Below are 57,671 nucleotides of genomic sequence, written 5' to 3' on the forward strand. Positions count from 1 at the left end.
ATCGCCCAGCGATTGGTGGCCGAAGGGGCGCGTGTGTGCGTGACTGCTCGCAAGCAGGAGGATCTCGACGAAGCGGTCGCCGAACTCGGCTTCAAGAACCAGGCCATAGGTGTCGCCGGCCGCGCTGATGATGTCGAGCACCAAGCCGAAGCGATGCAACGCACGCTCGAGAGTTTCGGCTCGGTCGATCTGCTGGTCAACAATGCTGGTATCAATCCGGTCTATGGGGCAATGCTCGATCTCGATCTAACGGCGGCGCGCAAGACAGTGGAGGTCAATTGTCTGGCCGCGATCTCCTGGGTGCAGCAGGCGCACAAGGCGTGGATGGGAGAACACGGCGGCGCGATCGTGAACATCGCCTCGATAGCCGGAATCCAGGTGGCGCCAGGCATCGGGTTCTACGGTGCGACTAAGGCCATGCTTGTGCACATCACGCAGCAGCTGGCGGTGGAGTTGGGGCCGAACGTCCGAGTCAACGCGATCGCGCCAGCGGTCGTGAAAACCCAGTTCGCGACTGCGCTCTACGAAGGCAGGGAGCAGCAACTGGCGCAACAGTATCCGCTCAAGCGACTCGGTGAGCCCCAGGACATCGGCAGCGTGGCGGCCTTCCTGCTGTCGGCTGATGCGGCGTGGATAACCGGTCAGCTTGTAGTCGTCGACGGCGGCGTGACCCTTGCCGGAGGTGCGGAGTGAAGGCTTGGCGGGTGACGGAACTCGGTGAACCCTCGACGGCCATGCGGCTCGTCGACATCGAAGAACCGAATCCCGGTCCCGGTCAGCTGGTGTTGCGGACTCGCGCCGCGGCGGCGAATTTCCCGGATGTCCTGATGTGCCGGGGCGAATATCAGATCAAGCCCGAACTGCCATTCACACCTGGCGTGGAACTGTGCGGCGAGGTCACGGGGGTCGGCGCGGACGTAACCGGGTTCGCGATCGGGGACCGAGTGCTCGGCGGAGTCGTACCGCCCTCGGGAGGTTTCGCCGAATTCGCCATCATGGACGCCAACGACGCGTTCCCAGCCCCTACAGCATTGGACGACGCCGAAGCTGCGGCCTTCTATATCGGCTATCAAACTGGGTGGTTCGGGTTGCATCGGCGGGCGCATCTGCAACCGGGCGAGACTTTGCTGGTGCACGCCGCCGCCGGGGGCGTGGGCAGCGCAGCCGTGCAGCTGGGCAAGGCCGCAGGTGCCCGGGTCATCGCTGTCGTCCGCGGATCGGCGAAAGCTGAAGTGGCCCACGCCCTCGGCGCTGACATTGTGGTCGACCGCAGCGTGCAGGACTTCGTGCAGGTCGTGAAGGAAGTCACGAGCGGACGGGGCGCAGACGTGATCTATGACCCGGTCGGCGGCGAGGTGTATCAGCGCTCCACCAAATGCATTGCGTTCGAGGGCCGCATTCTGGTTGTCGGGTTCGCAGGCGGGCAGATCCAGTCAGCCGCGCTGAATCACGCACTGGTGAAGAACTATTCGATTCTCGGTCTGCACTGGGGGCTGTATCGCTGGGCGGACCCCGCCGCAGTCCGCGAGTGCCACTCCGAGCTCACTCAGATGGCGCGGGAGGGCGTGGTGAAGCCCCTGATCAGCGAACGGCTGCCGCTGGAGGACGCGGCTACGGCGTTGCAGAGGCTCGCCGACGGCGAGACGGTGGGCCGCGTCACCATCATCTCATGAGTGACTCGATTGAACGAATTCCGTTGGAGGAGAAAACATTATGAGTGGCGAGCAAAATCGTACCGCCATCGTTACCGGTGCGGCGCGGGGAATCGGCGCGGCGACCGCGCGGCGTCTGGCGCATGACGGATTCGCTGTAGCCGTCCTGGACCTCGATGAGCAGGCATGCAAATCCGTTGTCGCCGAGTTCGAATCGGTTGGTGGCCGTGGGTTGGCCGTCGGGGCCGATGTCTCCGACGAGGAGGCCGTCACCGCCGCCGTGGAACGGGTCGCCTCTGAACTGGGCGCACCGACTGTGTTGGTGAACAACGCGGGTATCTTGCGCGACAACCTACTGTTCAAAATGACGGTCACGGACTGGGACGCAGTGATGAACGTGCACCTGCGCGGCGCATTCCTGATGAGCCGGGCGACCCAGAAGTACATGACCGAGGCGAAGTGGGGCCGTATCGTCAACCTGTCGAGCACGTCGGCGCTCGGCAACCGCGGTCAGGTCAACTATTCCGCCGCAAAGGCCGGACTCCAGGGATTCACGAAAACCCTTGCCCTTGAGCTAGGCCGGTTCGGGGTTACTGTGAACGCCATCGCGCCCGGTTTCATCGCAACCGAGATGACTCAAGCTACGGCCGCCCGTATGGGAGTCTCGTTCGAGGAACTCACCAAGACGTTGGTCGAGCGCATCCCGGTGAACCGTCCTGGTACTCCGGACGACATCGCGCACGCGGTGTCGTTCTTCACCAGCGAGGGCGCCTCCTACGTCAGCGGTCAAGTGATATACGTGGCCGGCGGCCCCACCACCTGATCTGGCATTGGAGCGAATCATGAAGGTATTCAACGGAATCGCCGAACTCGAGCAGGCCGTCGGTGACCATCTCGGTTACAGCGACTGGCACACCGTCAGCCAGAACCAGGTCGACTTGTTCGCCGCCGTCACCGGTGACCAGCAGTGGATACACATCGACCCGGTGAAAGCCGCGTCCGGGCCGTTCGGAACGACCATCGCCCACGGCTACCTAACCCTGTCGCTGCTGCCCTTGCTGGTGTCGCAGGTATATCGCGTCGATGGGATACGGATGGGTATCAACTACGGCAGCGACAAAGTTCGCTTCCCGTCTCCGGTGCCCGTGGGCAGCAAAGTACGTGCCGGGGTGGAACTGGTGGGGCTGAAGCAGACTGCTGCGGGCGTGCAACTGACAGCCCGCGTGACCATCGACCGCGACGGCAGCGACAAGCCCGCGTGCGTTGCTGACACCGTCTCGGTACTGGTGCCTTGACCCGCGATGACACTGGACGAGGAATGACCAACACGATGAAAGACGAGCTGAGTGACCGTGTCACGAAACTGCTCACCGACCACGATCCGAAAACCACCGATCCCGTGATCTTCCTACGGGCCCGCTTCGACGCGGGGCTCGCCTGGGTGCATTTCCCGGTGGGCCTCGGCGGCCTCGGGATGCCACGCGCGTTGCAGAGCTACGTCGATGCCTTGCTCACTGCTGCAGGAGCGCCCGACAACAACCCGGGACGCAACATCATCGGCCTCGGTATGGCTGCGCCGACCATTCTCGCGTTCGGCACCGCTGAGCAGAAGCAACGATTCCTGCGCCCGCTGTTCACCGGTGAAGAAACCTGGTGTCAGCTGTTCAGTGAGCCTGGTGCGGGCTCGGACCTGGCGGGACTGTCCACGCGTGCGGTGCGCGACGGTGGTGACTGGATCGTCAATGGGCAGAAGGTGTGGACCTCCGGGGCGCAGAACGCGCACTGGGCCATTCTGATCGCTCGTACCGATCCAGGCGCGGCCAAACACGCGGGAATCACCTACTTCCTCTGCGATATGCGCGATCCCGGCGTGGAGGTGCGGCCACTGCGCCAGATTACCGGCGAAGCAGAATTCAACGAGGTGTTCCTCACCGATGTCCGGGTGCCGGACACTCGCCGGGTTGGAGCCGAGGGCCAGGGCTGGCAGGTGGCCAACGCGACGCTGATGAACGAGCGGGTCGCCATCGGTGGCCGCGACACTCCCAGGGAGGGCGGCATGGTCGGTGTGGTTGCCCGCACCTGGCGACGCCGACCCGAATTGCGGACCCCAGGATTGCATGGGCGGCTGCTGCGCCTGTGGGTGGAAGCCGAAGTCGCTCGCCTGACCGGCAAGCGCCTGAGTCAGAAGCTCGCCGCTGGGCAGCCCGGCCAGGAAGGCGCGGCCATGAAACTGACCTTCGCGCGAATCGCGCAGGAGCTCAGTGCGCTCGAACTCGAGCTCCTGGCCGACGATGGGCTGCGGTACAGCGACTGGACATTCCGGCAACCCGAGCAAGTGGACATGACCGGCCGCGACGCCGGATACCGGTACCTACGAGCCAAGGGAAACTCCATCGAAGGCGGGACATCTGAGGTGCTGCGCAACATCGTCGCGGAACGGATCCTGGGTCTGCCGCCGGAGCCGCGCGCCGACAAAGACATACCGTGGAAGGACCTGACTCGATGACCTCGGATGCGAACCTGCTGTACACCGAGGTCGAAGAGGAATTGCGCGCCAGCGTGCGAGCCGCTCTGGCGCGCAAGCTATCCGCCGCAAGTGTCATCGCCCTCTATGACAGCGGTGTGGTGGACAGCGACCTGTGGACCACCCTGGCGGGTGAACTCGGATTGGCGGGCCTGCTCGCACCTGAGGAATACGGCGGCGCAGGTGCGACCACACGAGAGGCCGCCGTGGTGGTCGAAGAACTCGGACGGTCGGTCGTGCCGGTGCCGTTTCTGACCAGCGCGGTAATCGCCATGACGACCGTGCTGGCTGCGCAGGCTCATGATCTGGTGGGCCGTGTGGCCAGCGGGACGGTTGCGGCGCTGGCTGTGCCGTTCGCCACCGGTCCCTCGACTTCGCGAGCAACCGTGACCGCCGATTCGGGAGGCGTACTGCACGGGCAGATCCGATCGGTGGCCGGTGCGGATTGGGCCGAAGTGCTGTTGGTCCCGGCGGAGTCACCGGACGGCTTCCAGATCTATTCCGTACCCGCAGACCAGGCTCGTATCAAACTCGTTGTCTCGCTCGACATGTCGCGGCCAGTGGCCGATATCGATGTCACAGGAGCGACCGGCGAACCGATCGCCGGCGGCGACGCCGCGCGGGCGGCGGTGGCGCGCGCACTGGAAACCGGCGCGGCACTGCTAGCTTCTGAGCAAGTCGGACTCGCTCACTGGTGTTTGGACAGCACACTCGAATATCTGAAGGTACGCAAGCAGTTCGGCCGGGTCGTCGGCGGCTTCCAGGCCCTCAAGCACCGCCTGGCGGATCTGTTCACTCAGGTTGAATCCGCCCGTGCCGCAGCGCGATATGCGGCTGCCACAGCTGCGGCCGGCGACGCGGATAGCGCGATTGCCGCATCCATTGCACAGGCATATTGTTCCGATATCGCGGTGCTCGCCGCGGAGGAATGCGTCCAACTACACGGCGGCATAGGTATGACCTGGGAACACCCCGCGCACCTCTACCTGAAGCGGGCAAAGGCGGATCAGATCGCCCTGGGCACCCCGGAAAAGCATCATGCACGGCTCGCGGAACTGATCGACCTGCCCGCCACCTGAGGGCCAATGCGACCGCGAAGCGATTTGCGCGTGACCGCCGAGTCCCCTCCACTCGGCGGTCACGCTGCGCACGTCGATTGCGACCGGCACTACTTCGACACACGCCGGTTTCCGGCAGGGCGAGGGTCAACGTAGCGACCCGCTGTCCTGCGCCCAGAGCTTCAGACCTCGTACCTAACCCCGGTCAACTGTTCGGAAACGGACCACAAGCGCTTCTGAACCGATACGTCGTGGGATCGCTTGTTGGAGGAGACGACTCGCGGATGTCCCCGGACCTCGCCAACGCCACCGGGACCGTAGTATTGGCCGCCAATCACACCCGGATCGGTGGCCGCACGCAGTGTAGGCAGAGCGCCCATGGCCGCATTCTGCGTGAACAGTGGTGCCACAAATGGTGCGAGCCACCGAACCACGGCGGGGGAGTTGCGCATCAACTCCGTGTTCGACCCGCCCGGATGAGCCGCGACCGCCACGGTCGTGGCGCCGTGTGCGGTCAGCCGGCGCTGTAGTTCGTAGGTGAACATCAAGTTCGCCAACTTGGACTGGCCGTAAGCTCCAACCCGGTCGTAGGACCTCTCCCACTGCAGGTCATCGAAATGAATCTTGCCGCGGAAGCGGTGGGCGAGGCTGGCCACCGAGACTACGCGAGAGTTCGGAGCCTTCAGCACGAGATCGAGCACGAGGCCAGTCAGTGCGAAATGCCCGAGGTGGTTGGTGCCGAATTGCAGTTCGTATCCGTCCTGCGTGTTCTGGCGCGGCGGATACATCAACCCGGCGTTGTTGATCAGAAGGTCGATTTTCGGGTGCGCAGCGCGTAGTTCGGCGGCGGCCTCGCGTACCGATTCGAGCGACGCCAGGTCGAGATGGAGGACACTCAGTCGCGCGGACGGCACGACATCGGCGATGCGTGCGACGGCTTGCTTGCCCTTCTCGATGTCACGGACGGCCAGCACGACCGAGGCTCCGTGCACGGCGAGCATCCGTGCGGTTTCGAAACCCAGTCCGGTGTTGGCTCCGGTTACCACCGCGAGCCGGTCCTGCTGTGCGGGAAGGTCGTCTTCGCTCCACTTGTACGCCATAGCTCCTCCGTTGCAGGGGATCCGCCGACAATTACAGACCCGCAGTCTCTTGTTGTGATTTACCCAACATTAAGAGACCATCGGTCTGTAGTCAACGGGCTGGCGTCGGCAGGCTGGGCCGTAGCGGGGCTGTGTGGTTGGGGCGGTGTAGATCGGGCATCTGCTCGGGCGTCCCATCCGCGCCGCTACGAGCTGTCGCCGGTCCGGCGTCGGTTGCCTCGGTTCCGATTACGGCTGGTCCTGGCTGTGGATTTGCCGCGCACGATGGTATGTACCATCGGCAGGTGGGATTCCAGAGGGCGCGTACCGCAGAGCAGCGGGATATACGGCGGCGCGCGATTCTGGATACCGCCGCGGTCATGCTCGATGAGATGCCCGTAGCGGATCTGAGCCTTAACGATCTGGCCCGCCGAGTTGGGTTGGCGAAGTCGAATGTTTTGCGCTACTTCGAATCTCGTGAGGAGATCCTCCTCGAACTTCTCGACCAGGGATTTCGTCGATGGCTTGCCGAGCTGGCGGATGAGTTGCCCTCCATGACTGACCCTGGGCAGCCGGTGATCGAACGGATCGATCGGCTCGCTGCCGTCCTCAGTGGTTCGTTGCAAGACCACACCGTGCTCTGCGACCTGGTGAGTGCTCAAGCAGGAGTACTCGAGCACAACGTGTCAGTCGAAGTCGTCGTGCGGTACAAACGCTCCACGTTGGCGAACCTTGCGAACCTCGCCGCGCAAGTCCGCGGGGTGGTGCCTGAACTCGGCGATAACGCCTGGTCGATTTGCTTGATGGGTGTGGCGTTGGCTGGCGGGTTGTACGCGCACGCTCGTCCTGCCGCGAGCACTGTCGCAGCTTACGATGCCGACCCTGACCTGGCCGCACTCCGCATCGACGCCCGTGCCGCGTTCGCGCGGACATTAGCGACCTTGATGACCGGCGCGCTGTATCGCTCGGGCGGACTCAACTAAGGGGTGCGTCATCCTCGGCGATGTCCAGGTGAGGGGTCGAGGGATGAGCGCAGCACAGCGCGTGCGTGCTGCCGCAGCGGTAGGTCAGTGCGTGTACCTCGCTCAGAGAGTATGGATTTGACTCGAGTGTGGAACTGGCGCGGAGTGAGACCGAAATCGACCAGCAGTTCCTCGGCGGGTGGACCTCCGAACGGCTGCCAGAGCAGGGCGAAATCGATGATCCTTTGGTCGTCGGCGTTCATAGGTGTTCTTTCTTGCTGGGTGGAGCGTTCCCCGATCACCGGCGGAATGGCCGCTGGGGTCGGGTTATCAGTGCGTCCGGACTGGGATGCCGGGGGAGACGGCCTTCCCGGTCCGGACATACGCCGCAATGTCAGTTCTTGTGCGGAAGCGAACTCACCTGCTGCACAGGTCAGTTCGCGAAGGTTCCGATCAAAGGCCGGCTTCTGCCGCGACGCGGTCCGCCGCTTGTACGAGGCCCTCGACCAGTTCGCGAGTCGGTGCGCCCGCGGCCGCGCGGTTGCGCGGATCGTTCTGGGCGCGGCGCAGGACACCCTCGGCGATTATCGCGAGCTTCCACAGGGCAAGGGTGTGCCAGAATCCAAGGGCACGCCGGTCACGGCCAGTGGCGGCAAGGTACTCCTCGACCAGTTCGGCGCGAGATGGGAAACCCGGCAGGGTGCACATCGCCATATCCGCGATCGCCAGCTCGCCCAGGGCCGGCCAGTAGGCAAGCAGGCCCCCCACATCGGCAAGCGGGTCGCCGAGTGTGCACAGCTCCCAGTCGAGAACCGCGGCGACTTCGCCGCTCTCCGGTGCTGTGATGACGTTGCGGATGTTGAAGTCACCATGGACGAGCGTCACTTCGAGCTGCTCGGGGATGGCTGCGACGAGCCGCTCGGTGACCTGGTCCAACAGCGGGAGCTGCCGTGTCTTCGACGTCTCCCATTGTGCGGACCAGCGTTTGAGCTGACGCTCAGCATACGGTTTGTGACTGGCCAGGTCGGCGAGTCCGGTTGCGTCGAGATCCACCGCGTGGATGCGGGCAAGGTTGTGCACCAAGGAGATTCCCGCTGTGCGGCGCAGGGCGGGGGTCAGCTGTTCGGCGTTCTCGATCCGGTCGAGGACAATGCCGTCGACATGCTCCATGAGCACCAGCGCGATCTCGCCCTCGTGGCGCACGTCGAGTATGCGTGGCACCGGGACATCGGTCGGCGCGAGCGCCGATAGGACGCGTGCCTCCCGCGCCACGTCGTGCGCGGAGGCAAGGAGATGGCCCAGGGGCGGGCGCCGCAGCACCCAGTTCCGGCCTTCCGCGTCGCTGATACAAAAGGTCAGATTGGACTGACCCATCCCCACCCGGTCCGCTCGTGCCGGCAGAGTGCAGGCCTCCCCGAGTGTCGCCGCCCATTTCGCGAACGCAATTTGGTCGAGTTCGAACCCGCCGTCCGGGGTGGCGCGGATCAGTTCGGTTTCGTTGTCGGTGTGCATATTTCGGCTCCCTACGCGCCGGCCGCCGTGTGGACGCGGGCCTTTCGGAGTTCGATCTGTGCAATTGTCCGCTTGTGAACCTCGTCGGGCCCGTCCGCAAGCCGGAGCGTCCGGAGGTGTGCGTACATGCTGGCGAGCGGGAAGTCCTCGGTAACACCCGCACCGCCGTGTACCTGGATGGCCCGGTCCACGATGCGCAATGCCATCTCGGGCGCGGCGACTTTGATCGCTGCGATCTCGGTCCGGGCAGCCTTGTTTCCGACGGTGTCCATCATCCAGGCTGCCTTTAATGTCAGCAGACGTGTCCGCTCGATGTCGATGCGAGCCTCGGCGATCCAGTCCTGGATGTTGGCGCGCTCGCTGAGCTTCTGCCCGAAGGTGATTCGCGTTTCGGCCCGGGCGCACATCAGTTCCAGGGCGCGTTCGGCCATGCCGATGGCGCGCATGCAGTGGTGGATCCGGCCGGGCCCCAGCCGCGCTTGGCTAATGGCGAAACCTTCACCTTCGCCCTTCAGCACATCGGCGACTGGGACTCGCACATCTGTGAAGTCGACCTCGGCGTGGCCCTCGCGATCGGCGTAGCCGAACACCGGCAGATTGCGCACCACCGTGATGCCGGGCGCGTCGATGGGCACCACCATCATGGACTGCTGCCGATGTGTCGGCGCATCCGGATCGGTCTTCCCCATGACGATGAGGACCTTGCAGTTCTTGTGCAATGCGTTGGAGGCGAACCACTTTCGACCATTGAGCACGTAGTGGTCGCCGTCTCGCTCCATGCGGAGCTGAATATTGGTGGCGTCGGAGCTGGCGACGGCCGGCTCGGTCATTGCGAAGGCTGAGCGGATGGTGCCCGCGAGCAACGGCTCCAGCCAGCGTTCGCGGTGTTCCTCCGTACCGAAAAGGGTCAGAACCTCCATGTTGCCCGTGTCCGGGGCGGAGCAGTTACATGCCTCGGGCCCGAGGTGGGGGCTGCGGCCCATGATCTCTGCCAGTGGAGCGTATTCGAGGTTGGTCAGGCCCGGTCCCAGTCCAGGATGCGGGTGGAAGAGGTTCCACAGGCCGCGCCCGCGCGCCTCTGCTTTCAGGTCTTCGAGGATCTGCGGGTGGTGGTGCGGATCGCCCGATGTCGCCATTTGCTTCTCGTACTCCGGCTCGGCCGGATAGACACATTCGTCCATGAAGTCGAGCAGATCGCGCTGATAGCGCTGCGCGCGGTCGGACACAGTAAAGACGTCCATTGGTCCTCCGATCGTCGATACGAGGCTGTACCCGCCTCGTCGGTAGTGAGTTCAGCGGGAAGCCGTGCCGGTCTGGGATAGCGCAGCCCAGAGCTGCTCCGCGGTCGACACGGCATCGTGATGCACGATGCCGGTGAGTCCTGCTCGCTCGGCCGCCGTGATGTTCAGTTCGAGATCATCGATCATGATAGTGGCCTCGGGGAGGGCTCCCAGGCGCTCGCAGGCGATGAGGTAGGCGCGATGCGACGGTTTCCGGACGCCGACCTCGGCGGAGATCGTCACCGCGTCGAACATGCCCAGCAAGTCGACGCCGGAGTAGCTGTCATCACCCAGGGAGTTCGACAACAGCCCGACCCGATGCCCCGCCGCTCGCACGTCAGCGACGAGACGGATCATCTCTTCGTCGAGGCGCAGCCGTGACAGGATGCGGTCTACCAGGCGGTGCGGTTCGACATGGACGCCATGCTCGTTCAGCCGCCGCGCAAATCCTTCTTCGAATTCCCGCTGCCCGATACGACCTTCCTCATGGCCGACTAGAAGGGCGCTGCTCTCCGGATCGGTGGCCAGAAGCCGCAATGGCAGGCGGCGAGCGCCGATCTCCGTGCCGAACTCGGCGAAAGCGGTCATGACGGAGCTGGTGAGCACCCCGCCGAAGTCGAACAACACTGCGGTGCGTGCGGTACTCATTGCAGCGACCGCCGATACCGTTGCATGCCCTCGATCCACCGATCATGGTTGGATGTCTTGTATCGCAACATTTCTCGAACCTCCTCGTGGGGCAGTACGAGGAACTGTTCGGACTTCACGGCCTCGATGACCCGGTCGGCTACGTCCTCGGGCTCCAGCACAGTTCCGGCTTCGGTGACGGCTCGCATGGCTGTACGCCGGTCCGCATCGTCACTGTCGGATCCGGTGAGCAGGTTGGTGTTCACGCCCATCGGGCATAGGCAGCTCACCCGGATGCCGCGGTCGCCGTAGGTCACCGCGAGCCATTCCGCGAACGCGACCGCGCCGTGTTTGGTCACCGTGTAGGTGGCTGACCCGAGCTGGGTCAGCAGTCCGGCCGCCGACGCCGTGCTGAAGAAGTATCCGCTTCCGCGCTCGAGCCATTCAGGGATCAGCTGTCGCGCTGCGCGCACATGCGCTAGCACGTTGACTTCCAACGCCTGGATCCACTCGGCCTCGATGGCATCGAGGCCGCTTCCTCCGCCGACCCCAGCGTTGGCGAAGAACATGTCGACGGGCCCGAATTCGGCAGTGGCGGTATCGATCAGCTCGCGCAGGTCAGCTTCCAACGCGGCGTCTGCCGAGCGCCCGGACACCGCGCCCGGGTACTTTTCGGCGAGTTCGCGCACGGTGTTGGCCAATCGATCCCCATCTCGATCGGTCAGCAGCACGCATGCGCCATGGTCGAGCAGCCGTTGCGCGATCGCCGCCCCGATACCGCCAGCCGCCCCGGTGACGATCGCGACGGCGCCGTTGATCTGCATCAGAGGGCCCCATCGGTGAGCCGGACGAGCATCTTGCCGGTGTTCGCGCCGTGCAGCAGGCCCAGGAACCCGTCGACCGCGTTGTCAATTCCGTCAACGATCGTGGTCGGCGTGGCGAGCGATCCGTCGCGCAGCCATCCCGCCGCCAGCGCGACGTACTCGTCGGCCAGATGCTGATGGTCGAAGACGATGAAGCCGCGCAACGACAAACGACGAGTGATGGCCAGGGTCAGGTTCTTCGGGCCCGGCGCCGGCTCGGTGTCGTTGTACTGGGAGATAGCCCCGCACAAAGCGATTCGCCCATGTTCGCGCATGGCTCCGATGGCAGCCTCCAGGTGGTCGCCGCCGACATTGTCGAAGTAGACGTCTATCCCGTCCGGGGCGTTGTCCCGCAGCTGGACGCCGACCTTCCCGGCCCGATAGTCAATCGCATCGTCGTACCCGAACTCCTCGATCAGCCGCCGTGCCTTCTCGGGTCCGCCCGCCGAGCCGATGACGCGCTCCGCCCCCAGATGCTTCGCGACCCGACAGGCAATGACGCCGACCGCTCCGGCCGCACCCGAGATGAATACGGTGTCACCGGGCCGTACCGGTGCGACCTCCTTCAGGCCCGCGTATGCGGTCAGCCCCGGCATGCCGAGTGACCCGAGATAGCTTGAGGCTGGCGCGATCTCGGCGTCGACCACCTGCACGTACCGCTCGTTCACCAGCGTGTACTCACGCCAGCCCAGACCGTGCAACACAGTGGCGCCGATAGGAATGCTGTCAACGCCGGAGGCTACAACAGTTCCGACCGCGCCCCCCTCCATGGGCGCGTCCAAGCGGAAAGACGGCAGATACGACTTCACGTCGTTCATGCGCCAGCGCATGTAGGGATCGACTGAGATCCAATCGTTGCGCACGACCACTTGGCCACTGCGGGGCTCCGGGACATCAGCAGTCACGATTCGAAAGTCTGTTGCCACAGGTTCGCCCTGCGGGCGCGCCGCGAGGTGGACCTCTCGGTTCTTCACAGTCATAAAACCTCCATTCAGGGGGACTCGGGAGTGTGCGCGGGGCGCTCCTGCCTAGGGAGGCATGCCCGGCGACATGATCGAGCGTATTTGAACCCGGCGTCAAATTCAATTGATGTCGTAGGTCCAACGCCGGCGGCAGGTCGCCGAGGACGCATGGGAGTTCTTGACACCCCCGGCGCATGCCGCAGTCGAGGCGCTTTTGGTAGGGGTGGGCAAACAGGGTGGCCGACCCGTGCTCGAGTGGCGTTGGTCCGATTCTGGTCGACCGGACCGGATGCTGCGCGAGCTTGTCCGACTGCCCTCGCAACGTCACGAGCAACGCTTGTCTGGAACTTCAACCTTGCGGAAAGGTTGAGGCGCAGGTGATTTCGAGGAGCAGTGCGACAACCTGCGCCTGCGGCCGGACGTGAGGTGCCGGCCAGTATGCACTATGAGAGGGTTCGCTCCAGTTCTGCGAGTCCGGTTTCCAGAAGGGCGGGGAACCTGTCGAGATCGGGCACGGTGCGGCGGCAGCCGACGATGCCGAAGTCGAGGTTGTCGCCGTTGGTGGTGAGGGTGATGTTCATGGCCTGAGAGTCGAAGGGGATCGACAGCGGGTAGTTACTGGTGAGGCGTGCGCCTTGCATGTAGACGGGTGTGCGCGAGCCTGGGACGTTCGAGATCACCAGGTTGAACGGCGTGCGCGGCGCGGCGTCGAAGCCAGGCAACAGGGTCAGGCTCAGTGGGGCCATGAGCAACGCCGACAGGTTCATCGCATCCAACGTCGGCAACTGGGTGAAGATCTGTTTGCTCTCACGCATGGAGGTACTGATCGCTTGCAAGCGCTGGGCCGGATCGTCGATGTGAGTGGCCAGGTTGGCCAGGCAAGTGGCGATCACATTGCCTTCGCTTGCGTCGTCGTCGGCACCGCGGATATCGATCGGCACCATGGCGATCAGTGGCTCGGCGGGCAATGCTGCGTGATCGAGCAGGTAGGTGCGCAGGGCGGCGGCGCTCATGGCTAGCACGACGTCGTTGACGGTAACTCCCGTGGCTCGGCGGATGGCGCTGATGCGTTCGATCGGCCACGAGCGGGCCGCGATGCGCCGTGCTCCGCCGATGGGAACGTTGAGCATCGTGCGGGGCGCTGTCATCGGCATGGTGAGCCGACCCTCAACGAGGGTGCGTAATGGCGCGGCAATTGACCTGGTGGACCGGACAATCTGGGGTAGCGCTTTGCGGAGTTGTTTCCATGGGGCTTTGGGTTCGGGCGTTCCCTGACTGATCGGCGGCGTGCCCCACGAGGCCCGGACGCGGGTGTCGAGCGGGTCATCGGTGAGCGTGCGGCGCAGTAGGCGCATGGCGGATACCCCGTCGATGAGCGCGTGGTGCATCTTCACCTAGAGGGCGAACCGGCCGTCTTCGAGCCCGTCGATGAACCGCGCTTCCCAAAGCGGCCGGTGTCGGTCCAGTAGCGTGCCGTGCAGCCGCTCGGTCAGATCCAGCAGGTCGGGTAGACCACCCGGCGCGGGTAGGGAGCAACGCCGCAGGTGGTAGCTCAGATCGACGGTGTCGGTATCTGCCCATGCCACCTTGGAGAAGCCGCCCGCGATGCGACCGGGGCGCCGTCGGAATCGGCTGCGCACCTCGTCTGTGGCGGTCATGCCTTCGAAGATCTGGTTTGCGAAGTCCGCTGCCGCGTCCGCGGGCGGTTCGAACAGTTGTAGTGCGCCGACATGCATGGGATGTTCGCGGGATTCGAACGCGAGGAAGAAGGCGTCGAGTGGGTTGAGCAGATTCATCTGTTTCACCTATGCCGGGTGGGGCGGAGTCGCCCAGTGAGAAGGCGGTTCGGCGACGCTGCCCCCCGCAACCTGAATCGCGAATCAAGTTATCACAGTGATGATTTCGTCATAGTCCGGCGGGTAAGTGTGACCGATCACAGTGCGGGTGTGGTAGCCGATCAGGTCAGTCGGATGCCGGTGGTGGCGGGATCGGTGTCACGCTGCCGGTTTGCTGGCCACAAAGAGCCACGCGGACAACGTGATTCGTTGCGGGTTGGAAGGCAGTCGGGCGGGCGGCGGGCAGTGGCGAGCAGGCCGGACGCGGTGCTCGCTGGCCGGCGGATGGAGCAGTGTGAGTCGGCCACTAGTTGGTGGCCCCGGAAGAGTTCCGGTGGTGATTGAGGAGCCACCAGGTCACGATCAAGTCGTCTGTGTAATCGAGGTTCAGGCCTGTTATCTCGGCGAAGCGAATGAGCCGGTTCCGGACAGTGTTGCGGTGGATAAAGAGCTTGGCTGCGGTGTCGTCGATACGACGGTCGCACGCGAGGAAGGCTTCTACTGTGGTTGCCACTTCTTCACCGCTGGCACCCTGACGGAGCAACGGAGTCAAGTGTCTTTCGACGAGCATGTCCACGGCGTCTGCCGGATACCCGAGCAGTGGCAACGGTCCTAGCGTTGCGAGATCGACCAGACCGATTCGGCCGTGGCGGTTGGCCAACTCGAGGGCTTCGCGTGCGTGACGATACGACAAGGAAGCCTCGGCGAGCGGCTTGGAAGAACCCAGGGCCACGGTTCCCATCTGCGGCTTGTCCTCTGGCGTGCGGGGCAGTAAAGCGACCAAGTGCCCGTCGATGACCGTGTCCACGACAGGAAGTTTCGATGTCGATCCGCGTGCGCGGAGATAGGCGAGCAGTTCGGAAGCGGTGTTGGTCTCGCTCCAGGAGGCATAGGCGATGCGATATAGGTGGTCGGGGTCCAGCCGGTAATTCTCGGCCTCGATTGCGAGGGCTCCCGGCGATAGGCTGCCGTCGACGAGACGATGAAGGAAGTCGGCACGCCGAGTGGCGCCAGCGATCGCATGGTCTTGAAGGACCATGTGGACGGCGGTAGCGGAGGCGGTTGCCCACTCCCACATCAGGTCCTGCATAGCGTCGATCGTGTGTGCCGGGATGGCCCTGGAGATCGCGCGTTCGCGAATGATGGCGAAGATCCTGCGTGCCCCGATTTGGATGCTATGCGCGACAAGCTCCAATGGGATCTGCTGATCCGCCCAGACGCGGGCGAGCGTGGCCAGTTCGTCGAACCCTGATTGTGCCAGGTCGGAGCGCAGGTGGCGGACAGCGATCTGCAACACCACATGCGTATTCTGTTCGATCGAGTCCGGGTCGACTTGGTCGTACACGGGAATGTTGTCGCGGTACAGGTTGGTGAGCTCCGCGGAGATCTGCCTTAGTTCCGGGTCGACCTCTGAGATCAGCGTTGCGATCTGCGCGGCGACCCTTCGGCGGTCGGGCTGCAGCGGAATCTCAGGCCGATCCATGTCCATCGCCAGCCACCCTTCTTTGACCCAGTGGATATGCATATGCACAACCAAGGCGTGGCATCTGCCCATTCAAACGCTTGGTGTACCCCGCCAGAATGGCACACATGAACATCGGTACGCCTGTCGGGCGTACCGATTCACACGAGCTGCGATAGCGGGGCCGGTGATTCGATTCCCCATCGGTTCGACCGTCGTCGCACACGTCGAAACGAGGAGTTATGGACTTCGCCCCCAGTGCTCGGGCGGCCGATCTGATCACGCGAGTCGGCCGTTTCGTCGATGAGGAGATTCTTCCCGTCGAAGCTCAGCATCATCGCGAGGTCACTGTACGGCGCGAGGCCGGCGGCAATTCATGGGAGCCGCTGCCAGTGCTGGCCGAGCTGCGCGCGAAGGCGCGGTCCGAGGGTCTGTGGAATCTCTTCTTGCCGGCCGCGCATGCCGGTGAGTACGCCGCTCGCTTCGGTACCGATGGCGGAGCGGGTCTCACCAACACCGACTACGCGCCGATTGCCGAGATCACAGGGCGATCATTCCTCGCCCCGCACGTATTCAACTGCAACGCACCCGATTCGGGGAACATGGAGGTTCTGCTTCAATACGGCGATCCAGCTCAGCGCGACCGCTGGTTGGAACCGCTGCTCGATGGCAGGATTCGTTCTGCGTTCGCCATGACCGAACCCGGAGTCGCGTCGTCGGATGCGACGAACATGGCGGCGACCGCGGTGCTCGACGGTGACGAGGTTGTGCTCAACGGTCGGAAATGGTGGACCACCGGTATCGGCAATCCGGACTGCGAGGTCATCCTGTTCATGGGGTTGACGGATCCGGATGCTGACAAGCATCGCCGCCACACGATGGTGATCGTTCCTCGTGACACCCCTGGTGTCCGGGTCGAACGGATGCTTCCGGCAATGGGCCGATACGACGAGCCCTTCGGGCACGGCGAAGTCTCGTTCACGGAAGTGCGAGTGCCGGCGTCGAACATCCTTCTGGGCCCTGGCCGGGCCTTTGAGATCGCGCAAGGCCGACTGGGTCCCGGCCGTGTGCATCACTGTATGCGCCTGATCGGCCTCGCCGAGTCCGCCCTCGAGTCCGCGTGTCGGCGGGGGCTAGATCGCACAGCATTCGGAAGGCCGCTGGCCAACCTCGGCGGCAACCGGGAACGTATTGCGAAGGCACGCATCGCGATCGACTCCGCGCGTCTGCTAGTGCTCAATGCTGCATGGAAACTCGACACCTTCGGTGCCTTCGGTGCTCTCAGCGAGATCAGCCAGATCAAGGCGCATGTGCCCGCGGCGGTTCAGGAAGTCATCGACTTCGCCATGCAAATCCACGGTGGCGCCGGCCTTTCCGACGACTTTCCACTCTCCGCGGCGTGGACCACCGCCCGGGCGATTCGCCTCGCTGACGGACCCGACGAAGTGCACCTCGACGTCGTCGGACGCGTCGAGCTCGCCAAATACGCCAAGCGGTAATGAGATGACCTGGGCGTTGGTCCGAGAACTCGTTGCGAACCGATCCCACCGCACCGGAGTGCGGCACGAAGGAGAACCACACCTATGAGTACAGGAACCATAATCATTACCGGGGCCAGCTCCGGACTGGGCGAGGAGATGGCCCGACAGTTTGCCGCGCTGGGGTATGACCTCGGTCTGTGCGCACGTCGAGTTGACCGGCTCACCTCGCTCAAACGCGAGCTCAGCTCAGCGCATCCGGGCATTCACGTCGAGATCGCCGCGCTCGACGTTACCGATGACGCCGGCGTCGCCGAGGTCTTCGGGCTGTTCCGCGCGGCATTCGGGAGGATCGATCGGGTCATCGTCAACGCTGGCAGTGGTCTGGGCGCGGCGCTGGGTACCGGCGGCACTGCGGCCAACCGCACAACGGCAATGACGAACTTCGTCGGTGCACTGTCGCAGAGCGAACACGCCTTGGAGATCTTCCGAGCACAAAAGAGTGGGCATCTCGTTCTCATCTCCTCCTTCTCCGCTGTCCGAGGGATGCGTCGATCGATGACCACCTACGCGGCCAGCAAAGCAGGTGTCGCCGCTCTCGCCGAAGGGCTGCGCTCTGAACGCATCCCCGGAGTGGACGTGTCGCTCATCTGTCCGGGATACATCCGTTCTGAGATGAACGCGGCAGCAGCGAACCGCACCAAATTCATGATCGATACGGTGCCCGGGGTTACCGCGATGGTGCGTGCCATCGAGGCCCGCCGATCCGTCGCGTACGTGCCGAGCTGGCCGTGGGTTCCACTGGCTGCCGCCATGAAACTGCTGCCCTTGTCGATCGTGAGGAAGCTGACATGACATCACCCGCTGGTTCGACCCGTACCGAGGCCCGGCAGGTGCGGGCAGAGGACGCCTTTGATGTCGAGGCCCTGGCGGCCTGGCTGGGTGCTCATGTCGGCGACGAAAGCCTGGGCGGAATCCCCGCAGTGCGCCAGTTCTCCGGTGGTGCTTCGAATCTGACGTACCTGCTCGAGTACCCAGAGCACGACCTCATTCTCCGGCGACCCCCGGCCGGGCGGCGTGCCGAAGGGGCCCATGACATGGCCCGCGAGTATCGCGTGCAGACCGCCCTCGGCCCGGTCTTCGATTACGCGCCCGCGACCGTCGCGCTCTGCGAGGATCCTGAAATCCTCGGGGCCCCCTTCTATTTGATGGAGCGGATCGACGGCATCATTCCCCGCAAGGAGTTTCCTCCCGGCCTGGATCTCACCTCGCTGCAGGTCGGCAAGCTATGCGTGAACGTCCTCAATGTGTTGATCGACCTGCATTCGATCGATCCGGAGGCGGCGGGGCTGAGCTGGATGTCCAAGGGGCCAGGCTACGTTGCACGTCAGGTCGCTGGGTGGTCTGACCGGTACCGGCGGGCCAAGACGTGGAATGTCGGCTCGTTCGAATCGGTGATGTCGTGGCTGGTCGCTAACCAGCCTCCCGACCGTGGAGCGGTCCTCATCCACAACGATTTCCGGCTTGACAACGTCGTGCTGGACCGCGCTGACCCCACCGGCCCGATCGGGCTTCTCGACTGGGAGATGGCCACCATTGGAGATCCGCTGATGGATCTCGGCAGCGCGCTCGCCTACTGGGTGCAGCAGGACGACGGCCCCGCGTTCAAAGCCTTCCGTCGCCAGCCCACTCACGTGACCGGCATGCTAACCCGCCACGAGGTCGTCGAATACTACTGCCGCCGAACGGGTATCGGGCTGACCGATCGTGAATGGGCCTTCTACGAGGTGTTCGGCCTGTTCCGGCTCGCCGTCATTTGCCAGCAGATCTATTACCGATATCACCACAAGCAGACCACCAACCCGGCCTTCCGCTTCTTCGGCGTCGCCGTCATCCTTCTGGAACGGCGCTGCCGCAAGATCATCCACAGGAACAAGTGACATGACAGTCAACTTTCCTCAGGCATCCGGTGCACGGTCGACTACCCCGACGCTGACTCGGATCCTGGCCGACGCTGCTCAGCCTGCGGCTCCGCAACTGGCACCGCGGATTCTTCAGACGCGGAAGTGGCGTACCGATTACGCCGCCTTGCTTGCGGAACTGACCAGCGCGTCGGCGCGGGATGCGACGGTCGCCCATGCGGTTGCAGCGCATGGGCTTGCATCCGCACGACGAAACATGGTGTGGACCGAAGGGGCTGCGGATACTTCGCTTGCCGAACTCGACCTTGGGGTCGGCGTGACGTGGCAGCCGCGGACCGCGTTCGTGGCCGGACGCAACCGACCGGCGACGCGGCTGCAGGTGCCCTATCGTGGACGACTACTCAGCGACGGTGGGCTTCTCGACCAGTTGGATCGCTGGGTCACGAAAGGTATCGCCGAGCCTTCGTTCCGCGATGCCATCGCACGGGTCGTGGCCAATCCGCAGTGGTTGCCGGCACCTGGTCGCCGCATCGTGCTGTTGGGCGCGGGAGCCGAACTCAGCCCGCTGGAGACTCTCTCGAGCTGGGGCGCAGACATACTCGCTGTTGACATGGGCGGAGGAGATCGGTGGCAGAAGATAGCCGACACCGCTCGAAATGGCGCGGGCAGCGTCCGGTGGCCATTGCGACCTGAAGGCACGCCCGGCCTTGACGTTGCCGGGGATCTGCCTGAGTTGGCTGTGTGGCTGGCGAGTGAAAGCGGTGAACTCCCACTGGTTCTGGGGATGTACGCCTACGCCGATCGAGGCGCACACGTGCGGATCACCATGGCCACCGACCTCTTGGCCACCTACCTGTGCGAACTTGATCCACGCACGGCTCTCGCCTATCTCGCTACCCCCACTGATGCCTTCATCGTCCCACGCGAGATCGTGGAGGCCGGTACGGCCGCGTGGCGCGGACGCGGGTGGGCGAAGTACCTGGATCCATTGGCTCGCTTGGTATCTCGCGGCACGTTGTTCCGTCCGCCGTACACCACTGTCCATGAGGACGAGACAGGCCTCGCCGATGTTCTTGTCCCTCAGCAAGGCCCGAGTTATGCCCTGGCCAAACGCTTGCAGCGCTGGCGTGGAATTGTCGCTGAACGAGACGGACATCGTGTGTCGTTCAATGTGGCTCCCGCGTCCTGGACTCGTTCGGTTACCCGTAATCGTGCGCTGGCGGCGGCATATCGAGGCGCCCACCATTTCCGGGTAGAGGTGTTCGAACCTGACACCTGCCGGGTTCTCATGGCGGCTCTATTGGTGCATGACCTCCATCATGCATCTGGCCAACGAGCGCACCCCGAAGCGCTTTTCAGCGATCAAGCCCTGCACGGTGGACTGTGGCGCGCCGCCTACGAACCGAAGTCGGCGCTCGGTTTCGCAGCGCTCCTGGGGGTGATTTAGCCGTGGTCTCCGGTGGTCTGATGCTCGAAACTCTCAGAGTTGGCGGTCGAGGCACGCAGATTGTCGATGATCCGGTGCGCGTTGTCCGAACATTCCAAGTTGCCGGGCTTGTACTGAGTCTGCACAACAGGCTATTCGCGCGGCCGCTGTCCTTCTACCCCAGGAAGACTTCGACCCCGATTGGGTTGAGGCGCCGCAGGTCCGGGGTTTCTGTTCCGGTGATGTTGCGGGGAGTGAGCAACGGATGACCACGATCTTCTCGCCTTTGGTGCTGCCGAACGGCTCGATCCTGCCGAATAGGCTCGCCAAGGCGGCGATGGAGGAGAACCTCGCCGACGCAGATCAGCTTCCCGACCAGAGGTTGCTAACGCTGTATCGGCGGTGGAGCTATGGAGGTGCGGGCTTGATCATCACCGGCAACGTGATGGTCGATCCCCGGGCAATGACCGGACCCGGGGGTGTGGTGCTAGATGAGGCCGCAGAGCTCGAGCCGTTCATCCAATGGGCTGAGGCCGCGAAGTCCGGCGGAAGCCACGTTTGGATGCAGGTCAACCATCCGGGTAGGCAAGTAAACGCCGATATGCCCGGGGTGTGCATCGCCCCGTCCGCGGTGGCGGTCGATGTGGGACGACAGTCCAAGAGATTCGCGACGCCGACCCCAATGACCGATGCCGATGTCGAGCACATGATCGGTCTCTTCATCACGACAGCGGTACGCGCGGAACAGGCTGGATTCAACGGGGTGCAGGTTCATGCTGCGCACGGCTACCTGCTCTCTCAGTTCCTGTCGCTCAGAACCAACACTCGTACCGATCGGTGGGGTGGGTCGCTCGAGAACCGGGCAGAGCCGTTGATTCGAATCATCACCGGTATCCGAGAAGTGGTGAGTCCGTCGTTCGCCGTTGCAGTCAAACTCAACTCGGCCGACTTCCAGCGGGGCGGCTTTGCGCTGTCGGACTCGGTGAGGCTCGTCTCCATGCTCAACACTCTCGGGGTGGACGCCGTAGAGGTGTCTGGTGGAAGTTACGAGAGCCCCGCCATGCAAGGCCGACCCGCCGACGACCGAACGATCGCCCGTGAGGCGTACTTCTTGGAGTTCGCTGAGGACCTGCTCAGTGTTGCCGCCATGCCGCTGATCCTGACGGGAGGGATCCGACGCCGCGAAGTGGCCCAGAGAGTTATCGACAGCGGAGTTGCCGTCGCAGGCATGGCCACCGCGCTCGCGACCGCCCCTGACTTGCCCCTTCGCTGGCGGGACACGGTGTATACGGACGCGCCTGAATTACGGACGATCGAATGGAAGGACAAAGCCCTCGCAGCGTCTGCACGCCAGGCACTCGTCCGGCATCAATTGCGGCGACTGGCTGACGGTCGCCCTCCGCGTCCGAACGCACGAGCTGAACTCGCCTTCGCTCTGGATCAGTTGCACCGCCGCAGCGCACTCGACAGATATACCTCCTGGCTGACGAAGCGGGAATCCCTCCGTGCTCGCCCCTTGCATCTTCGAGCAAGCCCGCCAGTGTGAAGGCTTCGCAGTCCGCGACAACTCGTCTCTCAAACCAGGTGATGCGGGAAACGAATGCCCGGCGTGAAACAGCAGAAATACCAGGGACATTCGCGTGAAGTCCCGCAGCGAAATGAGGAAACCATGACCCGGCCAACCGCGGCGCCCGCGATCATCAGCAACCGTGGCGCGACAGTCGCCGAGTTGTTCTTCGCTCGTGTCCGTGAGACCCCGAACACCGAGGCGTTTCGGTACCCGACCGCATATGAGCAGTGGCGCTCACGTACGTGGCAGCAGACGGGCGACGAGGTGACCGAAGCAGCCGCCGGTCTGATCGCACTCGGCGTAGCGGCCGGGGATCGAGTCGCCATCGCGTCGAGCACCCGATATGACTGGATCCTCGCAGATCTCGCCATCATGGCTGCCGGGGCCGCGACCACGACGGTGTACCCCTCGACCGCCGCACCCGACGTCGCATACATCCTGGCCGATTCCGACAGCCGGGTGGTGTTTGCGGAGAACGACGAACAGGTGGCCAAACTCCGTGGCATTCGTGACCAGATCCCGGAAGTGGTCAAGATCGTCACGTTCGACGGCGCAGCCGACCCGGACGAATCCTGGGTGATCAGCCTGGACCGGCTCTATGAACTTGGGCGCTCCTATCTCGCCGAAAATCCGGATGCTGTCGAGCATCGCATGGGGGCTCTGCGACCGGACTCGATGGCTACGCTCATCTACACCTCTGGCACCACTGGACGCCCTAAGGGCGTTCGGCTACGCCACGAGTCATGGACTTACCTGGCGACAGCCGTGGAAGCTACCGGCCTGCTGCACGCCGCGGATCTCCAGTATTTATGGTTGCCGCTGTCGCATTCCTTCGGGAAGGTCCTGCTCGCAGTACAGTTGCACATCGGGTTCAGTAGTGCTGTCGATGGTCGTATCGAGAAGATCGTCGACAACCTCGGTGTGATCCGGCCGACAGTCATGGCGGGTGCACCCCGCATCTTCGAGAAAGTCTACGCACGAGTGGCTTCCGCAGCTGTTGCTGACGGTGGTATCAAAGCTGCCCTTTTCAAGTGGGCTATCGACATTGGACTGCAGCGTATCAGGTTGATTCGTTCGGGCAAGCCTGTGCCGCCGCTATTGCGGGTCCGCCATGCCATCGCAGATCGGCTGGTACACAGCAAGATTCGTGATCGTTTCGGCGGCCGAATCCGGGGGTTCGTCTCCGGATCGGCAGCACTGTCGCGCGATATCGCGGAATGGTTCGACGCCCTCGGGATGGTTGTGCTGGAAGGCTATGGTCTTACCGAAACCGCTGCAGCTGCGTCGCTGGGCACACTCGCAGACTACCGCCCTGGCACGGTTGGAAAACCGTTGCCCGGCACCCAGATTCGCATCGCTGAGGACGGCGAAGTTCTGATCAAGGGTCCGAATGTGACGGACGGTTACCACAATCTGCCCGACGAGACCGCCGCCGCCCTGATCGGTGACGGCTGGCTCGCCTCAGGCGACATCGGCGAGCTCGATGCCGATGGCTACCTGCGAATCACCGACCGCAAGAAGGATCTGTTCAAGACCTCCGGCGGGAAATACGTTGCTCCGTCCTACATCGAAGGACTGTTCAAGAGCATCTGCCCGCTCGCGAGTCAAATGGTCGTGCATGGCGACCAACGCAAATTCTGCTCGGCGCTGATCACCTTGGACCAGGACGCGGTCACGGAATGGGCAGACCGCCATGGCATGGCCGGCAAGGCCTACGCCGAGGTGGTCACCTCCTACGAGATGCGCCGCGACATCGCGGACAGCGTGCATGCTCTCAACTCGCGCTTGAATCGTTGGGAGACCATCAAGCGGTTCGTCATTCTCGACCACGACCTCAGCGTCGAAACTGGTGAGTTGACGCCGAGCCTCAAACTCAAGCGCAAGGTCGTCGCCGACAAGTACGCGGCGCTTCTGGACGCATTCTACGCGGAGAACTAGATGCCAGAGCAGCACCAGTCTCGTGGCGACACCCGTCGCGTGCAGATCATCGGGGAGGCGCTGCGCACGTTCGCCACCAACGGATATCGCGATGCCGCGCTATCGGAGATCGCGGAGCGCTGTGGACTAACAGTGCCGGGGCTGCTCCACTACTTCCCTAACAAGGAGGCGCTTCTGGCTGCAGTGCTCGATCAATACGACCAGATCGATCTGCAACGTTTGACGTTTTTGTTCGACGCGTCAGGGCCTCAGGCTCTGCGATGGCTAGTGCAATTGGCCGAGTATTACCAGCGCAGACCCTGGCTGTCGCGACTGTTCGCGGTCTTGACCGGCGAAGCTGTCACCGCGAACCACCCTGCGCATGCGTGGATCGTGAGCCGCTACAGACACTTGACGATCCGATTGGGCCAGACCCTCGAGAAGGGAAAGATCGACGGCGCTGTTCGCGCTGACGTCGACAGCGCCGCCGTTGCCCGTCAGGCACTTGCCATGATGGACTGCCTCCAACTTCAGTGGCTGCTCGATCCGGAGAGCGTGGACATGCCAGCGGCCTTCGGACGATACATAGACACGCTGATTGTGGCGATTGCCAAGTAGATCGTCATTACACGAGGCGTCTGCCCACCGCTGGTCCCACACCGCAGTCACATCCATATACCACGGTGGCGGCGGATGAGAGGTGGCTCCGGTGTGGCGCCGTCGACCTCAGCGTGAATGCGGCGAGAATCTTGGTCCGTTGCGACCGCGTGAGCGCTCCGGCGCGGTGCGGGTTGAACCGCCGGACCTGGCAACAGATCCGGCGGATTCGGCTCGGCGGGATCCTGAGATCTGGGTGGGTGATGCTCTGGTTGGGGCGGTATCTGCCTCGGACTGCCGACGCGAATGTGTGCGTATCGGAGTGCACGTCTTGAGGTTGCTGCACCTCGCGGAGGTATGAGATGATTTGGCTCTAATCTTCTCATGGAGTCATAGTGGTCAAAGGAGATCACCAATGTCCGTACCTGCGCTGGTCGGCGACCCGACCCCGCGTTCGTTGCGTCGCAATCCCATCGAGCCAGGTACCTGGCTGTGGGACGAAATCGGTCTGATCACCTTCTCCCTCACCGGCGGGGCCGCGTTTTTGCTGCAGACCATGGATCCGACGATCTCAGCGGTGGTCGATGAATACTCGACCTTCCGCACCGACGCGGTGGGTCGTGCGGCCCGCAGCATCGCGTCGGTGATGATGTGGGTCTACGGCGGTGAGGAGGCTGTTGTTGAGGCCGACCGGTTGCGGCAGATGCACGCGCACTTCACAGTGGTTGACGGTGACGGTGTACGCCGCAACGCGCTCGCGGCAGCACCGTGGGCGTGGGTGCTGCAGACCGGCGTCTACTCGATGGTCGAGGCGTCGCGCTATTTCGCGCGCCGGGAGTTCACTGCCGCCGAGAAGGACCAGATCTGGCAGGAATCCAAGCAGCTGCTGCGCAACTTCAAGGTCGTCGACGCCGAGATCCCCGACACCTACGGCGATTTGGTCGCTCATGTCGAGGACGTCATCGCGCGGCGGCTGATCGCCACTGGCACCGCACGCGACTTCCTGCGCGCCGCCTCTCACCTGCCGCCGCCCCCGCAGCTCCCGTCCATGCTTCACCCGCTGTGGCGGGTGGGTGCAGCACCGATCGGGCGACTGCAGCACCACGTCATCGTCGGTACGACTCCGCCGGCGGCTCGGCGGCTGCTCGGTGTGCGTTGGCGTCCGGTCGATGAACTTGCTCTGCGTGTTTTCGGCAAGGCCGTCGCGCACACCGTGGTATTACTGCCCGAGCGGCTGCGCTATTTCCCCATCGCCTACGAAGCCCGCCGGCTCGAGCGGGATCGTCAGCGGTTGCGTCGGATGATCGACCTGCGTCCGATCTGAGCGCCGCCACGCCGACAAGAGGGGCTGGGCCCAGATCAGTGACAACAGACCCCGGTCGAGAGGTCGGTTGGCGGATATCCACGCGACTTGTTCATCGTGAACGCCCTGTTGGGCAAGGAAATTCATGTGGTCTGGGCGTCGAATGCCGATGAAGGGAGCATCTGAGGAACTGACGGTGGTCAGCCATTCGCGCATGGATGTTGTTGGTATCGGCCACATCGGGTGCCGTGTTGGCCGGTATTCTGGTCGCGATGGTCCGGACACTTCCGATCCGAGTCGCGCCGATGCCAGGCGAGGCACTCGATTCCTGGCTGGAAGCAATAGCGGCGCGCACCCACACCGTTTGGCAGGATTTGGTGTCGGCGCTGGTCGACGATCCCACCGGCCAGATTGGTCGGCGATGGACCGCGCGCCTGGATCCAGAAGTGGCCCAAGCGATTTCGGTGGCAACTGGTGTGAATGCTGACTCCGTCGTGGCTATGACGCTGGCCCGCTTCGACGGAACAGGGATGCAATTGGTTCCCGGGACCGACAGGATCGACTTCAGGTTCCCGTGGAGCAGTGCGTACAGTTCGCGATACTGTCCGCGATGTCTGGACGAGACCGGAGGCCGGTGGCAACTGGTATGGCGCCTGGGATGGTCATTCGCATGCTTGCGCCACCGATGCCTGCTCGTGGATCGCTGTCCCGCTTGTCGCAAGCTCCAACGGCTGAGCATCGGAAGAGTGCTGGCGGTCCCTCGGCCTGGCCGCTGTACCATGCGCGGTGGCCAAGACACCCCGGGTCGTTGCGAAGCCGACCTGGCCAAGGCGTCGTGTACGCATCTGCCTGACGATCATCCAGTCTGGACCGCCCAACAGGTGATCACCGACGTGATCGATTCCGGTACAGCCACCTTCGGTATCTATGCCCAGCATCCCCAACCTGCTGTTGCTGCTTTGAGTGATATTCGTTCGCTGGCCCGCCGCGCTTTGAGTCACCGCAACAATGGCTACGAGATCGCCGAACTAATCCCCGGAGACTTGCTCAGTGTCTGCCGCACAGCTCTGGAACGTCACCCAGCTACACAGCGATCCCATCTCACCCGGCATGCGCCACTGGATTCAGCGATTACCGCGGCGGGTGTTGTCGCCGCCATGGTCGGGCTGAATCAAGCTGACATCGACGCAGCGATACCGGTGTTGCGCCGCCCGTTCGCCCAAGCACGCCAGGGCTACCGCCGCCACAAGATCACCGCGGATGCCCTCACCGACCGCGGGAGCATCAGCCCAGTATTGACCGCGGCCCAGTTCCTCGCGGCGGAGCCGTGGCTGTCGCCCACCGTACGGCTGCGTCACCGTGTGACGACACCCTGGCCGATTCTTCCCACCGCCGGTATCGATGATGTGAGGGACCGGATCCGAAGCATGCCGACATTGTTGTGGCCGGCATGGTCGCTGCCGATGACCGTACACGGCCTGCACCCTCGATTCGTCAGGGCAGCACTACCGGCGGCGTTGTTGATCATTGGCACCAGGCTTAGCCCGACGGAAGCCATCGAGTCATTCAATAGCCGCATCACATCGGGTCGTGGAGTTACCTACCTCCTGTACTCGTACAGTCGTTCCGACCGCAACGGCGGGACGAGCGCGACTATCGCGCTGCAACGTATGGCCGACCATCTCGACGGCGGTGCAGTTCCCATCGACTACCAGCGCCGACGCGAACTGGATTACAGCGGCTTGCTGCCTGACGAGGTGTGGAGTCGCATTTGCCGGGTCACAGGAGCATCGGGTTCGCACCCGGGCCGGGCTCTGGTTGCCCGCCGCTACCTCTACGAAACTCTTTCCGGTCGGCTAGTTTCGGACGCGACGCCTGCTATCGCACCCTCGGTGCAAACCAGCGCATCTGACTTCCCCGAGTATCTGACTCCGGAGATCGCGGCTGCTCTCGATGAACATGCCGCTGAGTTCCTCGCTGCCCGGGGGATCGATGATGAGCCAGTCTCCTGGACCCCACCGACCGACCTTCTTCTTGACCTAAGGCTGCCGGGACCCGATCCGGCTGCGATCGATGTCGGACAACTGCATGGGCTGACCAGCTCGCACCGCCGCGCAGCAGTGACCGCTGTCGCCGCCGCTTTGGACACCTCATTGGAGATGGTGCGATACCTGCTGCAATGTCACCCCGCTCCGCTGGACCAACCCGGGGTCAAGAAGCGGAATCGGAAGGCCAACGCTGGTTATCGCCAAGCAAGGGCTGCTCTGTCGAAAGAAGAGTTCCTGTCGCTCTATGTCCAACAGCGACTGACGATGGTTCAGATCGCGAATCGCATTGGTGTTCACCGCAATTCGTTGAAACGTCTGGCGCTGGACTATGAGATCCCTCTACGAGGGATGGGGCGCGTCACCCAGTTTGATATCGAACGGGACTGGCTGTTCGAACAGTACGTTGTTCGTGCCCGCACCATGCCCGACATCGCGCGCGAAATCGGATCGAGCTCTTCGGTTGTCAGCAAGTGGCTTAAGGAGTATGGGATCCCGACCCGGATCGGTACAACCAGCCATCGTGCCGTGCTCGATGCCCTTACTCAAGCGCGTGCAGCGCCTAGCATTCTCCTTCCGGCCGTACAGGGGCCCCGAGCCTGGGACCACCTACGAGAATTTGAGGTCACAACAGAGCACCCTACGATTGACACAGTCGTCGAAACTCTTGGCGTCACGAGAACTTCGCTGTTTCAAACCATAGTCAAACTGGAGCACCGTCTCGGTGGAGAACTGCTCGAACGCGAAGGCCGAGTCCCCACCACCAAGCCGACGCCCTTCGGCAAAGAAGTCCTCGCTGCTCTAGTCGCACATCGTGAGCAAGGAGTTCCTCGTGTACCTCATGCGAACCCCGGGCCCCGCGGCGCCAATGACGGTGTGTCAGGTTAGCGACTAGCAACTCGACATCCGCGACACGCAAGTCATGATATGGAAGCGGCAGTCCATCAGTTTGAGATCTGAGGCTCGTTTGCGCGTGATTCCATCGACCGTGTGCAGGGCGTTGTCATCGGGGAGCGCGCTACTGATAGGTACCGTCTCGAAGCGGCGGCCTTCGTGAGGAATATGGGGATGGGCCTAGCTAGGAAATGAAGGCACCAGTGGGACGATTGACGGAATCATTGCGGTGACGAAATCGGGAACGTGCTGGTCGCCGCTGCGCCTTATGAAGCACGAACTGGCGTCCTACAAGTTTCTCGCGTGAGAAGTACTTGTTGCCCTCGGTGAACGCGAAGACGCCGGTGTGCAGGACCCACGCCCACGGGGCCGAGGCCAGCGCCTTGTGTTTGACGCCCGCGGCGTCGGTGGTGTTGAGGGTGGCGTGCATGGCGCGCAGGCGGTCGGCTTCGGCGAGGGCCTCGTCGCCGCCGTAGACCCACATCATGACCGAGGCGATGCTGCGCAGGGCGCGGCCCATGGGGTCGGTGCGGAAGGTGGAGTGCTCGTCCACCACCGCGGCGATCGTCGGCTCCATGGTCTGGAGCAGGAAGGCCGAGCCGGCGGTGAGGGAGAAGGTGAGCAGACCGACGTCGTCCCACATGCGGCTACCGGGTTCGAACGGACGGCGGTCGGGGCGGGCTGCTCCGGATCCCTCGGCGAGCGCGACGGCGGCGGTCATGGTGGATCTCCTTTGATCGACCGTTCCTGACGGCTGTCACCAGCGACAGGATGAGAGAGTTACTACCGAATCTTCTCATCATGTCGATGGAGTGGCAACCGTCACGATCGAACGGGATACGATCGATTCCGGCCCGGGCCTCGGTTCGAAGCCATGAAGGACGATGCGATACCCGAATATCCCTACTGACGAATCCCCGCGTTAGGAGCGAGATGACCGAGGTGAGCGAGGACTTCCGGTCGTCCGGACCCGGCGACCGCACCCGATCGACGGTGTTCGAGGGCAGGCCGAACGGCTGAGCCCGTCGTGGACCCGATGCCGAGAACGGCTGCGGCGGTGATCGACACCGCCGCCGGTTGGTTGCGCGGCACGTCCTGGGGCCGGACCGCCTGGCGGGTGGTCCAGGGCCTGTTCGAGATCGAGCTCGTCGATCGCTCGCTGGCGTTGTCCGCGCAGATCTTCACGTCGGTATTGCCGGTCATCATGGCGGCAACGGCCCTGAGTGGCTGGCATTCCGCGTCCGGCGCGATCCGTTTCCAGTTCGGGTTCGATCTCGCGGCGCTGCCCGTCGGTGACGCGGCGCAGGTGTCGGATTCGTCGCTGGCCGCGTTCGGCGTGGTCGGCCTGCTGATGGTCGTGTTCAGCGGCACGTCGTTCGCCCGCGCGCTCGGACGTGTCTACGGGGCGGTGTGGCAGGTGAATTCGATCGGTCCACGGGATGCGTGGCGGTGGTTCGCGGCACTGTTCGCGGTCGCCTTGGCGGTCGCGCTGGTCGGGCAGACCCAGAACCTCGCGCGCGTCAGCTATGTCGGGTGGCCGCTCGTGCTGGCCGGCGAGCTCGTCATCTGGACGTTGGTGTGGGCGTTCACGCCGTTTTTGCTCACGAAGGGCGCGTTGACCGGGCGGGTGGCCTGGGCGACCGGGCTGCTGACCGCGACCGGGTTGACCGTCGTGCATCTGGCCGGGCGGGTCGTGCTGCCGAGAATCACGGCCAACGCCCAGCGGCACTTCGGGCCCCTGGGGCTCGCTTTCACTTCTGTCAGTTGGCTTTTCGTGATGTCGGTGGTGATCGTGGGCGCTGCCGCGATCATCAGGGCTTTCGCCTTGGACGAGACCGTGATCGGACGTTTTCTGCACGGCCCGAATTGACCATCGCACGATCGAGGCGGGACAGTCATGGCGGCTTCCGAACCCGAACGCCCACGCCGTAACGCATTACGGTGGACGGCCGCGGGCGTTCTGCTGACATTGTTCGCCGTCCTGGCGATCACATCGGTCCTTGCCGGATTCGCGCACCGAGAGCTCCTCGACACCGACCGCTACGTCCAGACCGTCACACCTCTGCCTGCCGACCCCGCACTACGAGAGGTTCTCGCCGATCGGGCCACCGACGCGATCATGGATCGCGTCGACGTCCAATCCGTCACCGCCCAGGCCCTGGCGGCGTTGGCGGACAGCAACTCACGCGTTCCGCGCGCCGTGACCGGGCTGGCTCCACTGGCTACCCGGCAAACGCGAGGTCTCGTGCGGGACACGGCCGAATCCGTTCTGGCGTCCGATCGATTCGAGGCCGTGTGGATCGACGCGAACCGGCAGGCGCACCGAGGCTTGGTCGCCGTGCTGACCGGCGAGGCCCCGGAGGCCGTCGGCATGGATCAGAACGGCGCGGTGAGCGTGGCACTCGGCCCGCTCATCGACAGCGTCCGATCCGAGTTGACCGAACGGGGCTTCACGTTCGCCGAAGAGGTACCGTCGATCGACTGGTCGGTCGTGATCTTCCGGTCTCCCGAACTGGTCGAGGCGCGGCGGTGGGTGACCGTCCTCGATCGCGTCGCCGATGTGCTGCCGTGGATCACGGTGCTCGTGGCGGCGGGCGCGATCTGGGTCGCGCCCGGCGGCGCCCGGCGGCGCGCCCTCACCTGGCTGGGTGTGACGCTGGCGCTGGCGATGGCATTGCTCGCGGTCGCCATCGGCCTCGCACGATCGGCCTACCTGGACGCGGTACCGGCCGACGTGCTGCCCACACGCGCCGCCGCGGTGGTGATCGACGCCTTCCTGGCGCCGCTGGACACCATCGTGCGAGCGATGTTCGCACTGGCCGTGGCGATCATGCTGGCCGCGCAGGCGCGCCGTGTCGCGCGGAACTCGCCGGCGATCCGAGCCATCGCGGCCCGCTACCGGGTCCCGCTGCGGATCGCCGTCATCGCCACCGCAGCGACCACGCTGACGTTCTGGTCCTACCCGACCGCGACGGTGGTCATCATGACCGTGCTCGCCGCCCTGGCCGCCCTGCTGGTCGTCGAACTGGCGGCCGGACGTGAAAAGCCGGATGACGGGGACCGGCCGGGTAAAACCGGTCCACGCCATCCGGCGATTCCGCCCGCCACCGGGTGAGTTCGGCGCACGGCGGGCGACGCCGTCCGATCCCGGATCAGAAAATCGGACGACGGTCTGGGGGTGACTAGGTCACGATGCGCAGCGGGTGCTCGATGAGTTCCTTCAACTGCCGCAGGAACTTCGCCGCGACCGCACCGTCGATCGAACGGTGATCCGCGGACAGCGTGACGCGCAGGATCTTGCGCGACACCACCTTCTCGCCATCGAGCTTCAACTCGTCCTGCGCGGCGCCGACCGCGAGGATCGCCGACTCCGGCGGGTTGATCACGGCGGTGAACTGCTCGATGCCGAACATGCCCAGGTTGGAGATGGTGAAGGTGCCGCCGGACATGTCCTCGCCCTTCAGCTTCCGGTCGCGGGCGCGGCCGGCCTTCTCCCGGCCCTCCGCCGCGATGGCCGACACCGACTTGCGGTCCGCGTCATGGATGACCGGCACGAACAGGCCCGCGTCGGTCGCCACGGCGATGCCGATATTGATCGCCTTGTGCCGCAACAGCTTGTCGCCCGCGAACGAGACGTTCACCGACGGATCCAGGCGCAGCGCGGTGGCGACCGCCTTCACCAGCAGGTCGTTCACGCTGACCTTGCCGGAACCGGTCTCCTCCAGGGTCGTGTTGATCTGCGCGCGGAAGGCCAGCAGCTCGGTCACGTCGATGGCGCTGGTCAGGTAGATGTGCGGCGCCTGCTGCATGGACTCGGTCAGGCGCTGGGCCGAGACGCGCTGAATGGTGGTCAGCGGAATCTCGTCGTAGTCGCCCGTCGCCGGGGACACGGCCGCCGGAGCCGGAGCGACGGCAGGGGCGGCGGGTGCGGCCGCGACTGTGCTGCTCGCGGTTTCGACATCCAGCTTGGTGACGCGGCCGCCGGGGCCGGTGCCGGTCACCGCGGTGATGTCGACGCCGAGCTCCTTGGCGATCTTGCGGGCCAGCGGGGACGACTTCTTGCGCTCGCCGTCAGCGGAAACCGCAGGGGCGCTGCCGTTTCCGTTCACGGCCGTCGGACTGCTCTGGACGGCAGGAGTGGCGGCAGCGGGCGCGGCGGTAGCGGAAGCCGGAGCCGTGGTGGGAGCGGCCGGAGCCGGAGCGGCCGTGGCCGCCGACCCGCTCCCGTCACCCAGGATCGCGATGGCCTCACCGATCGGCACGCGCGCACCGGCTTCGGCGATGATCCGCTCGAGCACCCCGTCCTCATAGGCCTCGAGCTCCATGAGCGCCTTGTCGGTTTCGATCTCGGCCAGGATCTCGCCGGCCTTGACCTGGTCGCCCACCTGCTTGAGCCAGGCCGCGACGACGCCCTCCTCCATGGTGTCGGAGAGCCGGGGCATGGTTACTTCGGACATGGTTCCTTCCGGATCTCAGCGGCGCTTGCCCACGGCGGCAAGGGTTTCGGTGGCGGCCCGGTACAGCGACTCGGGCGAGGGCAGCGCCAGCTTCTCCAGGGGCTTGGCGTAGGGCAGCGGCACCTCGGCCATGGCGACCCGGCGGACGGGGGCGTCGAGGTAGTCGAACGCGCCGTCGGAGATGGACGCCGCGATCTCCGCGCCGATGCCGTAGGTCAGCCAGTCGTCCTCGCCGATGACGGCGCAGCCGGTCTTCTTGACCGAGGCGATGATGGTGTCGCGGTCCAGTGGGCGCAGGCTGCGCAGGTCGATGACCTCCGCCGAGATGCCGTCGGCGGCAAGCTGTTCGGCGACCTGGGTGCAGACGTTCGCCATGCGGGAGTAGCCGATCAGGGTGATGTCGGTGCCCTCGCGGGTGACCGCGGCCTTGCCGATCTCGACCGGCGGCAGGTCCTCGGGGACCTCGCCCTTGGTGTTGTAGAGCGACAGGTTCTCCAGGAACAGCACCGGATCGTTGTCGGCGATCGCGGCCTTCATCAGCGCCGCCGCGTCGGCGGGCGTCGACGGCGCGACCACCTTCAGACCCGGCACGAACGCGTAGTACAGCTCGATGTTCTGCGAATGCGTCGCACCCAGCTGCTGGCCGCCGCCCCCGGGGGTGCGGATGACCATGGGCACGGCGGTCTGCCCGCCGAACATGCCGTAGATCTTGGCGGCGTGATTGACGATCTGGTCCAGCGCCAGCAGCGAGAAGTTGATCGTCATGATCTCGACGACCGGGCGCAGGCCCAGCATGGCGGCGCCGATCGCCGCGCCGACGAAACCCTCTTCGGCGATCGGGGTGTCGCGCACCCGCTTCTCGCCGAACTCGGCCAGCAGGCCGGCGGTGATCTTGTACGAGCCTTCGAAGACGCCGATCTCCTCACCGATGAGGAAGACGTCGTCGTCGCGCCGCATCTCCTCGCGGAGGGTCTCGCGCAGCGCTTCACGGTAGGTCATGACAGCCACGGTGATGTCCTTAGGCGGTGAAGAGCGGATCACCGGGCAGGCGATGGGAATCGCCCGCGACCGGGGTCGCGTAGTTGTAATCGAACAGGGTGGCCGGGTCCGGATGCGGGGACTGGTCGGCGAAATCGACCGCGACGCGCACGCGCTCCTTCACATCGGCCTCGATGGCGGCGGCCGACTCCTCGCTCAGCACGCCCGCCTCCAGCAGACGGTTGTGCCACAACACGATCGGGTCGTGCGCGACCGCGGTGGAGACGGCGTCCTCGGCGCGGTACTTGGCCGGGTCCACCACCGAATGGCCCTTGAGCCGGTAGGAGACGGCCTCCAGCAGGGCGGGTTTGCCTTCGCGGCGGGCGGTCTCGATGAGATCGGCGGCGACCTCGCGCACGGCCACCACATCGGTGCCGTCCACCCGCTCACCGCGCATGCGGTACGAGGCGGCGCGCTTCCACAGATCCGGTTCGGCCGAGGACTTCTCGACGGTGGTGCCCATACCGGTCTGGTTGTTGATCACCAGGAACACCACGGGCAGATTCCACAGCGCCGCGATGTTCAGCGACTCGTGGAACGCGCCGATGTTCGTGGTGCCCTCACCCATCTGGCACACCACGACGTCATCGCCGCCGCGGTAGTCGATGGCCAGCGCCGCGCCGATCGCCAGCGGCACCTGGCCGCCCACGATGGCGTACCCGCCGAGCAGCCGGGTCTCGGTGTCGTACATGTGCATCGACCCGCCCCAGCCCTTGGAGGTGCCGGTCGAGCGGCCGTACAGCTCGGCCATCACGCGGCCGGGCTCGATGCCCTTGGCCAGCGCGTAGCCGTGCTCGCGGTAATTGGTGAACAGGTAGTCGGTGGGACGCATGGCCCGCCCGACACCGACGACGGTGGCTTCCTCACCCAGGTTCAGGTGGCAGTAGCCGCCGATCTTGGCCTGCTGGTACGCCTGCGCGGTGCGCTCCTCGAAGCGGCGGATGAACAGCATCTCGCTGTACAGCTCGCGCAGGGTCGCGGCGTCGGTGCCGCCGAAATCGGCTCCGCCGAGCAGGGTTTCGGTGCCGGATACGGCTACGTCCGGGGTCTGGTCGGCCGGGCGGGCGGCCTTGCGCGCCGGCTTGCGCGGCGCGGCGGTGGTCTGTGTCAGCTCCGCTGCAGTGGTCGTGGTCATGACGGAACTCCTCAACGCTTCCGGGGCGGCGCGACGTGAATCGGCAGGCCCAGCCCGACCAGGGCGGCCTCCATACCGATCTCGCCGAGGGTGGGGTGGGCGTGGATGGTCTCGGCCAGCTCGTCGAGGGTCGCCTCCAGCGAGATCGCCAGGGCCCCTTCGATGATCAGGTCACTGGCCGACGGGCCGATGATGTGCACGCCGAGCACTTCGCCGTGCTTCTTGCCCGCGACGATCTTGAGGAAGCCCTCCTGATCGCCGAAGGACTTGGCCCGGCCCAGCGCCGCGAACGGGAACTTGGCGGCCACGATGTCGTGGCCCGCGGCCTTGGCGGCGTCCTCGGTGAGGCCGACGCTCGCGATCTCCGGATGCGTGAAGGTCGCGGCGGGGATCACGTTGTAGTCGATGTGGGCGGCGTGACCGGCGATGGTGTCGGCGGCGACCAGGCCCTGATGCGAGGCCACGTGCGCGAGCAGCGCCTTACCGGTGACATCGCCGATCGCGTAGACGTGCTCGACGCCGGTGCGCAGGTGCTCGTCGACCGGAATGAAACCCCGTGCGTCGGTGGCGATTCCGGCGACTTCCAGGCCCAGCCCGGCGGTATTGGGGCGGCGGCCGACGCCGACCAGCACCACGTCCGCGGGCAGCTCCTGCGGCTTGTCTCCGCCGACCGTGACGGTCAGACCCGCATCGCCCTCGGCGATGGCGGTGACGGTCGCGCCGGTCAGCACCGTGATGCCCCGCTTGGTGAACGAGCGGACCAGCGCGGCGCCGATCTCCTTGTCCTCCAACGGAACCAGGCGATCCTGCATCTCCACCACGGTGACGTCCGCGCCGAACTCGTGGAACAGGTTGGCCCACTCCGCGCCCACGGCGCTGCCGCCGATGACGACCAGGCGCTTGGGTACCTCGGTGAGACCGAACGCGCCGTCGGAGGTGATGACGCCGGGCAGGTCCGCGCCCGGGATCGGCAGGACGGCCGGGACCGATCCGGTCGCGACGATGACGTCCTTCGCGCTGACGGTGCGCACGGCATTGGCGGTCGGGGCGGCGGCGTAGCGCGGGCCGCCCTCGAAGATCGGCGACGGACCGGCCTCGACGACCTCGACCGTGGTCGGGCCGGTGAAGCGGGCGTGGCCCTCGATGACGGTGACGCCATTGGCCTTGAGCAGGCCCGCGACACCGTCGGTCAGTTCCTTGACGATGCCGTCCTTGCGCTGCCGCACCGCGGCATAGTCGAAGCGCAGATTATCGGCGTAGATGCCGAATTCGGCGGCGTGCGCGATGGTGTGGAAGACCTCCGCCGAGCGCAGCATCGCCTTGGTCGGGATGCAGCCCCAGTTCAGGCAGACGCCGCCCGGGCGTTCCTTCTCGACCAGGCCGACGGTGAGGCCTCGTTGAGCGGCGCGGATGGCGGCGACGTACCCGCCGGGACCGCCACCGATCACCAGAAGATCGAATTCCGGCACTCGTGGTGCTCCTCGTTCTCGATAACTCGACCCGCCATCGGTTGTGATGCGAGTCATTGCGAACGAGTCTGTCGGTCCCCATTTGCACAATCAATGCACTCGAAGCCCATATATGTTTGTGCGCAACTGGGCGGAGAGCACAATTTGTACCCGTGAGTAGCGTGCTTTCGGCGGCTCAGCCGCGGGTGGTCCCGGGCAATTCCAGAGCGGCCAGCGCGAGCGAAAGTTCCAGGTAGGCGCGCTGGCCTTCCAAGGGCCGGCCGAGCAGCATGGTGATGCGCTGCAACCGGTTGATGACCGTGTTCCGATGGCAGTGCAACTTGGGTGCGGCATTGGCCGCGGAGCAGTTCTCGGCGAGCCAGACGGCCAAAGTCCGCAGCAGAATGTCACGTTCCTTCGGCGGCAATTCCAGGACCGGGCCGAGGGTCCGGGAGACCAGGAGATCGGTCAGATCGGGGGAGCGCAGCAGCAGCGCCTCCGGATAGCGCTCGTCCAGCGAGATCAGCAGCCCGGCCGCTTCCCCGGGCACGGTATCCAGCGCCAGCACCGCCAACCCGTGCGCGGTATCGATGCCCGCCAGCCCGGCGACCGCGGGGGAGACCCCCGCCCGGCCTCGGATCAAAGGCCGAAGCTGTTGCAGCACAACAGAACTGTCCCGATGCTCCAGCGACACCAGCCCGACCGTCGAATCCACGCGCTCGTGCCACACCGAGCGCACCCCCGAAACCCCCAGCGCCGCCTCCGCACCCATGTGCAGCCGTGGCCCGCCCTCACCGCGCGCCACCACCACGAGATACGCGCCGTGCGCGGGCAGATTCAGCTCCCGCCCGGCCCGCGCCGCGAATGTGGCGTCGTGGGCACGCCCGGCGAGAAGGTCCTCGATCAGCGAATGCCGGCGCCGCTCGTCACTGCGCACCCGATCCAGCTCGGTGTTCCGATACGAGGTCACCAGTGCCGACGACATGCCGTCCACCACCGCCCACATCGCCGACCCGACCTGCCGGGTCTCCGCCGACCCGATGTCATCGGCCTTGTCCAGCAACGCTTCCCACACGATCTGGCCGCCGAGCCGGAACGTCCGCAGCATCGCCTCCAGCGGCACCCCCTGCTCGGCGCGCCGCCTGCCGATCGCCGCGGCCACATCGTCACCGTCCGGATTCGGCGGCAACCCGCCCAGCAGATCCAGAATCCGCGTCAGATACCGGCGGCAGCCGTCCCGCAGATCCGCCCGCGGCACCGCCGTGTAATCCGTCCAGCCCGGGTTGTCGGTGAAGATCGCCGCCATCAACCGCTTGGTCAACGCGGGCACCTCGGCCTGACACGCCGCGGCCAGCCGCTGCGTGCCGACCGCCGGGATCGGATGCCTGGGTGCCGCCATGGCACTCAACCTACTCCCGGGGGTCGCCCGCCCGTCCCATCCGGGCCGGTCAGCGGGTGTCGACCCCGCCCAGCACGGGCTTGATATCGAGGACCGGCGTCCCGTCGATCGCCTCCAGCCCCGCCACTCCCAGCACGCCCGGGGTCACCGCGGTCAGCGTCACCTCGTGCAGCCCGATCGGGTTCGGCCGGTCGGGGGACCGGGTCGCGAACACACCCGTCGCCGGACGGGAACGATCCCCACGCGGATGCACCGCCAGCACCTCCCGGCTCCCCGCGTGCAACCAGGTCAGCAGCACGACCCGCGTCCCCGGCCGCAGATCGGCCGCGGCCGCGGCGAATTCGGGCGCCAGCACCACCTCCGCGGGCGGCGCGTCCTCATCCGCCTGGAGCGGCGCCCCGGCGCGGTCGGTGAGCCGCGAGCGGACGTGGCCGACCGGGCGCACCTCGAAATAGTCAGGGCTGCTGGAGAATTCCGAGGACACGGTTTCTTCTGCTCCTTTACACCGTCGCAGGGTTGGCGATGTCCATGATTGTCCGAGCTGATCGAAGTCGCCAATATTTCCGTGATCGGACTGGGCGGCACGGTAATTCGTCCGGTTGTTGCATTGGACGGCGTATGATCGGCCGGGATGGGCATCCAGGGCCAGCGCGAACGAATAGTCACCACCGACTGGGACGTGTTCGCACGCAGGCTGGCCACCTTCCTCGCCGGGTTGCCGTCCCGCGCCACCCTCACCCTCGTCGCCACCGGCAATCGATACGTGCAATTCCAGCAGTTCGACATCAATCTCTCCGCCGAACTCACCGGTAACTACTATTTGCCCGAACCGATTTCGGAGGCCGCCGCCCAATTGCTGCGCGACCTCGGCTGGACCGCTCCCGCCCTGCAACGCGAAATCGAGAACTGGCGGCGCACCTTGCGCTGGCCGATCACCCGCACCGCCTTCGAGGACCTCGCCCGCTCCGCCACCCGCGGCCTGCACGAGGCCCTCGGCGTCGGCGATCCCGGCGACCTGCGCGCCAGCGCGTGGGCGGAGACGACCGCGCTGGACCTGTCCGCCTTGAGTTCCCGGCGGTAGCCGGACACGCGACGGCCCCGCCGCACGCGGTACGACGGGGCCGGAACGGGTGAGGGTCAGCCCACCAGGGTCTTGTGCAGCTTCACGATGGTCGCGGCGTCGATGCCCAGCCCCTTGGTGAGGAACTTGCCGAAATCACCGAACTGCTCGTTCATCTTGTCGATCGCGTTGTTCAGGTACTCGTCGCTGACGACCTGCAACGGGATCAGCAGATCCGGGTTCTGCATGATGCCCGCCTGCTTCAACTGCGCCCGCTGCGCGGCATCCGCGGCCGACCGGTACTGGTTCGACAGCAGGTAGTCCTGGCGGGCAACGCTTTCCGGCACACCCACGGCCCGCAGCATCACATACGTCATCCACCCGGTGCGGTCCTTGCCCGCGGTGCAGTGGTACAGCGTCGCGCCCCCGGAGGCCGCGATGTCCTTGATCGTCTGCCCGAACTTCGCCATCGAATCCGGCGTCAGGAAGCTCTGATACATGTCGCGCATCATCTGCTCGGCCTTGCCGTCACCCAGCGCCGCCTGCTGCACCGCCGGATCCTTCGACCCGATGGCCTGCACCATCTTCAAATACATGCCCCCGTCGCTGATCGGCCGGGACACCGCGGCGGCCCCCGGAATCGCCCGATCCGCGCCCTGCGCCCCCACCTCGGCCTGCGTCCGGAAGTCGATCACCGACTTGATCCCCAGCGTCCCCAGCTGCTGCACATCGGCGTCGGTCAGCTTCCCGAGCGCATCCGCCCGAATCACCTTCCCCGACTTGGTCGAATCCCCGGTGTAGGTCGCATATCCCCCGATGTCACGCACATTGACGGCCCCCTGCAGCGTGATCCGAGTCGCCTCGGTGTGCATGACCGGCGGCGCGGCCAGAGCCACCGACGGCACCCCCGCCACCCCGCCCCCGAGCAGCGCCCCCGCCGCGGCAGTCACAACGAGCATTGAAATACGAAGTCGTGCAAATCGTTTGATGTTCACGGCGGCGACGGTAGGGGTGCTTACGCCTGCCCCGCGCGGTTACCCACCGGTCCTCCCGCCCACCGGCCACCCATCCCCACCCACCGGGACCCCCGCTGGACCACCCCGAACACCCTTGCACCCCAGTAACTCTCGCGCAACCATTCTACCCGCGCAAAGAACCGGAGTCCCACTGACCACCCGGAGTGTCGATTCCGAGAGGTAACCTGAGGCGCTCGGTACTCCAGGAGGGGAGTCGTTTTGGCGCAAATCTCGGTGACGGTCTGCTTGCCGCCGGATGCGATCGATGACGTGCAGGCCGCGATCACGAGAGCCCTCGCTCCGTTCGAGATGCACCAGGGGTTTCCGGAGCGAGACATGTGGAGCACCTGGCGGCTTCGGAGCGGTGGAGACGGAGCCGGGTTCTATGTCCGACCGGGTCATGAGGATGATCCTCGGCTGATCCACGACGGTCCCAACCAGTTCGGCATCGTGCTGCCCCCCACACGAGGCGAATGCGCGGGCGGCCCGAAGGCCTTGCTGGACGTCGCGACACACAATGTCGCAGAGCCCGATGTGCTCACCTTGGATGGCTGGTGGATCGAGTCGAGCGGCGTTTGCCGACACAAGGACTGGGACCAGAACACGTCCCCCGCCGACCGGCCCGCCTGCCCCATACCACCCGGCGATCTCGAAAACTACCTCGAGACACTGCCCGACGACACCGTGCTCGTCCGGGTCCACTGCCACCGCCGGTGACGCGCAAAGCCCCACCCGCCGAGGCGGATGGGGCTTCTGAGAGCGCTTGCGCTACTTCGACTTAGACGTCGTAGTACAGCTCGAACTCGTACGGGTGCGGGCGCAGGTTGACCGGGGCGATTTCCTGGGTGCGCTTGATGTCGATCCAGGTCTCGATCAGGTCGGTGGTGAACACGCCACCCTCGGTGAGGTAGTCGTGGTCCTGCTCGAGGCGGTCGATGACCGACGCCAGCGAGGTGGGGGCCTGCGGGATGTTCTTGGCCTCCTCCGGCGGGAGCTCGTAGAGGTCCTTGTCGACCGGAGCCATCGGCTCGATCTTCTTCTTGATGCCGTCCAGGCCGGCCATCATCATGGCGGCGAAGGCCAGGTACGGGTTACCCGAGGAGTCCGGCGCGCGGAACTCGATGCGCTTGGCCTTCGGGTTCGAGCCGGTGATCGGGATACGGATCGCGGCCGAACGGTTGCGCTGCGAGTACACCAGGTTGATGGGGGCCTCGTAGCCCGGCACCAGACGGTGGTACGAGTTCACGGTCGGGTTGGTGAACGCCAGCAGCGACGGGGCGTGGTGCAGGATGCCGCCGATGTAGTGACGCGCCAGATCCGACAGGCCCGCGTAGCCGGCCTCGTCGTGGAAAAGCGGCTTGCCGTCCTTCCACAGCGACTGGTGGGCGTGCATACCCGAGCCGTTGTCGCCGAACAGCGGCTTCGGCATGAAGGTAACGGTCTTACCCTCCTGCCACGCGGTGTTCTTCACGATGTACTTGAACAGCTGCAGGTCGTCAGCGGCGCCCAGCAGGGTGTTGAAGCGGTAGTTGATCTCGGCCTGACCGGCGGTGCCGACCTCGTGGTGGCCGCGCTCCAGCTCGAAGCCCGCGTTCTGCAGGTTGGTCGAGATCTTGTCGCGCAGGTCGACGTAGTGGTCGTACGGCGCGACGGGGAAGTAACCACCCTTGTTGCGAACCTTGTAACCACGGTTCGGGGTGCCGTCGGCGTTGTACTCCGCGCCGGTGTTCCAGGAACCCGACACCGAGTCGATCTCGTAGAACGAGCCGTTCATCGCCGAGTCGTAACGGATCGAGTCGAAGATGTAGAACTCGGCCTCGGCACCGAAGTAGCAGGTGTCGGCGATGCCGGTCGCGGCCAAGTACTCCTCGGCCTTGCGGGCGACGTTACGCGGGTCGCGGGAGTACGCCTCACGGGTGAACGGGTCGTGCACGAAGAAGTTCATGTTCAGCGTCTTCGCGGCACGGAAGGGGTCGACCCGCGCGGTGCTGTAATCGGGCAGCAGCAGCATGTCCGACTCGTCGATCGACTGGAAGCCGCGGACGGACGAACCGTCGAACGCCAGGCCCTCTTCGGCGAGATCAGCGGTGAACGCCTTCGCCGGGATCGAGAAGTGCTGCTGCACACCGGGGAGGTCGGTGAAGCGAATATCGACGTATTCGAGCTCCTCCTCCTTGATGTACTTGATGACCTCGTCGGCCGTGCTGAACGCCACTTAGTACTCCTTACGGATCGGTTCCCAGCCAGTGGTGACTGCATGGGTTCGTCGCGACCACACGGTATGGATGCGGTGTTTCCCTGCAATCAAGGCTGTGTTTCGCCAGTGTTACACGCACTGCTGGCCGGGGGTTCGGCGGTGCCCCCGGGTTCGCGTGGACGCCGCAGCGGTCGCCGAGCAATGCTCGACCAGCACCGATATCCTGCCACCGACCTGCCGGAACCGGCTGTTAAGACTCTGAAAAGTTAGGGTCCTTACCGCGTGCGAACCGGTCAGCGTGACAATCCTCACCGCCGGGCATCCACCTGGCAACCGGGGTCGCCGAACAGTTGCGGCAGCCGCCGGAATCGTGCAGGCAACATATACGATTCCCCTCCCGTCCGCCGATCGACGGGCGTCGGCGACCCGTCCACGGGCGGCGCATAAGCTGAGTCCATGGCACGCATCACCGGCTCATGGCTGTCCGGACCGAACGCCGAATCCGGAGACAACCCGCTCGGTGACTACCAGGGCAAGGAACTCGGCCTCCCGGCCTCCGGCCCCGGCGCGCTCGCCCCCTTCACCCGCCGCGTGCTGGCCGTGCTGGTGGACTGGTTCATCTCCATGGGCCTGGCCGCCATCATCGTGCGACCGGACGCGGACAAGATCCTGTCGAAGATGACCATCCCGAAGGGGCAGCAGCCGCCTTCGCATTTCGAGGTCGTCACCCAGGCGCTGTCGACGCCGACCCTGGTGGTGTGGTTCGCGCTCGGGATCATCGCGGTCACACTGTTCGGGTTCACGCCGGGCCAGTACTTCCTGAAGATCAAGGTCAGCCGAGTGGACGCTGACGCGCCGGTCGGTTTCGTCCGGGCGCTGGGCCGGCAGCTCATCCTGCTGTTCGTCATCCCCGCGCTGTTCACCGACAGCGACGGCCGCGGCATGCACGACCGCGCTACCGGCACCGCCCTCGTCTACAGCCGCTGACTCCGCGCGGTCACCGCGTTCACCGGCCCCGATCACGGATCTGTCGATTCCGGTCACAGTTTTGTGCTCGGGGTGATTCGAACACATCACGCCGTGTCGAGTCGGCGCGGATCAGCCGCGTTACCTGCGATGCTGTTGGTGCAGTGTGTTGCAAGGCGTTGCCAAATGTTCACCGCTGTTTGCTTTCGATCGGTATGGTGGCGGCGATTTGCCCTGATGCAGCCACCTGGCCGTCGTCCGGGCGGTAGCTGTTGCTGTGCCGATGGAGGGATCGATGGTCGAGGACTACCGGGCGGCCGCGCGGACCCTGAGCCGCCGGTCTCTGCTCGCGACCACCGGACTGGTTGGTTTGGCTGCAGCGGGTGCGGCCGTCGCGGCCGGAGTGAACGCCTCCACCGAAGCCGACGGCGTCCAGCGCACCCAGCACGCCGAGGACATCGGCCAGACGGCAATGGGTCCCGCCCCGATCATCAGCACCGAACGCGTCTACTCGAAGGCCCGCCGGTGCGAGGTCGACCTGGTCACGATCCTGCCGCCCGGCGTCTCCGCCGACAACATCCCCATTTCGCTGCTGTTGCACGGCCTGCACGGCACCGCCCGCAACGCCGCCGTCGGCAATATCGCCGACCTGCTGGCCGCCGCGGTCGCCACCCGCCTCACCCCGGCCTTCGGTTTCGTGGCCCTCGACGGCGGCGACAACTACTGGCACGACCACGGCACCGGCGACGACCCGATGGCCATGCTGCTCGACGAGGTCCCCGGCTGGCTCGCCCAGCGCCGCCTCGCGGGTAAGGACGGACAGCCCTTCGCCTGCACCGGAACCTCCATGGGCGGCTTCGGCGCTCTGGTCTACGCGCGTCGCCGCGCCGAGCAGAACCGCCCGTTGAACGCGGTAGCCACCATGTCGCCGGGTCTGCTCACCTCGTGGACCGAAATGGCCAAACGGAACGCATTCACCAATGCCGACCAGTGGGCGGCCCTCGACCCGCTACGCAACCTCGACAAGCTCGGCCCGGCCCCCGTCGGCCTGTGGTGCGGCGACCGCGACCGCTTCATCGAGGGCTGCCGCCGCTTCATCGCCACCGCCCGCCCCGAGGTCGGCCTGATCACCCCCGGCACCCACACCGAGGAGTACTGGCGCACCGTCACCCCCGACGTCATCGGCTTCCTCTCCCGCCACCTCCGCTGACCGTTCCGCCGAGTGGCACACCCTGGAGGGGATTCGTCCGATTTCCCCGCCACCGAGTGCCACTCGGCGAAAAGGTAAGGCCCGCATCCTCGGGGATGCGGGCCTTTACTTTCGAGTGGTCAGCGCCGGCGGATCGAGCGCTGGACGCCGCGCATCTTCGCGCCGTTGGGCAGCGGGCCCTTGGGCAGGGCCGGGCCGCCGCGGGTGGCGAGGGCCGACAGGCGTCCCTCGATATTGTCCATGCGGGCCGCGTCGATATTGCGCGGCAGTTTGCGCAGGTGGCGTTCCAGCTCCTTGAGCGGAACCTGGCCCTCCTCGTTGCCGATCACGATGTCGTAGATCGGGGTGTCGCCGACCAGCCGCGACACCTTCTTCTTCTCCTGTGCCAGAAGCGACTTCACCCGCTGCGGCGAGCCCTCGGCGACCAGCACCACACCGGGCAGGCCGACCACGCGGTGCACCGCGTCGAGCTGGGTGGTGGCCGCGACACCCGGGGTGACCCGCCACTTGCCCTGCAGGTTGTCCAGCACCCAGGCGGCCGCGCCGGCCTGGCCCTCGGCCTTGGCGTACACGTTCTTCTGCACCCGGCGCCCGAAGATGATGAACGCGGCCAGCACGCCCAGCACCAGACCGATCGGCAGCAGGAACCACTGCAGACCGAAGATCAGGCCGATCACCAGGAACAGCACGGTCACGCCGACCAGCGCGCCGATCATCAGCGGCAGCAGCAGCTTGTCTTCCTTGCGCTGCATCTGGAACGCCTGCCAGAGCTGCTTGCGACGGTCCTTCGACGCCTGCTTGCGCGCCGCCTTCGCCGCGGCCTTCGCTTCCTTCGACGGATTACCGCCCTTGCCTGCTGCCATGCGGTCCAGCTTAATCGCCGGGTACGCCCGGTTCGCGATGGGATGGACAGTGACGCGACCGGTCGGTGCCCGATGGCCCGAATCGCGGTCGGCGCGAGTGCTTGTCGGCCGGAGCCGCCGCATCGGCCGGAGTCCTGCCGGCCGATGCGGTGCTCGTGGCGTCAGGCCGCCGCCCCGATCGGTTCGGGGGCCGCCGCCTCGGGTGCTTGCTCGCGCGGGGTCCGCAGGGTGATCAGCGCCAGCGGAATACCCACGGCGACAATGACGCCCGCGACGATGATCGCCAGGCGATAGCCCTCGAGGAAGGCGTGCATCGGAGCCGCGCCCTGCCCGGCCACGGTGGCCGCGCGAGTGGTGAGGATCGCACCGACGATGGTGACGCCGAGCAGCGCCGAGATCTCGCGGCTCGCATTGACCACCGCCCCCGCCGCGCCCGCGATGGCGGGCGGCATCCGGTCCATGATCGCCGTGTTCAACGGCGTCATGAGCAGGCCCGATCCGATGCCGAACCCGATGAACGCGGGCATCAGGTCGAGGATGTGCCCGTGCTCGCCGATCGTCGAAATATCCAGCAGCGCACCGACGATGCCCGCCACCCCCAGCGCCACGGTGACGTTCGTGCCCAGCCGCCGCGCGGCCAGCGGGGCGAGCGGCGACACCAGCACCATGGCGACCGCCATCGGAATGAACGCCGCCCCCGCCGCGGTGGGTGAGAAGCCGAGCACGTTCTGCAGATACATCGCGGTGAAGAAGTAGATGCCCATCACCCCGAAACCCCACAGCATCATCACGGCGATGCCGCCGCTGAAGGCGCGGGAGCGGAACATCGACATATCCACCATCGGGTCCGGCCGGCGCGATTCGATGACGACGAACGCCGCGAGCGCGGCCGCGCCGATCGCGAAACAGCCCACGATCACCCAGGAGGTCCAGCCGCGGTTGTGTCCTTCGATCAGGGCGTAGGTGACCGCGAACAGCGCGAGCGCGGAGGTCACCAGTCCGGGCAGGTCGAGCCGGTGCCGCACCCGTTCGCGGGTTTCGTCGAGGGTCAGCGCGGTGAGCGCGAAGGTGATGACGCCGAAGGGCACATTGATCAGGAAGATCCAGCTCCAGTCCACGTGCTGGCTGAGGACGCCGCCGGTGAACGGCCCGAGGGCCAGGGCCAGCGCGCCGATGGCGCTCCACACGCCGACCGCCTTGGCGCGTTCGGCGTCCTCGGGGAACAGTCCGGCGATGATGGCGAGGGTCGGGGGGATCGCGGCGGCAGCGCCGACGCCTTGCAGCACCCGGGCCCCGATGAGCATGGCCGGGCTGTCGGCGAGTCCGGCCAGCAGTGAGGCGAGGGTGAACACGGCCAGTCCGCCGAGGAACATCCGGCGGCGGCCGAACAGGTCCGCGAGTCGTCCGCCGGCCAGCATCAGCCCGGCGAAGACCAGGATGTAGCTGCTCACCACCCATTCCAGGCCCGAGATGGACAGCCCCAGGTCGCTCTGGATGGACGGCAGCGCGACGTTGACCACGTTGTTGTCGAGAAATGTCATGAAGGTCGCCAGGGAAACCCCGATCAGGGCCCACCAGCGGCGGGGCAATAGTGGCACCGCAAACTCCTATGCGTTGTTCCTGTACATCATTCGCATACGTTGTACATGTACGTGGTACAGGAAAGCCTGTACGTTGTATATTTGTCAAGTGGCAAAAGCGGAGAACCGATTGAGCCGGGAGACCGTCGCCGACGGCGCGATCGCGCTGGCCGACGCCGAGGGCCTCGACGCGCTGACCATCCGGCGACTGGCCCAGGAACTGGGCGTCACCCCGATGGCGCTGTACTGGCATTTCAAGAACAAGGACGAACTGCTGGCCGGCGTCGTCGACCGGCTGTGGGAACAGGTCGACACCACCCGCGACCGGTCGCGCCCGCTGCTGGAACAGTTCCGCGCCCTGGCCGAATCACTGGTGACGGTGCTGCGCCGGCACCGCACCCTGGTGCCGCTGTTCCAGGTGTCCCGCGACAACGACCCGAGTCCCGGATTCCTGGATGCCACCGAGGCCGCGCTCGAGATCCTCACCGAATACGGCTTGGACGTCGACTCCGCCGCCGCGATCTGCGGCAACACCTTGCGTACCGCCGTCATGTTGGTGCTGGGCGAGCCCGGCGCTCCGGCGCCGCAGCAGTCCGCCGACGACAATGCCGAGATGATCCGCCGCAAGCGCCTCCGGCTGGAAACCCTTCCGCGGCAGCGTTATCCGCGGATCGTGCAGGCCGCCGACGCGTTGACCTCCTGTGAGGCCGATCGGCACTACGGCTTCGGCCTCGACTTCTTCATGACGGCCCTGGCCGCGCTGCCGCTGCCCGCGCGGGTCGGCGCGGAGGAGTCCTGACGGTCAGGCGTGGCCGGATTTGGCCTGCTCCCGCAGACTGTCGGCCAGCTGGTGCGGCATCGGTTCGTGGCGCGCGTAGGCGCGGGTGAAACTCGCCGCGCCGTGGGCCAGTGACCGCAGATCCACGGCATAGCGGCTGAGCTCCAGCTCGGGGACTTCGGCCCGAATCGCGGTGCGGCCCAACCCCGCCGGTTCGGTGCCCAGGACCCGGCCGCGGCGACTCGACAGGTCGCCGAGCACCGGGCCGACGTAGGTGTCCGAAACCACCACCAGCACTTCGGCAATGGGTTCGAGCACGCTGATGCGGGCGGTGGCGGCGGCTTCCCGCAAGGCCAGGCCGCCCGCGGTCTGGAAGGCCGCGTCGGAGGAATCCACCGAGTGCGCCTTGCCGTCGAAGAGCGTCACCCGCACGTCGACCAGCGGATATCCGGAGGCCACCCCGCGCAGGGCCTGGGCGCGCACTCCCTTCTCCACCGACGGGATGAACTGGCGCGGAACGACTCCGCCCACCACCTTGTCCACGAACTCGATGCCCGAACCCTCCGGCAGCGGGGCCACCTCGATCTCACAGACCGCGAACTGCCCGTGTCCGCCGGACTGCTTCACATGCCGCCCGCGCCCGGCCGCCTGGGTGGCGAAGGTTTCGCGCAGGGCCACCTTGTGGTCGACGACGTCGACCTGCACCCCGAACCGGGACCGCAGCCGTTCGAGCGCCACCTCGCGATGCGCCTCGCCCAGGCACCACAACACCAATTGGTGGGTGTCGGGATTCTGTTCGACCCGGACCGTGGGGTCCTCGGCCACGAGTCGCGACAACCCCTGGGAGAGCTTGTCCTCATCGGCTTTGCCGTGCGCCTTGATGGCGACCGGCAGCAGCGGATCCGGCATGGTCCACGGCTCGATGATGAGCGGGCTGTCCTTGGCGGACAGGGTGTCCCCGGTCTCGGCGTGCGTCAGTTTGCTCACGCACACGATGTCCCCGGCGATGGCCTGCGGCAGCGGCCGCTGCTGTTTCCCGAACGGCGCGGACACCCCGCCGACCCGGTCGTCGGCATCGTGATCGCCGTTCGTGCCGGTGCCGTGCCCGCACACGTGCACGGTGTCGTCGGCGTGCAGGGTGCCGGAGAACACCCGCACCAGCGACAGCCGGCCCACGTACGGGTCGGAGGCGGTGCGGATCACCTCGGCAGCCAGCGGCGCGTCCGGATCGCAGGCCAGCGCCGCGGACTTGCCGCCGCTGCCGGTCGCGGACACCGGATGTTCTGCGGGCGTGGGGAATCCGCGGGTGATGAGGTCCAGGATCTCGACGGTGCCGAGCCCCTGGCGCGCGCCCTCGGGCGGGGGAGCGGCGATCAGCATCGGGTGGAAGCTCCCGCGCGCGACCGCTTTCTCCAGGTCGGCGACCAGCGAGGCGAGGTCGATCTCCTCCCCGCCGATGTAGCGGTCCATGAGGGTCTCGTCCTCGCTCTCGGCGATGATGCCCTCGATGAGCCGGTTGCGGGCCTCCTGCATCTGCTCGTGCTGTTCGGCGGAGGCGGGCGTCTCGACGCGTTCCCCGGTCGCGTAGTCGTAGACGTGCTGGGTGAGCAGTTCGATCAGCCCGGTCACCGGCCGGTGCCCGTCGGGGTTCTTGGGCCCGTACACCGGAAGATGCAGCGGCAGTATGGATTCCGCGCGGCCGCCGCCGAGGATCTGGCGGCAGGTCTCGGTCATGTCCTCGAAATCGGCCCGTGCGGTGTCCAGGTGGGTGAGCACGATGGCGCGCGGCATGCCGACGCTCGCGCACTCCTCCCACAGCGCCAGCGTGGGCCCGCTGACGCCCTCGACCCCGGCGGCCGCGGAGAGAATGAAAAGGGCCGCGTCCGCTGCTCGCAGACCGGCCCTGAGCTCCCCGACGAAATCGGCGTATCCGGGGGTGTCGAGAAGATTGACCTTGACCTTCTCCCACCCCATCGGCACCACCGACAGTTGCACCGACCGGTGCTGGCGCTGCTCGATGTCGTCGTAGTCGGAGACGCTGGTGCCGTCCTCGACGCGCCCGGCTCTGGGCACCGCCCCGGCGGCCACCGCGAGCGCCTCGACCAGCGTGGTCTTCCCCGACCCGCTGTGCCCGACCAGCACCACATTGCGGATGTCGCCGGGCCGTTCGGCCACGACCGCCTTGCCGTTGACACCGTGCGCTGAAATCGTTCGCTCGACCATGGCTCGCTCCGTGGGTCGATCATTGCGGTCCTTCGAGCTTCCCACCAGCGGCGCGCTCCCGTCCACGAATCGCGGGATAACTCGTCTACCGGCGTTTCGCCGGAGGCCGCGCGGCCTTCACGTCCGCGCCACCCGGAGCGGCGGTCCCTCGGATGCGACCGCGCGCCGCGTCCCTCGTGGGTCGCGGCGCGCGGTCTGCGGCGCGTCGGGTGCGCTAGGAGCCGAAGCGGGCCAGCACGCTGGTGGCCTCCTGCGCGGCGCTGCCCTCCTCGGCCAGGTGCGCCATCTCCGGGGAGATCTCGCGGCCGTGGTGACGCATGGCCTGGGCGTAGAGGCGGCCCGCGCGGTACGAGGACCGGACCAGCGGACCGGCCATGACCCCGGCGAAGCCCATCTCCTCGGCGGCCCGGGAGTGCTCGACGAACTCCTCCGGCTTCACCCACCGGTCGACCGGGTGGTGCCGCGGGGAGGGCCGCAGGTACTGGGTGATGGTGATGATGTCGCAGCCCGCCTCGTGCAGGTCGCGCAGGCCTTGGGTGACTTCCTCCGGGGTCTCGCCCATGCCCAGGATCAGGTTGGACTTGGTGACCAGACCGGCTTCGCGGGCCGCGGTGATGACCGCCAGCGACCGCTCGTAGCGGAAGGCGGGACGGATGCGCTTGAAGATGCGCGGCACCGTCTCCAGATTGTGGGCCAGCACCTCCGGCCGCGACTCGAACACCTCGGCCAGCTGCTCGGGCACCGCGTTGAAGTCGGGGATCAGCAGTTCGACGCCGGTGTGCGGGTTGAGCCGCTTGATGGCGCGCACGGTCTCGGCGTACAGCCACGCGCCGCCGTCCTCGAGATCGTCGCGCGCGACGCCGGTGACGGTGGAGTAGCGCAGCCCCATGGCCTGCACGCTCTCGGCCACGCGCCGCGGCTCGTCACGATCGAGGGCGGCGGGCTTGCCGGTGTCGATCTGGCAGAAGTCGCAGCGCCGCGTGCACTGCTCGCCGCCGATGAGGAAGGTGGCCTCGCGGTCCTCCCAGCACTCGAAGATGTTGGGACACCCGGCTTCCTCGCAGACCGTGTGCAGCCCTTCGCGTTTCACCAGGCCCTTGAGTTCGGTGTACTCGGGGCCCATGGTGGCGCGGGTGCGGATCCACGAGGGTTTGCGCTCGATCGGGGTCTCGGCGTTGCGGGCCTCAATGCGAAGCAGCTTGCGGCCGTTGGGTGCGGCCGGATCGTTAGGTGTCGGGGTATCGACGGAGGTCACTTGGTTCACCCTACGCTTGTGGTCATTCGGCCTTGACGGGCGCTTCGTCGCGCGCCGCGGGGACTGGTTCGGGGCATTCGGCGGCGGCTGCGGCGCAACGGGACACGGTGTGGTCGGTCACCGTCAACTCGCCGTCGAGGGCGCGGGTGATCGCGTCGGCGACCAGCGGCCGCACCTCGGCGACGGTGACGTCACGGCCGAGTTCGCGGCTGAGGGTGGTGACCCCGGCATCGCGGATGCCGCAGGGCACGATCGCGTCGAAACCGTCCAGGCTGGAATCACAGTTGAGCGCGATGCCGTGCAGGGCGACGCCACGCTGCACGCGCACACCGATCGCGGCGACCTTGCGCTCGGGCAGGAACTGGTTCGCCGGGACCCACACGCCCGAACGGCCTTCCACCCGACCGGTTTCCAGCCCGAGCCGCGCGCACACGGCGATCAGCGCCTCTTCGAGGCGGCGCACGTACGCGACGACGTCGACCGGTTCGGCCAGCCGCACGATCGGGTAGCCGACCAATTGCCCCGGCCCGTGCCAGGTGATCTTCCCGCCGCGGTCGACCGCGATGACCGGGCTGCCGTCCACGGGCAGATCCCGCGGCTCGGTGCGGCGTCCGGCGGTGTAGACGAAGGGGTGTTCCAGCAGCAGCAGTCGATCCTGCCCGATGCCTTCGGCGCGTTCGTCGGCGATGGACCGCTGCAATTCCCAGGCTCGCTGATAGTCGATCAGGCCCAGATCTTCGACCGCGAGGGGTGTGCTGTCGAAGCGAGCCGACACCGCGCGGGGTAACGCCGCGGTGGCCGTAGTGCTCTCGCTCACGATGGCGACGCTACTCCTTCGGGGAAGGTCCGTTGCATGAGCGTCAGGTCCATCCAGCGCCCGAATTTGTGCCCGACTTCGGGCAACTGCCCGACGGTGGTGAAGCCGAATTTCTCGTGCAGGGCGATCGACGTGCGGTTACTCGATTCGATCGCCGCGATCATGGCGTGCACCTCGCCGCTCTCGGCGCGTGCCAGTAGCGCCCGCATGAGCGCGGTGGCCACGCCGCGGCGATGGAATATATCTGACACGTACACCGAGTTCTCGACCGAGAACCGGTAGCCCGACTTGGGCCGGAACTGCCCGTAACTCGCGTACCCCGCCAGCTTGCCGCCGATCTCGGCGACCAGCACCGGATGGCCGGCGCCGGTCCGCGCCGCGAACCATGCCTCGCGCTCGTGGATGTCGGCCAGTTCGGTATCCCAGATGGCCGTGGTCTCGGCGATGGCGTTGTTGTGGATCACCAGGATGTCCGGCAGATCGCTCTCGCGTGCGTCCCGCACCACCACGTCGGACGGTTGATTGGTCACGGGTCCACGGTATCGGCGCGGTTGCTGTGACGCGCACCGCGCCCGGCGTCAGCCGAAGGTGCCCCCCCGCGTCAGCCGAAAGTGCCCTGGCCACAGCCGCCGCCGACCCGTAGTCAGCCCGCGTGGCCCAATGTCGCGGTCAGTGCCGCGCCGATGGTCGGGTGCTGGAACTGGTACCCGGCTTCCTCCAGCGCGGTGGGAATCGCCCTGGGGCCGTGCAGGATCGCCTCGTCCGCGAACTCGCCGACCGCCAGCTTCAACGCGAACGCGGGCACCATCAACGGCGTCGGCCGATGCATGACCCGCCCCAGCGCCCGCGTGAACTCGGCATTGGTGACCGGCGCGGGACCGCACATATTGACAGGCCCGGAAAGGTTCTCGTGGGTGAGCGCGTACACGATCGCCCCCACCTCGTCGTCGAGCGAGATCCACGGGACGTACTGCCGCCCGCTGCCGAGCCGCCCGCCGAGCCCGAGATAGTAGAGCGGGTACAGCATTCCGAGCATACCGCCGTGCCGCGCCAGCACCACCGCCGAACGCAGCAGTACCGTGCGCACCCCGGCGTCGGCGGCCTGTTCGGCGGCGGCCTCCCAGTCGGCGCAGAGCCGGGCCAGGAATCCTGTTCCGGCGGGGGAACTCTCGGTGACGACCCGGTCGCCGGTCTCGCCGCCGTAGTAGTGCGCGCCGCTGGCGTTGACCAGCGTCGGCACTCCCGCGGCGGCGACCGCGGCGGCCAGCACGTCGGTGGGGACGATGCGGCTGTCGCGCAGCTCCTGTTTGTAGCTGCCGTTCCAGCGCCGCCGCCCGATGCTCGCGCCGCAGAGATTCACCACGGCGTCCGCACCGCGCAGCGCGCGCTCGTCCAGGTTGGAACGGACCGGATCCCAGGTGAATTCGTCACGGGCGTGCACGGGACGGCGCACGAGGCGGGTGACCTCGTGCCCGTCGCGGCGCAGGGCCGCGACGAGTGCCGTCCCGATCAGTCCGGACGAACCGGCGACCACGATCTTCATCCGATCCAACCCCCGACCCGTCTCCGTTCCGGCCTCAGAGGCCCAGGTCACCCTCGAACGCGGCCTCTTCCAGACGGTGCTTGATCGTGGTCACGAAGCGACCCGCGTCGGCGCCGTCGATGAGGCGGTGGTCGTAGGTGAGCGGCAGGTAGGCCATCGACCGGATGCCGATGAACTCGTTGCCGTCGTCGCTGATCACCATGGGGCGCTTCACGATCGCGCCGGTGCCCAGCTCGGCGGCCTGCGGCGGCACCAGGATCGGGGTGTCGAACAGCGCGCCGTTCGAGCCGATGTTGGTGATGGTGAAGGTGCCGTTGGCCAGCTCGTCCGGCTTGAGGCCGCCGGTGCGGGCGCGGTTGGCGATATCGGCGATGGCGCGCGCCAGTCCGGCCAGCGACAGGTCGTTGGCGTTGTGGATGATCGGCGAGAGCAGACCCTGCTCGGTGTCGACCGCGATGCCCAGGTTGACCACCGAGTGGTAGGTGATCTCCTTGGTCTCCGAGTTGTAGGAGGCGTTGATGTTCGGGTGCACGGCCAGCGCCTCGATGACGGCCTTGGCGTAGAACGGCAGGAACGTGAGGTTCACGCCCTCGCGCTGCTTGAACGAGGCCTTGGCGCGGTTGCGCAGGGACGCGATCTTGGTCATGTCGACCTCGTGCACCTGGGTGAGCTGCGCGGTGGTCTGCAACGACTCGAGCGTCTTGGCCGCGGTGATCTGCCGGATGCGGCTGGCCTTCTGGACCGTGCCGGTGAGGTGCGACAGCGACGGACGCGGCGCGGCGGCGGCAGCGGCCGGGGCGGCCGGAGCAGCGGCGGCGGGCGCGGCGGCCACGGGCGCGGGAGCCTTCTTGGCCTCCGCGGCGGCGAGCACATCCTGCTTGCGGATGCGGCCGCCGACGCCGGAGCCGGTCACGGCGGCGAGGTCAACGTTGTTCTCCGCGGCCAGCTTTCGCACCAGCGGGGTGACGTAGGGGCCACCGTTGCTGGAGGGCTCGTCGGCCGGGGTCGCCGCGGCCGGAACCGGGGCGGTCTTCGGCGCGGGAGCCGGGGCCGGAGCGGCCGGGGCGGGCGCGGGAGCCGCGGCGGCCGGAGCCGGAGCGGGGGCGGGGGCAGGCGCAGGGGCCGGAGCGGGCGCCGGGGCCGGGGCGGCCGCGGGGGCGCCGCTGCCGATGACGCCCAGCTGTCCGCCGACCTCGATGACGTCATCTTCCTGCGCGGAGATCTCCAGCAGGGTGCCCGCGACCGGGGACGGGATCTCGGTGTCGACCTTGTCGGTGGAGACCTCGAGCAACGGCTCGTCGACCTCGACCGTGTCTCCCTCCTTCTTCAGCCACCTGGTGACGGTGCCCTCGGTGACGCTCTCACCAAGAGCTGGCATCTGGACGGAGAAGGTCATGTCCGTTGACTCCTCTGACTGCTCGTCGGGTTAAACAGTTCGTCTCTCCGCGGGCGTGGCACCGCGGGTCGCGGTGTCGTCCCGGACGGCCACCGCAGGGTGATGGCGCCGGAGATCCGTGTTGGTTCTTGTTCCAGCCACCCATCCTTGCACTCGTCCGGGTGCGGCGTGTCACAGGGCGGCGGTTGTGCCGACCTCTCTACGCCACATTTCCCGGCGTGAGCGTCGAACGCCACGGCGCGCGGGTGAAATAGCGGGATGCCATGACACGTATCACGTTTGCGCCGTCCCGGCCTTTCCGGCGTGCCGCTGACCGGACCGCGCATCCCCGCTGAGTCGATTCTGAAGGGATTCTGTGCAGCTGCTATGGAAATGGCCGATGGTCTGGCGAAGTGGCCGTGAGCTGCGCACTATCGAAGTATCCGGCGGTTTTCCGAAGCCGGGGAGGAGGTTGACGGGAATGGGTTTCCTGGATCTGTTCGGGCACAGCGGTACCGCGCGCCGAGGCGAGGCCGATCCGGCCGACATGGGCCATCTCGTGGCCTGGACGCGAAACCATTACGGCGTGGAGGCTTTCGTCGAGCCGCGCACCACGGTCACCGATGTCACGGTGCTGCTCGTCGCGCATGACGGCGAATGGACCCGGCGCGTGGTCGGCGAACGCGGAGCGCAGCGCCTCTCGGGCGCCCTCGGCATTCCCGTCTACGACGCCCGTCGCGTCGGCTACCCGCAGCGCATGCGCGACTACGACGCCCGCCGCCGCATCCTGGAACGCCGCACCGCCCAATGGGCCTGAGCCCCGTGGACACCCTGGGCCGCAAGCTGTTCGGGGGCGCGTGCTCGATCAGCACCGCCGCCAACACGATCGGGGCCGGCGGCGACATGTCGGTGCCGCAACCATTCCCCGGGTGGTGACGCTGGTCTGCGGACCTGCACGGCCGAGCAAAGGTCTCCTGCTGGTCCGGAGCCGATGCTGGATCTGCTGTTCCGACTGGGCAGCTTCGGGGCCGCGCTGTTGCTGTGCACCCCGCGCTGAGCGCTGACGCGAACGCCCGCCCTGCTGTGCAAGCGGGGCGGGCGTTTTGTCACCGGAACTCGTGTCGCGACCAGGGGCGCGATTACTCCGCGGCGATGTCCTCGAGCGTGGCGATCAGCGTGCGGACCGGGACACCGGTGCCGCCCTTGCCGATGTAACCGAACGGTCCGCCCGTGTTGTAGGCGGGCCCGGCGACATCCAGATGCGCCCACTGCACGCTCTCGGCCACGAACTCCTTGAGGAACAGCCCCGCCGACAACATGCCGCCCCAGCGGTGCGGTGCGACGTTCTGCAGATCCGCGATCTTGGAGTTCAGGTCGGCGCGCAGTTCCGCGGGAAGCGGCATGGCCCAGGCGTTCTCGCCGACGGCCTGCGAGATGCGCGCCACCCGGTCGCGGAAGGCGTCGGTGCCCATGACGCCCGGCGTGCGGGTGCCCAGCGCCACCATCTGCGCACCGGTGAGCGTGGCGACGTCGATGACGTAGTCCGGCTCGTCCTCGCCCGCGCGCACCAGCGCGTCGGCCAGGATGAGGCGTCCCTCGGCGTCGGTGTTGATCACCTCGACGGTGGTGCCGCCGTACTGGGTGAGCACGTCACCGGGCCGCTGCGCGGTGGCCGAGGGCATGTTCTCGGCCATGGGCACGGTGGCGATGACGGTGAGCGGCAGGCTCAGTCGCGCTGCCAGCAGCGTGGTGGCGATGACCGCCGCCGCGCCGCCCATGTCGGAGGTCATGTTCTCCATGGACTGCGCGGGCTTGATGGAGATGCCGCCGGTGTCGAAGGTGATGCCCTTGCCGATCAACGCGACCTTGGGGTCGCCGCCCGCGTAGGTGATGCGGATCAGGCGCGGCGGCCGCGAGGAGCCCTTGCCGACGCCGAGAATGCCGCCGTAGCCCTGGGATTCGAGTTCGGTCTCGTCGAGAACCTCGACCTGGAGACCGGCCGCCTTGGCCAGTTCGGCCGCGCGGTTGGCGAATTCGGCCGGGAACAGGTCGCTGGGCGGGGTGTTCACGAAATCGCGTGCGGTGGCGACGGCTTCGGCGATGGCCTGCGCCCGGAACAGCTCCTCCTCGCCGAATCCCGGTGCGGGCACCAGGAATTCGACCCGCTGCACCGGCTGGTCCTCGGGCTTGGGCGCGCTCTTGGCGGACTTGAACGCGGTGAACTGGTACGCGCCCAGGTAGAACCCCTCGGCCGCGGCGCCCAGGTCCAGGCCCGACAGCGTGGTGACCGCGGTGGCGACCCCGGTGAGCGCCCGCCCGGCCGCGCCGGCCGACTTGCGCACC

At 66.2% G+C, this 57,671-nt stretch carries 48 protein-coding genes and 3 pseudogenes (2 of these 51 cut by a window edge); 25 read left to right on the plus strand and 26 right to left on the minus strand.

The annotated features are described in order from the left end of the window. The 6 genes in view from ACFRAQ_RS07920 to ACFRAQ_RS07945 are tightly spaced (at most 40 nt apart) and all read left to right on the plus strand, a layout consistent with a single transcriptional unit that may run on beyond the window. A protein-coding gene (locus ACFRAQ_RS07920) for an SDR family oxidoreductase (protein ID WP_379095546.1) crosses the window boundary here: on the plus strand, positions 1-693 show its 3' portion. It extends 63 nt beyond the left edge of the window; only the last 693 of its 756 coding nucleotides appear in the window; the start codon falls outside the window, past its left edge; the stop codon is at positions 691-693. Next, the gene (locus ACFRAQ_RS07925; RefSeq protein WP_379095549.1) at positions 690-1,673 is read left to right on the plus strand and encodes an NADPH:quinone oxidoreductase family protein; all 984 of its coding nucleotides are present in this window, start codon (positions 690-692) and stop codon (positions 1,671-1,673) included. Before ACFRAQ_RS07920 ends, ACFRAQ_RS07925 begins: the two co-directional genes overlap by 4 nt. Before the next feature lie 40 nt (positions 1,674-1,713). Continuing rightward, complete coding sequence (gene fabG / locus ACFRAQ_RS07930) at positions 1,714-2,475, plus strand: 3-oxoacyl-ACP reductase FabG (RefSeq protein WP_379095552.1); 762 nt, start codon at positions 1,714-1,716, stop codon at positions 2,473-2,475. 19 nt (positions 2,476-2,494) lie between these two features. Beyond that, the gene (locus ACFRAQ_RS07935; RefSeq protein ID WP_379095555.1) at positions 2,495-2,947 is read left to right on the plus strand and encodes a MaoC family dehydratase; all 453 of its coding nucleotides are present in this window, start codon (positions 2,495-2,497) and stop codon (positions 2,945-2,947) included. Between the two features lie 23 nt (positions 2,948-2,970). Then, positions 2,971-4,158 (plus strand): acyl-CoA dehydrogenase family protein, encoded by a 1,188-nt coding sequence (locus ACFRAQ_RS07940; protein ID WP_379095895.1) that lies wholly within the window; start codon positions 2,971-2,973, stop codon positions 4,156-4,158. Continuing rightward, a complete protein-coding gene (locus ACFRAQ_RS07945; RefSeq protein ID WP_379095559.1) occupies positions 4,155-5,255 on the plus strand; it encodes an acyl-CoA dehydrogenase family protein in 1,101 nt (366 codons plus the stop codon). The genes ACFRAQ_RS07940 and ACFRAQ_RS07945 overlap by 4 nt, the downstream gene beginning before the upstream one ends. A gap of 161 nt (positions 5,256-5,416) precedes the next feature. Here ACFRAQ_RS07945 and ACFRAQ_RS07950 read toward each other — a convergent pair whose 3' ends face one another. Beyond that, complete coding sequence (locus tag ACFRAQ_RS07950) at positions 5,417-6,334, minus strand: SDR family NAD(P)-dependent oxidoreductase (RefSeq protein ID WP_379095562.1); 918 nt, start codon at positions 6,332-6,334, stop codon at positions 5,417-5,419. A 284-nt stretch (positions 6,335-6,618) separates the two neighbouring features. Between ACFRAQ_RS07950 and ACFRAQ_RS07955 the strand changes: the two genes are divergently transcribed. Continuing rightward, positions 6,619-7,296 (plus strand): TetR/AcrR family transcriptional regulator, encoded by a 678-nt coding sequence (locus ACFRAQ_RS07955; RefSeq protein WP_379095565.1) that lies wholly within the window; start codon positions 6,619-6,621, stop codon positions 7,294-7,296. A gap of 432 nt (positions 7,297-7,728) precedes the next feature. On the opposite strand, the gene ACFRAQ_RS07960 is transcribed toward ACFRAQ_RS07955, so the two are convergent. From ACFRAQ_RS07960 to ACFRAQ_RS07990, 7 genes and pseudogenes are all read right to left on the minus strand, one after another. Continuing rightward, positions 7,729-8,787 (minus strand): phosphotransferase family protein, encoded by a 1,059-nt coding sequence (locus ACFRAQ_RS07960; protein WP_379095568.1) that lies wholly within the window; start codon positions 8,785-8,787, stop codon positions 7,729-7,731. A gap of 11 nt (positions 8,788-8,798) precedes the next feature. Further along, on the minus strand, positions 8,799-10,028 hold the full coding sequence (locus ACFRAQ_RS07965) for an acyl-CoA dehydrogenase family protein (RefSeq protein WP_379095571.1): 1,230 nt from the start codon (positions 10,026-10,028) through the stop codon (positions 8,799-8,801). 51 nt (positions 10,029-10,079) lie between these two features. Next, positions 10,080-10,715 (minus strand): HAD family hydrolase, encoded by a 636-nt coding sequence (locus ACFRAQ_RS07970; RefSeq protein ID WP_379095574.1) that lies wholly within the window; start codon positions 10,713-10,715, stop codon positions 10,080-10,082. Next, positions 10,712-11,518 (minus strand): SDR family oxidoreductase, encoded by an 807-nt coding sequence (locus ACFRAQ_RS07975; RefSeq protein ID WP_379095577.1) that lies wholly within the window; start codon positions 11,516-11,518, stop codon positions 10,712-10,714. The genes ACFRAQ_RS07970 and ACFRAQ_RS07975 overlap by 4 nt, the downstream gene beginning before the upstream one ends. Continuing rightward, on the minus strand, positions 11,518-12,537 hold the full coding sequence (locus ACFRAQ_RS07980; RefSeq protein ID WP_379095580.1) for an NADP-dependent oxidoreductase: 1,020 nt from the start codon (positions 12,535-12,537) through the stop codon (positions 11,518-11,520). The genes ACFRAQ_RS07975 and ACFRAQ_RS07980 overlap by 1 nt, the downstream gene beginning before the upstream one ends. 425 nt (positions 12,538-12,962) lie before the next feature. Further along, a pseudogene (locus ACFRAQ_RS07985) lies at positions 12,963-14,315 on the minus strand (wax ester/triacylglycerol synthase family O-acyltransferase). A 346-nt stretch (positions 14,316-14,661) separates the two neighbouring features. Then, complete coding sequence (locus ACFRAQ_RS07990) at positions 14,662-15,879, minus strand: PucR family transcriptional regulator (protein WP_379095583.1); 1,218 nt, start codon at positions 15,877-15,879, stop codon at positions 14,662-14,664. A 179-nt stretch (positions 15,880-16,058) separates the two neighbouring features. Between ACFRAQ_RS07990 and ACFRAQ_RS07995 the strand changes: the two genes are divergently transcribed. The 10 genes and pseudogenes from ACFRAQ_RS07995 to ACFRAQ_RS08040 all read left to right on the plus strand — a co-directional run bounded on the left by ACFRAQ_RS07995 (position 16,059) and on the right by ACFRAQ_RS08040 (position 28,962). Further along, complete coding sequence (locus ACFRAQ_RS07995) at positions 16,059-17,315, plus strand: acyl-CoA dehydrogenase family protein (RefSeq protein ID WP_379095586.1); 1,257 nt, start codon at positions 16,059-16,061, stop codon at positions 17,313-17,315. Between the two features lie 84 nt (positions 17,316-17,399). After that, positions 17,400-18,149 (plus strand): SDR family oxidoreductase, encoded by a 750-nt coding sequence (locus ACFRAQ_RS08000; protein WP_379095589.1) that lies wholly within the window; start codon positions 17,400-17,402, stop codon positions 18,147-18,149. After that, on the plus strand, positions 18,146-19,234 hold the full coding sequence (locus ACFRAQ_RS08005) for a phosphotransferase family protein (RefSeq protein WP_379095592.1): 1,089 nt from the start codon (positions 18,146-18,148) through the stop codon (positions 19,232-19,234). Before ACFRAQ_RS08000 ends, ACFRAQ_RS08005 begins: the two co-directional genes overlap by 4 nt. 1 nt (position 19,235) lies before the next feature. Next, a complete protein-coding gene (locus ACFRAQ_RS08010; RefSeq protein ID WP_379095595.1) occupies positions 19,236-20,663 on the plus strand; it encodes a hypothetical protein in 1,428 nt (475 codons plus the stop codon). A 244-nt stretch (positions 20,664-20,907) separates the two neighbouring features. Beyond that, a complete protein-coding gene (locus ACFRAQ_RS08015) occupies positions 20,908-22,188 on the plus strand; it encodes an NADH:flavin oxidoreductase/NADH oxidase family protein (RefSeq protein WP_379095598.1) in 1,281 nt (426 codons plus the stop codon). A 123-nt stretch (positions 22,189-22,311) separates the two neighbouring features. Beyond that, positions 22,312-24,150 (plus strand): AMP-dependent synthetase/ligase, encoded by a 1,839-nt coding sequence (locus tag ACFRAQ_RS08020; protein WP_379095898.1) that lies wholly within the window; start codon positions 22,312-22,314, stop codon positions 24,148-24,150. Next, on the plus strand, positions 24,151-24,747 hold the full coding sequence (locus tag ACFRAQ_RS08025) for a TetR/AcrR family transcriptional regulator (protein ID WP_379095601.1): 597 nt from the start codon (positions 24,151-24,153) through the stop codon (positions 24,745-24,747). It begins immediately after the preceding gene. A 436-nt stretch (positions 24,748-25,183) separates the two neighbouring features. Next, on the plus strand, positions 25,184-26,050 hold the full coding sequence (locus ACFRAQ_RS08030) for an oxygenase MpaB family protein (RefSeq protein ID WP_379095604.1): 867 nt from the start codon (positions 25,184-25,186) through the stop codon (positions 26,048-26,050). A 251-nt stretch (positions 26,051-26,301) separates the two neighbouring features. Further along, a pseudogene (locus ACFRAQ_RS08035) lies at positions 26,302-26,712 on the plus strand (TniQ family protein); the annotation flags it as partial. 198 nt (positions 26,713-26,910) lie between these two features. Further along, a complete protein-coding gene (locus ACFRAQ_RS08040) occupies positions 26,911-28,962 on the plus strand; it encodes a LysR family transcriptional regulator (RefSeq protein WP_379095901.1) in 2,052 nt (683 codons plus the stop codon). Between the two features lie 190 nt (positions 28,963-29,152). On the opposite strand, the gene ACFRAQ_RS08045 is transcribed toward ACFRAQ_RS08040, so the two are convergent. Further along, positions 29,153-29,689 (minus strand): oxygenase MpaB family protein, encoded by a 537-nt coding sequence (locus ACFRAQ_RS08045; RefSeq protein ID WP_379095607.1) that lies wholly within the window; start codon positions 29,687-29,689, stop codon positions 29,153-29,155. Positions 29,690-30,025: 336 nt separating this feature from the next. On the opposite strand from ACFRAQ_RS08045, the gene ACFRAQ_RS08050 reads away from it, so the two are divergent. Beyond that, positions 30,026-30,838, plus strand: coding sequence for a hypothetical protein (locus ACFRAQ_RS08050; protein ID WP_379095610.1), 813 nt, complete (start codon positions 30,026-30,028; stop codon positions 30,836-30,838). Between the two features lie 27 nt (positions 30,839-30,865). Further along, a complete protein-coding gene (locus ACFRAQ_RS08055) occupies positions 30,866-32,083 on the plus strand; it encodes a hypothetical protein (RefSeq protein ID WP_379095613.1) in 1,218 nt (405 codons plus the stop codon). 67 nt (positions 32,084-32,150) lie between these two features. Here the strand turns inward: ACFRAQ_RS08055 and ACFRAQ_RS08060 are convergent, their stop codons facing one another. The 6 genes from ACFRAQ_RS08060 to tsaA form a co-directional block, all read right to left on the minus strand. Beyond that, positions 32,151-33,425: a dihydrolipoamide acetyltransferase family protein gene (locus ACFRAQ_RS08060; RefSeq protein WP_379095616.1), complete on the minus strand. Its 1,275-nt coding sequence runs from the start codon at positions 33,423-33,425 to the stop codon at positions 32,151-32,153. A gap of 15 nt (positions 33,426-33,440) precedes the next feature. Then, entirely contained in the window at positions 33,441-34,424 is a 984-nt protein-coding gene (locus tag ACFRAQ_RS08065) for an alpha-ketoacid dehydrogenase subunit beta (protein WP_357288816.1), read from the minus strand. A 19-nt stretch (positions 34,425-34,443) separates the two neighbouring features. After that, positions 34,444-35,598, minus strand: coding sequence for a pyruvate dehydrogenase (acetyl-transferring) E1 component subunit alpha (pdhA, locus tag ACFRAQ_RS08070; RefSeq protein WP_379095619.1), 1,155 nt, complete (start codon positions 35,596-35,598; stop codon positions 34,444-34,446). Between the two features lie 11 nt (positions 35,599-35,609). Then, a complete protein-coding gene (lpdA, locus tag ACFRAQ_RS08075) occupies positions 35,610-37,067 on the minus strand; it encodes a dihydrolipoyl dehydrogenase (RefSeq protein WP_379095622.1) in 1,458 nt (485 codons plus the stop codon). A gap of 175 nt (positions 37,068-37,242) precedes the next feature. Beyond that, positions 37,243-38,445, minus strand: coding sequence for a PucR family transcriptional regulator (locus ACFRAQ_RS08080; protein ID WP_379095625.1), 1,203 nt, complete (start codon positions 38,443-38,445; stop codon positions 37,243-37,245). A 49-nt stretch (positions 38,446-38,494) separates the two neighbouring features. Then, entirely contained in the window at positions 38,495-38,929 is a 435-nt protein-coding gene (gene tsaA / locus ACFRAQ_RS08085; protein WP_379095628.1) for a tRNA (N6-threonylcarbamoyladenosine(37)-N6)-methyltransferase TrmO, read from the minus strand. 147 nt (positions 38,930-39,076) lie between these two features. On the opposite strand from tsaA, the gene ACFRAQ_RS08090 reads away from it, so the two are divergent. After that, positions 39,077-39,526 (plus strand): hypothetical protein, encoded by a 450-nt coding sequence (locus ACFRAQ_RS08090; RefSeq protein WP_357288802.1) that lies wholly within the window; start codon positions 39,077-39,079, stop codon positions 39,524-39,526. Between the two features lie 56 nt (positions 39,527-39,582). On the opposite strand, the gene ACFRAQ_RS08095 is transcribed toward ACFRAQ_RS08090, so the two are convergent. Further along, positions 39,583-40,464, minus strand: a complete 882-nt coding sequence (locus tag ACFRAQ_RS08095) for a tyrosine-protein phosphatase (RefSeq protein ID WP_379095631.1) — start codon at positions 40,462-40,464, stop codon at positions 39,583-39,585. Positions 40,465-40,740: 276 nt separating this feature from the next. On the opposite strand from ACFRAQ_RS08095, the gene ACFRAQ_RS08100 reads away from it, so the two are divergent. Next, on the plus strand, positions 40,741-41,238 hold the full coding sequence (locus ACFRAQ_RS08100; protein WP_379095634.1) for a hypothetical protein: 498 nt from the start codon (positions 40,741-40,743) through the stop codon (positions 41,236-41,238). 61 nt (positions 41,239-41,299) lie between these two features. Here ACFRAQ_RS08100 and glnA read toward each other — a convergent pair whose 3' ends face one another. After that, entirely contained in the window at positions 41,300-42,736 is a 1,437-nt protein-coding gene (gene glnA / locus ACFRAQ_RS08105; RefSeq protein WP_379095637.1) for a type I glutamate--ammonia ligase, read from the minus strand. A 438-nt stretch (positions 42,737-43,174) separates the two neighbouring features. On the opposite strand from glnA, the gene ACFRAQ_RS08110 reads away from it, so the two are divergent. Together ACFRAQ_RS08110 and ACFRAQ_RS08115 are read left to right on the plus strand one after the other, a co-directional pair. Next, positions 43,175-43,705, plus strand: a complete 531-nt coding sequence (locus tag ACFRAQ_RS08110) for an RDD family protein (RefSeq protein WP_379095639.1) — start codon at positions 43,175-43,177, stop codon at positions 43,703-43,705. A 274-nt stretch (positions 43,706-43,979) separates the two neighbouring features. Further along, positions 43,980-44,894, plus strand: coding sequence for an alpha/beta hydrolase (locus ACFRAQ_RS08115; RefSeq protein ID WP_379095642.1), 915 nt, complete (start codon positions 43,980-43,982; stop codon positions 44,892-44,894). A gap of 119 nt (positions 44,895-45,013) precedes the next feature. Here ACFRAQ_RS08115 and ACFRAQ_RS08120 read toward each other — a convergent pair whose 3' ends face one another. Both ACFRAQ_RS08120 and ACFRAQ_RS08125 read right to left on the minus strand, forming a co-directional pair. After that, entirely contained in the window at positions 45,014-45,757 is a 744-nt protein-coding gene (locus tag ACFRAQ_RS08120; protein ID WP_357288771.1) for a DUF4191 domain-containing protein, read from the minus strand. A 161-nt stretch (positions 45,758-45,918) separates the two neighbouring features. Beyond that, positions 45,919-47,355 (minus strand): MFS transporter, encoded by a 1,437-nt coding sequence (locus ACFRAQ_RS08125; protein ID WP_379095645.1) that lies wholly within the window; start codon positions 47,353-47,355, stop codon positions 45,919-45,921. Between the two features lie 91 nt (positions 47,356-47,446). Between ACFRAQ_RS08125 and ACFRAQ_RS08130 the strand changes: the two genes are divergently transcribed. Then, entirely contained in the window at positions 47,447-48,136 is a 690-nt protein-coding gene (locus ACFRAQ_RS08130; RefSeq protein WP_379095648.1) for a TetR/AcrR family transcriptional regulator, read from the plus strand. A 3-nt stretch (positions 48,137-48,139) separates the two neighbouring features. Here ACFRAQ_RS08130 and ACFRAQ_RS08135 read toward each other — a convergent pair whose 3' ends face one another. The 6 genes and pseudogenes from ACFRAQ_RS08135 to sucB form a co-directional block, all read right to left on the minus strand. Beyond that, positions 48,140-50,338, minus strand: a complete 2,199-nt coding sequence (locus ACFRAQ_RS08135) for an elongation factor G-like protein EF-G2 (protein WP_379095651.1) — start codon at positions 50,336-50,338, stop codon at positions 48,140-48,142. A 214-nt stretch (positions 50,339-50,552) separates the two neighbouring features. Beyond that, positions 50,553-51,593: a lipoyl synthase gene (gene lipA / locus ACFRAQ_RS08140; protein ID WP_379095654.1), complete on the minus strand. Its 1,041-nt coding sequence runs from the start codon at positions 51,591-51,593 to the stop codon at positions 50,553-50,555. A gap of 22 nt (positions 51,594-51,615) precedes the next feature. Further along, positions 51,616-52,368 (minus strand): lipoyl(octanoyl) transferase LipB, encoded by a 753-nt coding sequence (gene lipB, locus ACFRAQ_RS08145; RefSeq protein ID WP_379095905.1) that lies wholly within the window; start codon positions 52,366-52,368, stop codon positions 51,616-51,618. A 38-nt stretch (positions 52,369-52,406) separates the two neighbouring features. Further along, positions 52,407-52,919, minus strand: a complete 513-nt coding sequence (locus ACFRAQ_RS08150; protein WP_379095908.1) for a GNAT family N-acetyltransferase — start codon at positions 52,917-52,919, stop codon at positions 52,407-52,409. Between the two features lie 134 nt (positions 52,920-53,053). Continuing rightward, positions 53,054-53,953 carry a TIGR01777 family oxidoreductase gene (locus tag ACFRAQ_RS08155; protein ID WP_379095657.1) on the minus strand — a complete coding sequence of 300 codons (900 nt, stop codon included), beginning with the start codon at positions 53,951-53,953 and terminating at the stop codon, positions 53,054-53,056. A 34-nt stretch (positions 53,954-53,987) separates the two neighbouring features. Then, positions 53,988-55,355: pseudogene (sucB, locus tag ACFRAQ_RS08160) on the minus strand (2-oxoglutarate dehydrogenase, E2 component, dihydrolipoamide succinyltransferase); the annotation flags it as partial. A 454-nt stretch (positions 55,356-55,809) separates the two neighbouring features. Between sucB and ACFRAQ_RS08165 the strand changes: the two are divergent. Next, a complete protein-coding gene (locus tag ACFRAQ_RS08165; protein WP_357288750.1) occupies positions 55,810-56,145 on the plus strand; it encodes an oxidoreductase in 336 nt (111 codons plus the stop codon). A gap of 322 nt (positions 56,146-56,467) precedes the next feature. Here the strand turns inward: ACFRAQ_RS08165 and ACFRAQ_RS08170 are convergent, their stop codons facing one another. After that, positions 56,468-57,671 carry the 3' portion of a leucyl aminopeptidase gene (locus ACFRAQ_RS08170; RefSeq protein WP_379095660.1) on the minus strand. Its footprint extends 302 nt past the window's final position, so only the last 1,204 of its 1,506 coding nucleotides appear in the window; the start codon falls outside the window, past its right edge; its stop codon occupies positions 56,468-56,470.

It is taken from the genome of Nocardia sp. NPDC056611, from assembly GCF_042792755.1.
In the GTDB taxonomy this organism is placed as follows: Bacteria; Actinomycetota; Actinomycetes; order Mycobacteriales; family Mycobacteriaceae; genus Nocardia.

Excerpts from the sequence above, each read along its gene's own strand:
- ACFRAQ_RS07935 (WP_379095555.1), top strand. The coding sequence starts at position 2,495 with ATGAAGGTATTCAACGGAATCGCCGAACTCGAGCAGGCCGTCGGTGAC.
- ACFRAQ_RS08120 (WP_357288771.1), bottom strand. The coding sequence starts at position 45,757 with ATGGCAGCAGGCAAGGGCGGTAATCCGTCGAAGGAAGCGAAGGCCGCG.
- ACFRAQ_RS08155 (WP_379095657.1), bottom strand. The coding sequence starts at position 53,953 with ATGAAGATCGTGGTCGCCGGTTCGTCCGGACTGATCGGGACGGCACTC.
- ACFRAQ_RS08000 (WP_379095589.1), top strand. The coding sequence starts at position 17,400 with ATGAGTACAGGAACCATAATCATTACCGGGGCCAGCTCCGGACTGGGC.
- ACFRAQ_RS08025 (WP_379095601.1), top strand. The coding sequence starts at position 24,151 with ATGCCAGAGCAGCACCAGTCTCGTGGCGACACCCGTCGCGTGCAGATC.
- ACFRAQ_RS08005 (WP_379095592.1), top strand. The coding sequence starts at position 18,146 with ATGACATCACCCGCTGGTTCGACCCGTACCGAGGCCCGGCAGGTGCGG.
- ACFRAQ_RS08135 (WP_379095651.1), bottom strand. The coding sequence starts at position 50,338 with ATGGTCGAGCGAACGATTTCAGCGCACGGTGTCAACGGCAAGGCGGTC.
- ACFRAQ_RS08020 (WP_379095898.1), top strand. The coding sequence starts at position 22,312 with ATGACCCGGCCAACCGCGGCGCCCGCGATCATCAGCAACCGTGGCGCG.
- ACFRAQ_RS08095 (WP_379095631.1), bottom strand. The coding sequence starts at position 40,464 with ATGCTCGTTGTGACTGCCGCGGCGGGGGCGCTGCTCGGGGGCGGGGTG.
- ACFRAQ_RS08015 (WP_379095598.1), top strand. The coding sequence starts at position 20,908 with ATGACCACGATCTTCTCGCCTTTGGTGCTGCCGAACGGCTCGATCCTG.
- fabG (WP_379095552.1), top strand. The coding sequence starts at position 1,714 with ATGAGTGGCGAGCAAAATCGTACCGCCATCGTTACCGGTGCGGCGCGG.
- ACFRAQ_RS08065 (WP_357288816.1), bottom strand. The coding sequence starts at position 34,424 with ATGACCTACCGTGAAGCGCTGCGCGAGACCCTCCGCGAGGAGATGCGG.
- ACFRAQ_RS08055 (WP_379095613.1), top strand. The coding sequence starts at position 30,866 with ATGGCGGCTTCCGAACCCGAACGCCCACGCCGTAACGCATTACGGTGG.
- ACFRAQ_RS08110 (WP_379095639.1), top strand. The coding sequence starts at position 43,175 with ATGGCACGCATCACCGGCTCATGGCTGTCCGGACCGAACGCCGAATCC.
- ACFRAQ_RS08165 (WP_357288750.1), top strand. The coding sequence starts at position 55,810 with ATGGGTTTCCTGGATCTGTTCGGGCACAGCGGTACCGCGCGCCGAGGC.
- ACFRAQ_RS07980 (WP_379095580.1), bottom strand. The coding sequence starts at position 12,537 with ATGACTGTGAAGAACCGAGAGGTCCACCTCGCGGCGCGCCCGCAGGGC.
- pdhA (WP_379095619.1), bottom strand. The coding sequence starts at position 35,598 with ATGACCACGACCACTGCAGCGGAGCTGACACAGACCACCGCCGCGCCG.
- ACFRAQ_RS08045 (WP_379095607.1), bottom strand. The coding sequence starts at position 29,689 with ATGACCGCCGCCGTCGCGCTCGCCGAGGGATCCGGAGCAGCCCGCCCC.
- ACFRAQ_RS08010 (WP_379095595.1), top strand. The coding sequence starts at position 19,236 with ATGACAGTCAACTTTCCTCAGGCATCCGGTGCACGGTCGACTACCCCG.
- ACFRAQ_RS07950 (WP_379095562.1), bottom strand. The coding sequence starts at position 6,334 with ATGGCGTACAAGTGGAGCGAAGACGACCTTCCCGCACAGCAGGACCGG.
- ACFRAQ_RS08080 (WP_379095625.1), bottom strand. The coding sequence starts at position 38,445 with ATGGCGGCACCCAGGCATCCGATCCCGGCGGTCGGCACGCAGCGGCTG.
- ACFRAQ_RS08090 (WP_357288802.1), top strand. The coding sequence starts at position 39,077 with ATGGGCATCCAGGGCCAGCGCGAACGAATAGTCACCACCGACTGGGAC.
- ACFRAQ_RS08115 (WP_379095642.1), top strand. The coding sequence starts at position 43,980 with ATGGTCGAGGACTACCGGGCGGCCGCGCGGACCCTGAGCCGCCGGTCT.
- ACFRAQ_RS07975 (WP_379095577.1), bottom strand. The coding sequence starts at position 11,518 with ATGCAGATCAACGGCGCCGTCGCGATCGTCACCGGGGCGGCTGGCGGT.
- ACFRAQ_RS07995 (WP_379095586.1), top strand. The coding sequence starts at position 16,059 with ATGGACTTCGCCCCCAGTGCTCGGGCGGCCGATCTGATCACGCGAGTC.
- ACFRAQ_RS07945 (WP_379095559.1), top strand. The coding sequence starts at position 4,155 with ATGACCTCGGATGCGAACCTGCTGTACACCGAGGTCGAAGAGGAATTG.
- ACFRAQ_RS07990 (WP_379095583.1), bottom strand. The coding sequence starts at position 15,879 with ATGCATATCCACTGGGTCAAAGAAGGGTGGCTGGCGATGGACATGGAT.
- ACFRAQ_RS07965 (WP_379095571.1), bottom strand. The coding sequence starts at position 10,028 with ATGGACGTCTTTACTGTGTCCGACCGCGCGCAGCGCTATCAGCGCGAT.
- ACFRAQ_RS07970 (WP_379095574.1), bottom strand. The coding sequence starts at position 10,715 with ATGAGTACCGCACGCACCGCAGTGTTGTTCGACTTCGGCGGGGTGCTC.
- ACFRAQ_RS07940 (WP_379095895.1), top strand. The coding sequence starts at position 2,971 with ATGACCAACACGATGAAAGACGAGCTGAGTGACCGTGTCACGAAACTG.
- ACFRAQ_RS07960 (WP_379095568.1), bottom strand. The coding sequence starts at position 8,787 with ATGCACACCGACAACGAAACCGAACTGATCCGCGCCACCCCGGACGGC.
- ACFRAQ_RS08060 (WP_379095616.1), bottom strand. The coding sequence starts at position 33,425 with ATGTCCGAAGTAACCATGCCCCGGCTCTCCGACACCATGGAGGAGGGC.